The sequence below is a fragment of the Pseudomonas sp. LBUM1671 genome (genome assembly GCF_059695685.1).
Window position 1 is genome coordinate 4,799,396 of the sequence record NZ_CP166782.1, and the last position, 57,553, is coordinate 4,856,948.

Genomic DNA, 57,553 nt, shown 5'->3' on the forward strand with positions numbered 1-57,553 from the left:
CGTTGGCGCGCACCGCAAAGTTGTTGATTGAAAACGGTGCCGGGACGGATGAAGCGTTGCGGGCAGAAGATGAAAACGATCAAGGGATGTTGATTGAGCAGACGCCCTGGGGGGCGGCGCATCGGCTTCATGTGCCGTTGAAAATCACCGGGACGCCCTTGCAGTGGGCGCTTCCGGCGGCTGAATTGGGTTCCCACCGCGCGCAGTGGTGGTGACCGTCCTGGCCCCATCGCCAGCAGGCTGGCTCCCACAGTGAATCTGTATCGTTCACAAAACCTGTGGGAGCCAGCCCAACCAAATCATCAAAATCAAGACAGTTGCCCCACAGCGGATTTATGTCGATCACACAACCTGTGGGAGCCAGCCTGCTGGCGATGAGGCCGGAACAAACAACTCAATCCATCCGGCTCAGCGACGTCCAAAGAAGCTGCGCCGCATACCCACGCCAGGGCCGCCAAGCCTCGGCCCGCAGCAACAACTCCCGCGCCGTCACCGCCCCACCCTCAAGCGCCGCCAGCGCATTGATCAACCCCACATCCCCACTCGGAAACGCGTCCATCTCCCGCAACTGCCGTAACGCAATGTACTGCGCCGTCCAGTCGCCGATCCCGTGCAACGCCAGCAACCGCGCCACACCGCCCTCCCGTCCCGGCTCAAACAGCAACGGATCATCCAGCAACGCCTGAGCCACGCCGGACAAGGTCCGACCGCGACTTTTCGGCATGCCCAACGTCGCCAGATCCGCCTCCGCCAACACGGCTGCGTCAGGAAACACATGCGTCAATCCCGGTATCGGCGACGGCAAGGGCTGTCCATACTGCGCCACCAGTTTCCCCGCCAATTTGATCGCCGCACCCACGGTAATCTGCTGCCCGAGTACCGCACGAACTGCCAGCTCCAATCCATCCCAGGCACCCGGCACACGCTGACCCGGACGCTCGGCAATCAACCGCTCCATCAACGAATCAGCGACCAGTTGCTGATGGATCGCCGGCAAATCCGCATCCAGATCAAACATCCGTCGCAGCCGCGCGACGATCTGCGGGATGGCCGCCAGATCAGGAAAATCCAGCGTCACTTCCAGCGCATCGCCCGCCACGGGGAGGATCGAAAACGTACCGTGAACACCGTTCAACCCGATGCTGCGCGAGTAAACGCCATCGGCCAGCGTTTCCATCCCGGCCACCGCCCGCGCCGACAAAAAACCCAACATTGCCGACCAGTCATACGGCGGTTGATACGCCAGCAGCACTTTCACAACGACAGCAACCCGCTGTACAACCCGTACGCCGCCAGCCCTGCTCCGCTGATGACACAGGTAAAAATCCCTTTCTCGATATGCGTGAACAACGGCTCGCCCTGCTCATGCTTGGCCTTGGCAAACAAGATCACTCCTGGCGCATACAACAACGCCGACAGTAGCAAATATTTCACCCCGCCCGCATACAACAGCCACACTGCGTAACCTAGGGCGATGCCGCCGATCATCAGGTCTTTGGTGCGCTCGGCCGACGCATGCTCGTAAGTTTCGCCGCGCCCGCTCAACAGCACCGCGTACGCCGCCGACCACAGGTATGGCACCAGAATCATCGAAGAAGCAAGGTAGATCAGGCTGGTGTAAGTGCCGGCGGAAAACAGGGTGATCAGCAGGAAAATCTGGATCATCACATTGGTCAGCCACAGCGCATTGACTGGCACACGGTTGGCGTTTTCCTTGGTCAGGAAGGCCGGCATGGTCTTGTCCTTGGCCGTGGCGAAGAGGATTTCGGCGCAGAGCAGCGCCCAGGACAGCAATGCACCGAGTAGCGAAATCGCCAGGCCGATGCTGATCAATAGCGCGCCCCAAGGGCCGACAATGTGTTCCAGCACTGCGGCCAGCGACGGGTTCTGCAGGGTGGCCAGTTCGGGCTGGCTCATGATCCCCAGGGACAATACGTTCACCAGCACCAGCAACGCCAACACGCCGATAAAACCGATGACCGTGGCCCGGCCGACGTCCGAGCGTTTCTCCGCTCTTGCCGAATACACACTGGCGCCTTCAATGCCGATGAACACGAACACGGTGACCAGCATCATGTTGCGCACCTGGTCCATCACGCCGCCGAAATTCGGGTTGCTGCGGCCCCATATGTCACGGGTGAAGATGTCAGCCTTGAAAGCTACGGCGGCGATGATGATGAACATGATCAGCGGCACGATCTTGGCCACGGTGGTCAGCTGATTGATGAACGTCGCCTCCTTGATCCCGCGCAGCACCAGAAAATGCACGGCCCACAGCAGCACCGAGGCGCAGCCGATGGCGATCGGCGTATTGCCCTGGCCAAACACCGGAAAAAAATAGCCGAGGGTGCTGAACAGCAACACGAAATAACCGACGTTGCCCAGCCAGGCACTGATCCAGTAACCCCAGGCCGAGGAAAACCCCATGTAATCGCCGAACCCGGCCTTGGCGTAGGCGTACACCCCGGAGTCAAGTTCAGGCTTGCGATTGGCCAAAGTCTGGAACACGAAGGCCAGGGTCAACATGCCTACCGCGGTGATCGCCCAACCGATCAATATCGCCCCGGCATCGGCACGCGCCGCCATGTTTTGCGGCAAGGAAAAAATCCCGCCGCCGATCATCGATCCCACCACCAGGGCGATCAGCGCACTCAGGCGAAGCTTTTGCGTCGGTTGCGACATGCGACATCCCCTTTTACTGCACTGAATAGGTGGCTAGGAGCTTGCTCCCGCTGACTGCACAGCAGTCCCTGTTTGAGCCGGTACACGCCCCAACGGGAGCCAAGTCACTCGCCCCAAATAGATGACTTTAACTAAATAGAGACAGCGTAATAATGTTTATTAATTAATGCCAACGGCCATATTTATTTATAACCTTTCACTCTATTGCGACCAAAAGAAATAGCGCTTTTGTCGGACAATCCTAATAAATCAATAGGGCTCCGAAATCAGGGAGCAATACTTGCTAAAACCCAAAAACAAACTAGCGTCTAGACTTCAATGGGTACGCGTTAATTCTTCTTCCAATAGCTGAGGCCTCTGGAAATGGCTTTTGCGGCAATAGTCTCATGCCTTCCAAAAACCTGTAAGTCTTTAATTAACAATGGAATGTGAGCATGCATTGATCTAAGTCAGATGATTGAACAGCAAACGAAATTAAACTGTTTTCTCTCTTCTCCTGCACTGGAGTCATGCAATGTCTGAATCCCCCGGAAAACTGAAACTCGGTGCACTCGTCGCGCTGGTTGTCGGCTCGATGATTGGTGGCGGGATCTTCTCTTTGCCCCAGAACATGGCCGCCAGTGCCGACGTCGGTGCCGTGCTGATCGGTTGGGCCATTACCGCCGTCGGCATGCTGACCCTCGCGTTTGTCTTCCAGACCCTTGCTAACCGAAAACCTGATCTGGACGGCGGTGTCTACGCCTACGCCAAGGCCGGGTTCGGCGATTACATGGGTTTCTCGTCCGCCTGGGGTTACTGGATCAGTGCCTGGCTGGGCAACGTCGGTTACTTCGTTCTGCTGTTCAGCACCCTCGGTTATTTCTTCCCGATCTTCGGCGAAGGCAACACCGTTGCTGCAGTGATCGGTGCGTCGGTGCTGCTCTGGGGTGTGCATTTCCTCGTGCTGCGGGGGATCAAGGAAGCGGCGTTCATCAACCTGGTGACCACTGTCGCCAAGATCGTGCCGCTGCTGCTGTTTGTCCTGATCGCAATTTTCGCCTTCAAACTGGACATCTTCACCGCGGACATCTGGGGCTTGAAAAACCCGGACCTGGGCAGCGTGATGAACCAGGTACGCAACATGATGCTGGTCACCGTCTGGGTGTTCATCGGCATCGAAGGCGCGAGCATCTTCTCGGCCCGGGCGGAAAAACGCAGCGATGTCGGTAAAGCCACCGTGATCGGCTTTATCACCGTGCTGCTGTTCCTGGTGCTGGTGAACGTCCTGTCCCTGGGCATCATGACCCAACCGGAACTGGCCAAACTGCAGAACCCGTCGATGGCAGCGGTGCTGGAACATGTCGTTGGTCCGTGGGGCGCGGCACTGATCAGCGTCGGTCTGATCATTTCCCTGCTGGGTGCGCTGCTGTCGTGGGTGCTGCTGTGTGCGGAGATCATGTTCGCTGCCGCCAAGGACCACACCATGCCGGCGTTCCTGCGCAAGGAAAACGCCAACCATGTGCCGGTCAACGCCTTGTGGCTGACCAACGCGATGGTGCAGGTGTTCCTGATCATCACCCTGTTTTCCGCCAGCACTTACCTGTCGCTGATCTACCTCGCCACCTCGATGATTCTGGTGCCGTATCTGTGGTCGGCGGCTTACGCGCTGCTGCTGGCGGTGCGCGGCGAGAGCTATGAAAACGCCGCGTCCGAACGCAGCAAAGACCTGTTCATCGGCGCCGTCGCCTTGATCTACGCGGTCTGGCTGATTTATGCCGGCGGCGTCAAATACCTGCTGCTCTCCGCCCTGCTCTATGCGCCTGGCGCGATCCTGTTCGCCAAGGCCAAGCTTGAAGTCAACAAACCGGTTTTCACCAACGTCGAGAAGCTGATTTTCGCAGCCGTCGTCGCGGGCGCCCTGGTGGCGGCCTACGGGCTGTATGACGGCTTCCTGACTCTGTAACACCCCATTTTTTGTCATCTGGAGGATCACGGTAATGACCACGGAAAAAGTTAAGTACGGCGTCCATTCCGAAGCCGGCAAACTGCGCAAAGTCATGGTTTGCTCCCCCGGCCTGGCCCACCAGCGGCTGACCCCGAACAACTGTGACGAGCTGCTCTTCGACGATGTGCTGTGGGTGGCCCAGGCCAAGCGTGACCACTTCGACTTCGTCACCAAAATGCGTGAACGCAACATCGACGTTCTGGAAATGCATAACCTGCTGACCGACATCGTCGTCATCCCTGAAGCGCTGGACTGGATCCTGGAACGCAAGGTCACTGCCAACTCGGTCGGCCTGGGCCTGATCAACGAAGTGGGTTCGTGGCTGCGCAGCCTGGAACCGCGGCATATCGCCGAGTTCCTGATTGGCGGCGTTTCCGCTGATGATTTGCCGGACAGCTTCGGCGGCAAGACCATTCAGATGTTCCGCGATTTCCTCGGCCACTCCAGCTTCATTCTGCCGCCGCTGCCCAACACCCAATTCACTCGCGACACCACCTGCTGGATCTACGGTGGCGTGACGCTGAACCCGATGTACTGGCCGGCGCGTCGACAGGAAACCCTGCTGGCCACCGCCATTTATAAATTCCATCCACAGTTCACCAACGCCGACTTCGAAATCTGGTACGGCGACCCCGATCAGGATCACGGCAGCGCCACCCTTGAAGGCGGCGACGTGATGCCAATCGGCAACGGCGTGGTGTTGATCGGCATGGGCGAACGCTCGTCCCGCCAGGCGATCGGCCAACTGGCGGTGAACCTGTTCAAGAACAAAGCCGTCGAGAAAGTCATCGTTGCCGGCCTGCCGAAATCCCGCGCCGCGATGCACCTGGACACCGTGTTCAGCTTCTGCGACCGCGACCTGGTGACGATCTTCCCGGAAGTGGTGAACCAGATCGTCGCCTTCACCCTGCGCCCTGACGAAAGCAAACCGGGCGGCATCGACATTCGCCGCGAAGAAACCAACTTCCTCGACACCGTGGCCAAGGCCCTCAACCTCAAAACGTTGCGCGTGGTGGAAACCGGCGGCAACAGCTTCGCCGCCGAACGCGAGCAATGGGACGACGGCAACAACGTGGTGGCCGTGGAGCCCGGCGTGGTGATCGGTTATGACCGCAACACCTACACCAACACCCTGCTGCGCAAGGCCGGGGTGGAAGTCATCACCATCAGTGCCGGCGAACTCGGACGCGGCCGTGGCGGCGGCCACTGCATGACCTGCCCGATCATTCGCGACCCTATCGACTATTAATTCCTGTGCCCGGCTTCGCGCTCATAAAGCGTGAAGCCGGCGGATAACCGAAACCAAAGGAGATCCAACCATGGCTTTCAACATGCGCAACCGCAGCCTGCTCTCGCTGATGCACCACACGACTCGCGAGCTCAATTACCTGCTGGACCTGTCCCGTGACCTCAAGCGCGCCAAATACACCGGCACCGAGCGTCCACACCTGCAAGGCAAGAACATCGCGCTGATCTTCGAAAAAACCTCGACCCGCACCCGTTGCGCCTTCGAAGTCGCGGCCCATGACCAGGGCGCCCACGTCACCTACATCGACCCGGTGTCGTCGCAGATCGGCCACAAGGAAAGCATGAAAGACACCGCCCGCGTGCTGGGGCGGATGTTCGACGCCATCGAGTACCGCGGCTTCGAACAGGAAATTGTCGAGGAGCTGGCCAAGTTCGCCGGTGTGCCGGTGTTCAACGGCTTGACTGCTGAATTCCACCCGACGCAAATGATTGCCGACACCCTGACCATGCGTGAGCACAGCGACAAACCGCTGCACGACATCAGCTACGCCTACCTCGGCGACGCACGCTACAACATGGGCAACTCGCTGCTGATGATCGGCGCCAAACTCGGCATGGACGTGCGCATCGCCGCACCAAAAGCCCTGTGGCCGCATCAGGATTTCATCGACCAGTGCAAGGCATTCGCTGAAGAAAGCGGCGCACGCATCACCATCACCGAAGACCCGAAAGAAGCGGTCAAGGGCGTGGACTTCATCCACACCGATATCTGGGTGTCCATGGGTGAGCCGGTGGAAGCGTGGGACGAGCGCATCGAGCAACTGCTGCCGTACCAGGTCAACGCCGCGATGATGAAGGCCTCCGGCAATCCGCGCGTGAAGTTCATGCACTGCCTGCCGGCGTTCCACAACAGCGAAACCAAGGTCGGCAAAGACATCGCCGCGCGGTATCCGCACTTGGCCAACGGTGTCGAAGTGACTGAAGAAGTCTTCGAATCGCCGGCCAACATCGCCTTCGAGCAAGCGGAAAACCGCATGCACACCATCAAGGCGATTCTGGTATCGGCGCTGGCGGATATCTAACGGCTCACGCGGCTCTCACTGACGGAACATGGTCAATGTGGGAGCTGGCCTGCCAGCGATGGCAGCGCCGCGGTGCATCTGACAGACCGCGGCGATCCCATCGCGAGCAGGCTCGCTCCCACAGGGTCAGGGTTCCATCGACAGACCGAGTTGCCCGCTTACTGCTCTTTTAGAAGGACATGCACCATGCGTATCGTCGTTGCTCTGGGCGGTAACGCCCTGCTCCGCCGGGGTGAACCCATGACCGCGGACAATCAACGCGCCAACATCCGGATCGCCACCGAACAGATCGCCAAGATTTATGCCGGCAACGAACTGGTGATCGCTCACGGCAATGGTCCGCAGGTTGGCCTGCTGTCGCTGCAAGCCGCGGCCTACACCTCGGTTTCGCCTTATCCGCTGGACGTGCTCGGTGCCGAAACCGAAGGCATGATCGGCTACATCATCGAACAGGAACTGGGCAACCTGCTGGACTTCGAAGTGCCCTTTGCGACCCTGCTCACCCAGGTCGAAGTCGATCCCAACGACCCGGCGTTCCAGGCCCCGAGCAAACCCATCGGCCCGGTCTACACCAAGGCCGAAGCAGAGAAACTCGCTGCCGAAAAAGGCTGGGCGATTGCCCCGGACGGCGATAAATACCGTCGTGTAGTGGCCAGTCCAAGACCCAAACGCATCTTCGAAATCCGCCCGATCAAGTGGTTGCTGGAAAAAGGCAGCATTGTGATCTGCGCCGGCGGTGGCGGCATCCCGACGATGTACGGTGCCCACGGCAAGCTGCAAGGCGTGGAAGCGGTAATCGACAAGGACCTGTGCTCGGCGCTGCTGGCCGAACAGCTGGAAAGCGATCTGCTGGTGATTGCCACCGACGTCAGCGCGGCGTTCATCGACTTCGGCAAACCGACCCAGAAAGCCATCGCCCAAGCCCACCCCGACGACATGGAAAAACTCGGCTTCGCCGCCGGCTCCATGGGACCAAAGGTGCAGGCAGCCTGCGAGTTCGCCCGCCATACTGGAAAAACTGCGGTGATCGGTTCACTCTCGGACATCGAAGCGATCGTCCAGGGCAAGGCCGGCACCCGTATCAGCACGGCAAAACCTGGCATTACTTATTTATAAGGAGAAACGTCAATGGCAACGTTCGAGCCCGGCCACTTGCACATCGAGCGCCACGCGCTGACCCCGGATGATGTCAACTACAACGTGCACCTCGACTATGAGGTCAGCAAGAACGACAAAGGGGATAAAGGCATCCAGTTCACCATGCACGGCAGCATGCAGGGAAAGGACATGACAGAGACCTTCTTTCTGCCCAAGGAGGAGGCTTACAACTTCGCCAACAACGTGACAAAGATCGCCGAGAAGTACGGAATTCCGAAGACACACAGCCAGATCGGCTCGGTTCACAAGCATTACGATTTAATGTTTGAAGACATCCGAAAGCAGTTGGATATGAAGTCCGGCGACCCGGTCAACCTCGAGAACTTCGAGTAACCCCAATTCCCTGGATGAACGCTGTACCTGTGGGAGCGGGCTTGCTCGCTCCCACAGGGGATCATCGTTGCTCTGAAGTCCCGCGCAGGATTTCACCATTCGCCCGCCCCAAGGCATACTTGCCACCCTCCGTATTCCAGAACCCAAAACCGCCCCATGCGTATCCACGTCAGCTTCATCGACCGCGTCGGCATTACCCAGGAAGTCCTGGCCCTGCTCGGTGGGCGCAATCTCAATCTGGATGCGGTGGAAATGGTCCCGCCCAACGTTTACATCGACGCGCCGACCCTGAGCCCTGACGTGCTCGAAGAGCTGCGCGACGCCTTGCTCAGCGTGCGTGGCGTGCAAGCGATGACGGTGGTCGACATCCTGCCCGGCCAACGTCGGCACTTGCAGCTCGATGCGCTGCTCGCCGCCATGACCGACCCGGTGCTGGCCCTCGACAGCGACGGCAAAGTGCTGCTGGCCAACCCGGCGCTGATCGCTTTGTATGACCGTGAGCCGGCCGGCGAAAGTGTCGCCGACCTGTTTGCCGACCCGGCGCTGCTCGGCGTATTGCTCGAAAACGGCTTCCGCCTGCCACTGCGCGAAATCACCGTCAACGGTCAGACCCTGCTGCTGGACGCTACCCCGATCACCGACGCCGGCGCCCTGCTGACCCTGTATCAACCGAACCGCATCGGCGAACGTCTCTCGGCGCTGCACCACGATCACGCCGAAGGTTTTGACGCGTTGCTCGGCGAATCCCCGGCGATTCGAACCCTCAAGGCGCGCGCCCAGCGGGTGGCGGCCCTTGATGCGCCGCTACTGATCCAGGGCGAAACCGGCACCGGCAAGGAACTGGTGGCGCGGGCCTGCCATGCGATCAGCGCGCGGCACAGTTCGCCGTTCCTGGCGCTGAACTGCGCGGCATTGCCAGAGAACCTCGCCGAAAGCGAACTGTTCGGCTACGCCCCCGGTGCCTTCACCGGCGCGCAACGGGGCGGTAAACCGGGACTGATGGAACTGGCCAACCAAGGTACGGTGTTTCTGGATGAGATCGGCGAGATGTCGCCGTACTTGCAGGCGAAGTTGCTGAGGTTCCTCAACGACGGCAGCTTCCGTCGAGTCGGGGGCGATCGCGAGGTGAAGGTCAACGTACGGATCCTCAGCGCAACCCACCGCAATCTGGAAAAAATGGTCAGCGAAGGTTCGTTCCGCGAAGATTTGTTCTATCGCCTCAACGTCCTCAACGTCGAAGTCCCGCCCCTGCGCGAACGCGGTCAGGACATCCTGCTGCTGGCCCGCTATTTCATGCAGCAGGCCTGCGCGCAGATCCAGCGCCCGGTATGCCGACTGGCCCCCGGCACGTACCCGGCATTGCTGGGTAACCGCTGGCCGGGCAACGTGCGGCAATTGCAGAACGTGATCTTCCGTGCAGCAGCAATTTGCGAAAGCAGCCTGGTCGACATCGGCGACCTCGACATCGCTGGCACATCCGTGGCGCGCCAGAGTGACAGCGAAGTCGACAGCCTTGAACAGGCGATGGAAGAGTTCGAGAAAACCCTGCTGGAAAAGCTGTACGTCAGCTACCCCTCGACCCGGCAACTGGCGAGCCGCCTGCAAACTTCCCACACCGCGATTGCCCACCGACTGCGCAAGTACGGCATACCCAATAAGCAGTGAGGCCTACTCAGTCAAAATGTGGGAGCGGGCTTGCTCGCTCCCACATGGGTCGGCATAGCCTTCAGGACCGAGCTCAAAAACGACCTCCATCTGTACTGAAAGCGCTACAGCGGAACGATATCGCTACACTCTCCCCTGATCACCGCCGTGCAAGGCTTTGATCCACCTAGGCTTTTTTCTTCGCCTCTTGCTGTAGCGATTTCGCTACAGCCATCGATCCTCCTCACTCCGCCATACAAACTAAGCTATTGATTTATAACGATAAAAAAACATTGGCCGCGAAATTGCTTAGTAACCCGCCATAAAGCAGGGCTTTAGCCCGAGCATTCCATCGCGTCCACCAGACGAGTCTGGCCCCCTTAGGAGTTTCCATGAGCGAGTTGCGTTTTACTGAAGATCACGAATGGCTGCGCACCGAAGCTGACGGCAGCGTCACTGTCGGCATCACCGCCTTCGCACAGAACGCCTTGGGCGACGTGGTTTTCGTACAACTGCCTGAGCTGCAGTCCTACGACAAAGGCGCTGAAGCCGCCACCGTGGAATCGGTAAAAGCCGCCAGCGGCGTGTACATGCCACTCGACGGTGAAGTGCTGGAAGTGAACCCGGCGCTGGACAGCAGCCCGGAACTGGTCAACGAAGATCCGCTGGGCGAAGGCTGGTTCTTCCGCTTCCAGCCAACCGACGCCTCGGCTGTCTCCAAACTGCTGGATCAGGACGCCTACGACCGTCTGATCAAAGCCAACGCCGAAGCCTGAGGAGCGCTGACATGACTCAAGTAAACCTTTCTACCGCCAACGAATTCATCGCCCGCCACATCGGCCCGCGCGCAGGCGACGAGCAAGCCATGCTCAACAGCCTCGGTTTCGACTCCCTGGAAGCCCTGAGCGCCAGCGTCATTCCTGAGAGCATCAAAGGCACCAGCGTCCTCGGTCTCGAAGACGGCCTGAGCGAAGCCGATGCCCTGGCCTTGATCAAATCCATCGCCGGCAAAAACCAGCTGTTCAAGACCTTCATCGGCCAGGGTTACTACGGCACGCACACGCCGTCGCCGATCCTGCGCAACCTGCTGGAAAACCCGGCTTGGTACACCGCCTACACCCCATACCAGCCAGAAATTTCCCAGGGCCGTCTCGAAGCGCTGCTGAACTTCCAGACCCTGATCAGCGACCTGACCGGCCTGCCGATCGCCAACGCCTCGCTGCTGGATGAAGCCACCGCCGCCGCCGAAGCGATGACCTTCTGCAAGCGCCTGAGCAAGAACAAGGGCAGCCACGCCTTCTTCGCCTCCGTGCATTGCCACCCGCAAACCCTCGACGTGCTGCGCACCCGTGCCGAGCCTTTGGGCATCGACGTGGTGGTTGGCGACGAGCTCGAACTGACCGACGTGACGCCGTTCTTCGGCGCGCTGCTGCAATACCCGGCGAGCAACGGTGACGTGTTCGACTACCACGAACTGACCGAACGCTTCCACGCCGCCAACGCGCTGGTCGCGGTTGCGGCCGACCTGCTGGCCCTGACCGTGCTGACCCCGCCGGGCGAATTCGGTGCCGACGTGGCCATTGGCAGCGCGCAACGCTTCGGCGTGCCGCTGGGCTTCGGTGGTCCGCACGCTGCTTACTTCTCGACTAAAGATGCGTTCAAACGCGACATGCCGGGCCGTCTGGTCGGCGTCTCCGTGGACCGTTTCGGCAAGCCGGCCCTGCGCCTGGCGATGCAGACCCGCGAGCAACACATCCGTCGCGAGAAGGCCACCAGCAACATCTGCACCGCACAAGTGCTGTTGGCCAACATCGCCAGCATGTACGCCGTGTACCACGGTCCGAAAGGCCTGACGCAGATCGCCAACCGCGTGCATCACCTGACCGCGATTCTGGCCAAAGGCCTGAAAGCAATCGGTCTGAACGTCGAGCAAGAAAGCTTCTTCGACACCCTGACGATCAAGACCGGCGCCAACACCGCCAAGCTGCACGACAAGGCTCACGCCCAGCAGATCAACCTGCGCGTCGTGGATGCCGAACGTCTGGGCCTGTCCCTCGACGAAACCACTTCGCAAGCCGATGTGGAGACCCTGTGGAGCCTGCTGGCCGACGGCAAATCCCTGCCGGACTTCGCCGCCCTCGCCGCTTCGGTTCAAGCGACCATTCCAGCGGCACTGGTGCGCCAGTCGCCAATCCTCAGCCACCCGGTGTTCAACCGTTACCACTCGGAAACCGAGCTGATGCGCTACCTGCGCAAGCTCGCCGACAAGGACCTGGCGCTGGATCGCACCATGATCCCGCTGGGTTCGTGCACCATGAAACTCAACGCCGCCAGCGAAATGATCCCGGTGACCTGGGCTGAATTTGGTGCCCTGCACCCGTTCGCTCCGGCCGAGCAAAGCGCCGGCTATCAGCAACTGACCGACGAACTGGAAGCGATGCTCTGCGCCGCCACCGGTTACGACGCGATCTCGCTGCAACCGAACGCTGGTTCTCAGGGTGAATACGCTGGCCTGCTGGCGATTCGCGCCTATCACCAGAGCCGTGGCGAAGACCGTCGCGACATCTGCCTGATCCCGTCGTCCGCTCACGGCACCAACCCGGCCACCGCCAACATGGCCGGCATGCGCGTGGTCGTGACCGCGTGCGATGCCCGTGGCAACGTCGACATCGAAGACCTGCGCGCCAAGGCCATCGAGCACCGCGAGCATCTCGCCGCGCTGATGATCACTTACCCGTCGACCCACGGCGTGTTCGAAGAAGGCATCCGCGAAATCTGCGGCATCATTCATGACCACGGCGGCCAGGTGTACATCGACGGCGCCAACATGAACGCGATGGTCGGCCTCTGCGCGCCGGGCAAGTTCGGCGGCGACGTGTCTCACCTGAACCTGCACAAAACCTTCTGCATTCCACACGGCGGTGGCGGCCCGGGCGTCGGCCCGATTGGCGTGAAATCGCACCTGACCCCGTTCCTGCCGGGCCACGCCCAGATGGAGCGCAAGGAAGGCGCGGTCTGCGCCGCACCGTTCGGCAGCGCGAGCATTCTGCCGATCACCTGGATGTACATTCGGATGATGGGCGGCGCGGGTCTCAAACGCGCTTCGCAACTGGCGATCCTCAATGCCAACTACATTTCCCGTCGCCTCGAAGAGCATTACCCAGTGCTCTACACCGGCAGCAACGGCCTGGTGGCGCACGAATGCATCCTCGACCTGCGTCCGCTGAAAGACAGCAGCGGCATCAGCGTCGATGACGTCGCCAAGCGCCTGATCGACTTCGGCTTCCACGCCCCGACCATGTCCTTCCCGGTGGCAGGCACGCTGATGATCGAGCCGACCGAAAGCGAATCCAAGGAAGAACTGGACCGCTTCTGCGACGCCATGATCCGCATCCGTGAAGAAATCCGCGCGGTGGAAAACGGCACGCTGGACAAGGAAGACAACCCACTGAAAAACGCTCCGCACACCGCGGCGGAGATTGTTGGCGAGTGGACGCATCCGTACAGCCGTGAGCAAGCGGTGTATCCGGTTGCGTCGCTGATCGAAGGCAAATACTGGCCACCGGTCGGTCGCGTCGACAACGTGTTTGGTGATCGCAACCTGGTTTGCGCTTGCCCGTCGATCGAAAGCTACGCTTAAACGGATGAGGGGCAGGTTTACCTGCCCCTTTTTCCAGAACACCACAAAACCCTGTGGGAGCTGGCCTGCCAGCGATAGCGGTGGATCAATCTCCATTTCTGTCGCCTGACACACTGCCATCGCTGGCAGGCCAGCTCCCACAGGGGAATACACCAAGCCTGATATTCCGCCAATTCCTATAACAAGAAACCGGAGAACAACTCATGTCGTTAAGCGTGTTCGACCTGTTCAAGATTGGCATCGGCCCCTCCAGCTCTCATACCGTCGGCCCGATGCGCGCAGCTGCGCGTTTCGCCGAAGGCTTGCGCCGTGAAGGGCTGCTGACCGCAACCGCCTGCGTCAAAGTCGAGCTCTACGGCTCGCTCGGCGCCACCGGCAAAGGCCACGGCAGCGACAAAGCCGTGTTGCTCGGCCTGGAAGGTGAACACCCGGACACCGTGAACACCGAAACCGTCGCCGCCCGTCTGCAAGACATCCGCGGTAATGGTCGCTTGAACCTGCTCGGCGAACACAGCATTACGTTCAACGAGAAAGAACACCTGGCGATGATCCGCAAACCGTTGCCCTATCACCCCAACGGCATGATCTTTCGCGCATTCGACGCCGCCGGTCTGCAGATCAGCAGCCGCGAGTATTACTCGGTTGGCGGCGGTTTCGTGGTCGATGAAGACGCCGCCGGCGCCGACCGCATTGTCGAAGACGCCACACCGCTGACCTTCCCGTTCAAAAGCGCCAAGGACCTGCTCGGTCACTGCACCACTTACGGTTTGTCGATCAGTCAGGTGATGCTGACCAACGAAAGTGCCTGGCGCCCGGAAGCGGAAACCCGCACCGGTCTGCTGAACATCTGGCAAGTGATGCAGGACTGCGTTGCCGCCGGTTGCCGCAACGAAGGGATTTTGCCCGGTGGCTTGAAGGTCAAACGCCGGGCTGCTGCGCTGCATCGGCAACTGTGCAAGAACCCGGAATCGTCATTGCGCGACCCGCTGTCGGTGCTGGACTGGGTCAACCTGTACGCCCTGGCGGTCAACGAAGAAAACGCCAACGGCGGACGCGTTGTCACTGCGCCCACTAACGGTGCGGCAGGCATCGTCCCGGCGGTGCTGCATTACTACATGCGCTTTATCCCCGGTGCCAACGAAGACGGCGTCGTACGCTTTCTGCTGACCGCCGCCGCGATCGGCATTCTCTACAAGGAAAACGCCTCGATCTCCGGCGCCGAAGTCGGTTGTCAGGGTGAAGTCGGCGTGGCCTGTTCCATGGCGGCCGGAGCCTTGTGCGAAGTACTTGGCGGCACCGTGCAGCAAGTGGAAAACGCCGCCGAAATCGGCATGGAACACAACCTCGGCCTGACCTGCGACCCGATTGGCGGGCTGGTGCAAGTGCCTTGCATCGAGCGCAACGCCATGGGTTCGGTCAAGGCCATCAATGCGGTACGCATGGCCCTGCGCGGAGACGGTCAGCACTTCGTCTCCCTCGACAAGGTCATCCGCACCATGCGCCAGACCGGCGCCGACATGAAAAGCAAATACAAGGAAACCGCCCGAGGCGGTTTGGCGGTCAACATTATCGAGTGCTGATGCTCACGCGCATCCGCACACTTTTTCAGGAGCTGAATATGTCCACCGAACAATTGCTGAAAACCCCGCTGCACGCCCTGCACATCGAACTCGGCGCGCGCATGGTGCCGTTCGCCGGCTACGACATGCCGGTGCAATACCCGTTGGGCGTTATGAAGGAGCACCAGCACACCCGTGATCAGGCCGGGCTGTTCGATGTCTCGCACATGGGCCAGATCCGCCTGACCGGCGCCAATGCCGCCAAGGCCCTGGAAACCCTGGTGCCGGTGGACATCATCGACTTGCCAGTGGGCATGCAGCGCTACGCGATGTTCACCAACGAAACCGGTGGCATCCTCGACGACCTGATGGTCGCTAACCTGGGTAACGACGAACTGTTCCTGGTGGTCAACGCCGCCTGCAAGGATCAGGACCTCGCGCATCTGCGTCAGCACATCGGCGACCAGTGCACGATCGAGCCGTTATTCGAAGAACGCGCGCTGCTGGCCCTGCAAGGTCCGGCCGCGGTTACCGTACTCGCACGCTTGGCGCCTGAAGTGGCGAAGATGACCTTCATGCAGTTCACCCGCGTGAAACTGCTGGGCGTCGAATGCTTTGTCAGCCGTTCGGGCTACACCGGTGAAGACGGCTTCGAAATCTCCGTGCCAGCCGCCAACGCTGAAGCCCTGGCTCGCGCCCTGCTGGCTGAACCCGAAGTGGCAGCCATCGGCCTTGGCGCTCGCGACTCTCTGCGCCTGGAAGCCGGCCTGTGCCTCTATGGCCACGACATGAACACCGAGACCACCCCGATCGAAGCCAGCCTGTTGTGGGCGATCTCCAAGCCACGTCGCGCTGATGGCGCACGAGCTGGCGGCTTCCCTGGGGCAGAGACGGTGTTCGCTCAACAACAAGCTGGTGTCAGCCGCAAGCGTGTGGGTCTGCTGCCGCAGGAACGCACGCCGGTGCGTGAAGGCGCGGAAATCGTCAACGAAGCGGGGGACATCATCGGCGCGGTGTGCAGCGGTGGTTTCGGCCCGACTCTGGGCGGTCCTTTGGCGATGGGCTACCTCGACAGCGCTTATATCGCTATCGACACACCCGTATGGGCGATTGTTCGTGGGAAAAAGGTGCCTTTGCTTGTAAGCAAAATGCCATTTGTTCCACAACGCTACTATCGCGGCTGATTGACTGTTTCTATAAGTAACGCGGTTGCGTTAACAGTGCACTAATGTGTAACGCAACCGCCATAAAACAGTGCATGTCTTTGGTTATAAGCTTCGTTTATGAACGTTGCTTATAACGTTCGAAAACAATTGAACAGCCCGATCGAATAAGCCCGCACTAGTGGACACGCTATTGCCATCAACCTTAGCAAAACCGGGCCTCTCACAGGGCTTGTTTTTTCTCACGTAGTTGGCGTAGAGTTTGTTCACTGTGTTTGCATGGGTCGCTTGGAATCGTGACCTGGGCAGTAGCCTACAAGTTAGCTACATCCCGTTCGACGTCTTCTTACTCTCCTGCAACCAGCCCCAGTACTCTTTCATGAGAAGGAGACTGTCATTAATTTTTTGCGTCAAAGGAATAAGAAATGTCCACACGTCAGAGCGGTACCGTCAAGTGGTTTAACGACGAGAAAGGTTTTGGTTTTATCACTCCAGAAAGCGGTCCGGATCTGTTCGTGCATTTCCGCGCTATTCAGGGCAACGGCTTCAAGAGCCTGAAAGAAGGCCAGAAAGTGACTTTCGTCGCTGTGCAAGGCCAGAAAGGCATGCAAGCTGACGAAGTACAAGCAGAAGCCTAATCTTCTGTAACGAAAAAGCCCCTGATGCTGACATCAGGGGCTTTTTTGTGCGCGTAAATCCGTAAAATGGCTTCTTTTTCCGTCCAGAGGCTGCCATGCCGAAACACCTGCTCAAACCCCAGGGCGACTTTCCCGCCGCCACCCTGGGTCGTCGCCTGGCAGCGATGTTCTATGACTTCCTGTTGTGTACTGCCCTGCTGATCGTCACCAGCGGCATCTACAAGATGATCCAGATGGCGATCATCGGCGAAGACAAAATGCGCACCTTGACCGAATCCGGCGCGCTGGACGGTGATCCGCTGCTATCGACGGTATTGCTGTTTGTGCTGTTTGGTTTTTTTGCCAAGTTCTGGACCTGGTCTGGTCAGACCCTGGGCATGCAGGTGTGGTCCATTCGCGTGCAGAACGCTGACGGCTCGTCCATCAGTCTGTGGCAGGCGCTGTTGCGCTTTGTGGTGTCGATCGCATCGCTGTTGTGCGTTGGCCTTGGGTTCATCTGGTCGCTGTTCGATAAACAGAAACGCAGCTGGCATGACATGTATTCCAATACCCAGCTGGTGCGCATCCCGAAGAAAACAAAGTAATCCCGGACACCAAAATCAATGTGGGAGCGGCTTGCTCGCGAAGGGGTCGTATCGGTCAACTTTGATGTTGTCTGACACACCGCTTTCGCGAGCAAGCCCGCTCCCACAGTTTTTTACGAGTACTTAAGCGTTACCGGCCAGTTTCATCCGCGCAGCCTGGGTGAAATCGAGCATGCGCTTCAACGGTCGAATCGCCTGGGGAATCAACGCCGGATCCACAAAGATCTCGTTCGTCCCTTCCTTCAAGCACTTCAGCGTGCGCTCAAGGGTGTTCATCGCCATCCATGGGCAATGTGCGCAACTGCGGCACGCTGCGCCGTTACCGGCCGTTGGGGCTTCGATGAAGACCTTGTCCGGGCACAACTGCTGCATCTTGTAGAAGATGCCGCGATCGGTGGCGACGATCAGGGTCTTGTTCGGCAGGCTCTGCGCCGCCGCAATCAACTGACTGGTGGAACCGACGGCATCCGCCAGCTCGATCACCGAGGTCGGCGACTCCGGGTGCACCAGAATCGCGGCGTCAGGGTACAGCGCCTTCATGTCTTCGAGCTGCTTGGACTTGAACTCCTCGTGAACGATGCAGGCACCGTCCCACAGCAGCATGTCCGCGCCGGTCTGGCGCTGGATGTAGGTGCCCAGGTGTTTGTCCGGGCCCCAGATGATGGTTTCGCCGTTATCCATCAGGCTTTCGACGATTTCCAGCGCGCAGCTGGACGTCACCACCCAATCCGCCCGGGCTTTGACCGCCGCCGAGGTGTTGGCATACACCACCACCGTACGTTCCGGATGCTGATCGCAAAACGCCGAGAACTCATCCACCGGGCAACCCAGGTCCAGCGAGCAGGTCGCTTCCAGGGTCGGCATCAGAATGCGTTTTTCAGGATTGAGGATTTTGGCGGTTTCGCCCATGAACTTCACACCGGCGACCAGCACGGTCTTGGCCGGGTGGGCACTGCCGAAGCGCGCCATCTCCAGTGAGTCGGAGACGCAACCACCGGTTTCTTCGGCCAGGGCCTGAATCACCGGATCGCAATAGAAGTGAGCAACCAGCACCGCGTCCTGAGCCTTGAGCTCGGCAGCGATGGCGGCACGGTAAAAAGCTTCCTCCTCGGCGGTCAGCGGCTTGGGCTGCTTGGCGTCGAGGTGGGCTTGAACCAGAAGGCGTTCGGAAATCTGCGTCATGTTCGCAAGACCTGCAGGCGCTTTCGCGCGAAAGTCGAGTATACACCCGGCTCCGGACCCTTCAGGGTACCGCCGGGAGAGTGAGTATCATCAGGCACGGACAGCGGTGAAGATGCGCAAGGCTACAGAATATCCGGTGGATGCAAAAGATGATTCTGACCTGCGTGATGCGGTGCTGCCTCGCGTTGAGTCGAGCTCAAATCGCGGGCAAAAAAAAATCCGGAAATCCTCACTTGCGTGGGCCTTCCAGACTTTTAAAACTGCTACAAAAATGGTGGGTCGTGTGGGATTCGAACCTACGACCAATTGGTTAAAAGCCAACTGCTCTACCAACTGAGCTAACGACCCGCTGTGTGGTGGCGCGTATAATACTGATTTTTAAGGACTATTCAACACCTAATTTGAAATAAATCAAAAATAAGGTGTTGGGTCACTTACGCCGGCCGCTGCAAAGCCTTCTGCGCGCAGTCGGCAGCTGTCGCATTTGCCGCACGCACGGCCCTGATCGTCGGCCTGATAGCAGGAAACGGTCAGTCCATAATCAACCCCAAGCTTCACGCCGGCCTGGACAATCTGTGCCTTGCTCAGGTTCTGCAATGGCGCCTGAATACGGAAGCCATTGCCCTCTACACCGGCCTTCGTCGCCAGATTCGCCGTGCGCTCGAACGACTCGATGAACTCGGGACGGCAGTCCGGGTAACCGGAGTAATCCACCGCATTCACGCCGATAAAGATGTCACGCGCGCCAAGCACTTCGGCCCAACCCAGCGCCAGGGACAGAAACACGGTGTTGCGCGCCGGCACGTAAGTCACCGGAATACCTTCGCCCGCTTCTTCCGGGACGTCGATGCTGGTGTCGGTCAGTGCCGAACCGCCGATACCGTTCAGGTTCAGGCCAATCACCTTGTGCTCCACCACACCCAGGTCACGGGCGACACGCTCGGCGGCGTGCAGCTCCGCGTGGGAGCGCTGACCGTAATCGAAGCTCATGGTGTAGCAGCTATAGCCATCAGCGCGGGCCATGGCCACGACCGTCGCGGAATCGAGGCCGCCGGACAGCAGGATGACCGCGCGTTTTTCAGCAGTGTTCAGTTGTTCAGTCATCTCAGCGCCCCGGCTCATCATTCCAAAGATATTTATGCAGCTGCAATTGCAGACGCACTGGCAGGTTGTCCGCCACCACCCAGTCAGCCAGGTCTCGCGCATTCAGGTCATGGTGGCTTGGCGAGAACAGCACTTCGCCTGCACGCTTATCCAGACCGTACTGAATCAGCTTGGACACAGCCCAGTCGTAGTCTTCCCGCGAGCAGATGACAAACTTCACCTGGTCATTGGGCGTGAGCAGTTCGATGTTCTCGTAGCGGTTGCGGTGTGCTTCCTTCGAACCTGGGGTTTTCAGGTCGACGACGCGACTGACCCGGGAATCTACCGCCGAGATGTCGAGAGCACCACTGGTTTCCAGTGACACTTCGTAACCGGCGTCGCACAACTGCTTGAGCAATGGGATGGCGTTGGGTTGCGCCAGCGGCTCGCCACCGGTGACACAGACGTAACGCGGGCGGAAACCGGCCACTTGCTCGAGGATGTCGTCGAGCGGGCGAATGGTGCCGCCAGTGAACGCGTAGGCGCTGTCGCAGTATTGGCAACGCAATGGGCAACCGGTCAGGCGCACAAAAACAGTGGGCAGCCCGGCAGTCCGCGTTTCACCCTGCAACGAGTAGAAAACTTCGGTGATTCTCAATGTGTCTTGCATAGTCGCCACGGGCATAACAGCTAAACAGGCTGTCCGCCTCCGTCAGGCACTTCAAGGAACCCCGCCAACGCGCAGATCCCAAAAAGCGTGTTTCATAAAAAGGGCGTGAATTCTAACGAAAAAACCCGCGACAGGCGCGGGTTTCTTCAAAACGGCTCAAGCAGCCCTTACATTTTTTGCAGATCACGCTGGGCCAACTGAGCAGCGGAAGTGCCCGGATATTGCGACACGACCTGTTGCAGAATCCCTTTGACCTTGTCGGTGTGACCGAGGCGGCGTTCTACATCAGCCAGCTTGTACAGCGAATCAGGCACTTTGGGGTGCTTGGGATACAGCTGCGAAACCTTGGCAAATGCCTGACCTGCACCTTGCAGATCGCCTTTGGCCAAGTTCACTTCGCCCAACCAGTACTGGGCATTGCCCGCGTACTGACTGTTCGGGTACTTGCGCAGGAATGCCGCAAAAGCCTGACTGGCCTTGTCGAAATCCTTGGCTTTGATCAGGTCGAAGGCTGCATCGTAATACAGTTTTTCCTTCGCCGGATCAGCCGGTTCGCTACCCGCAGCAGGTGCTTGAGCGGCGGCCGCTCCTGCACCTGCGCCAGCTGCTGCACCGGGGGCATTCAAACTGCCACCGGTGGAAGAATTATCAGGAGTCGCGGCTGGTGCAACGCCGGTTCCTATGCGCCGATCAAGATCCTGATATCGCTCCAGGTTCTCTTGCTTCATGCGCGCTACATCATTTTGCAGAACTTCGATCACACCCTGTTGGCGTGAGATCTGCTCCTGCATGGATTGCAATTGGTTGAACAGCTCGCCCTGTGCCGAGACAGGGGCCGAAACCCCTCCCCCGGCATAGGCGCCGTTCGTACCGTAACCCGCAGGCGGATTACTAGTCCCGCTATTGTTATAGCCGGAGTCGTTATCGACCACAGGAACCGCAGCCCACACCGCAAGCGGTGCGAGGCTGAGGGCCAAAACAGTTACAGCACGACGGCACGTTCGCATGACGAATTACTTACGCAGTTCGACGCGACGGTTTTGAGCCCAGGACTGCTCGTCGTTGCCGGTAGCAACTGGACGCTCTTCGCCGTAGGAAACCAGTTCCAGCTGAGCTGGGGAAACACCTTGCAGTACCAGGTAGCGCTGAACGGCTTTCGCACGACGCTCGCCCAGTGCCATGTTGTACTCACGAGTACCACGTTCGTCGGTGTTGCCTTCCAGAACAACGCGAGCGCCGTTTGCTTTCAGGTCTTTGGCGTGAACGTCCAGAGCGCGCATGGCTTCTGGCTTCAGGTCCGAGCTGTCGTATTCGAAGTAGAAGGTGGTGATTGCGCGCAGAGCAGCTTCTTCGCTCAGGGAGCCATCAACGGCACCAGTGTTAGCGCCGTAACCAGCGTTTGGATCAACAGCGCCTTCACCGGCGTTGTCGCCGCCTTTGGACGAGCAACCTACAGCTACAGCCATGGCCAGAGCCAGCGCAGCAAATTTACCAAACTTCAGCATTTCCATCGTGAAACTCCTAATGAACCCCAGTGTGTTAAGTAAAACGTGTAGCGCCGCGTCAGTTCAGGTAAGGGGACCAGGAAGGTTCTCTGACTTCGCCTTGTGCGGTAGGAAGCGGGAGCCTTACGCGTCCATTAATGGACACGAGCATCAAGACTCCCCGGCCCTGCTGGCGGGTGGCGTAGATTACCATGGTGCCGTTGGGCGCAACAGTAGGCGACTCGTCCAGAGTGCTATCAGTGAGGATCTTTACACTACCGCGCTGCAAATCCTGGGCCGCCACCTTGAAATTAGTGAAGCCATCCTGGCGGTGAATCATCACCAGGGTCTTTTCATCAGCCGAAAGTTTAGGGTTTGCGTTGTAGTTACCAATAAAGGTCACACGTTCCGCACCACCACCACCGACGCTGGTTTTGTAGATCTGTGGCTTGCCGCCACGGTCAGAGGTGAAGTAGATGGTCGAACCATCCTTACCCCAGAACGGTTCGGTGTTGATGCCGGGACCGTTGGTGACGCGAGTGATCTGACGCGAACCCAGGTTCATCACGTAGATGTCCGGGTTACCGTCTTTCGACAGTACGAATGCCAGGCGATTGCCATCCGGCGACCAGGCTGGCGCGCCATTCAGGCCTTCGAAGTTGGTGATCTGCTCACGGCGACCGGTGTCGATGTTCTGCATGAAGATACGCGGACGCTTCTGCTCGAACGAGACGTAAGCGATGCGCTTGCCATCCGGTGCGAAACGCGGCGACAGGATCGGCTCGCGCGATTGCAGCAGGGTCACGGCGCGAGCACCGTCATAATCCGAGCGTTGCAGCGTGTAGCGCGTGTTCTTCTCGGAGAAGCGTTCGGCCGTCACGTACAGCAGACGAGTCGAGAACGCACCTTTGATGCCGGTGAGCTTTTCAAACGACTGGTCGGCGATGTAGTGGGACATGTCGCGCAGTTGATCGACGCTGCCCGACACGCTGCCGGTCAGCACTTGCTGCTCGGTGGCGACGTTGAACAGAGCGTATTGAACCTGCAGGCGACCACCCGATGGCACGATGCTGCCAACCATAATGTACTGGGCGTTGATCGCCTTCCAGTCACGGAAAATGATTTCGCTGGCCTGGCTCGGCTGGCTGATCATGTTCTGCTTTGGAATCGGCGCGTAGTAACCCGAGTTGCGAAGGTCGTTACCGATGATCTCGGCCATGTCGTCCGGCAGCACGGTGCCGCCCTGGAAACCGAATGGCACTACGGCAATTGGAGTTGCCTGGGAGCTACCACTGCTGACCAGGATATTTTTTTCATCTGCGGTGGCCAGTCCTGCAAAGCAGAACATGACTACAAGCAGTCCTCGAAGAAGGTTTCTCACAAGGCTAGATCCTCAGGTGTGAATGTCATCTTGAATGAACGATAGGGTGCGAAATCAGCTGGCTTCAGACCCTGCATTTCGGTCAATCGACCAATATTTTTTACCGCCGCTACCGCTGAGCTGTCGAACGGTACATCACCGCTGGACTTGGCAACCGATACGCCGGAGATTGTTCCATCAGGCAGCATGTTGATTTGCAGGATCACCTTCATGCCCTTGCGGGCCGACGGTGGCTGCGCCCAACCTTCAGAAGCACGCGAGCGAATCAGATCGTCGAAGTTACCCGCGACTTCATCACCCTGCTCATCCGCCAAGGCCTGCTGACGCTCCGGCGTGTCGGAAAGCAAATCGGCCAGGGCCTGAGCCTTTTTCTCATCGACCGATTTACGCGCCGCTTCCTGCGATTTTTTCTTCGCAGCATCGGCAGCAGCTTTCTTCTTCGCGTCTTCGGCGACTTTCTTCTTCGCCTCTTCAGCTTCAGATTTCTTCTTGGCGTCTTCCGCGGCTTTCTTCTTCGCGTCTTCGACAATCTTTTTCTTGGCTTCTTCAGCGGCCGCTTTCTTGGCCTCTTCTTCAGCTGCTTTCTTGGCTTCTTCTTCAGATTTCTTCTTGGCTATATCAGCCAATTGTTTCTCTTCAGCCTTTTTGGCTTCGGCGGTCTTCTTCGCTTCATCGGCTTTCTTGGCTTCATCAGCCTTTTTTGCCTCTTCCGCTTTTTTAGTCTCGTCGGCCTTCTTGGATTCTTCGGCTTTTTGAGCCGCATCTTCCTTCTTTTGTTCCGCGGCCTTGATCGCTTCCTGTTCGATCTTTTTCTGTTCCATCTGTTCGACTTCGGTCTGACGCGCGGCAGATTTCTTCGCCTCACCCGCAATCTTCTGATTGGTCTGGGTGGTCGCCTGACTCTTCGATTTCAGCTGGTACAAGGTCGCCTGGACAATCGGCTTGGCCGGCGGCAATTCCGGTGTGAAGGCGAAACTGACGAACAGCATGCCGAACACCAGCACGTGCAAGACAATCGCCAGGACACTAGGCCAGAAGTAGCTTTCCGAGGCGGACGGCTCTCGCATTTGCTGCATCAGGGTGCCTCGGTAATCAAGCCAACATTACCGACCCCGGCTTTCTGCAACCCGCCCATGGCGCCCATTACGGAACCGTAATCGACGGTCTTGTCGCCGCGAATGAACACCTGGGTGCGCTTGCCGCCTTCAGTGCCGGCTCGGATGATCTTGGTCACCGCGTCAGTCATCTGCGGCAAGGTCATGGCCTTGTCCTGTTGCTTTTCAGTGTCGACTTCGCTGCCAAGGTTCCAGTAGTAGGTCTTGTCAGACTTGATCGAAATGGTCAGGACCTGGGTGTTGTTGTCCTGCGGCAAGGCTTCGCTGGAAACCTTGGGCAGATCAACTTTCACGCCCTGATTGAGCATCGGAGCGGTCACCATGAAGATGACCAGCAGTACCAGCATCACGTCGATGTAAGGCACCACGTTCATCTCGGCAACCGGCTTGCGCTTTTTGCGAGCTCGAGCGATTAAAGCCATTGGAAATTACCTGCTTATTCTTCGCTGGTGTGCACTTTGCGGTGCAGGATCGCCTGGAATTCATCGGCGAAGGTGTAGTAACGGCCCAGCAGGGTTTCGCCGCGAGCAGCAAAACGGTTGTAAGCGATAACGGCCGGGATGGCGGCGAACAGGCCGATCGCAGTGGCGATCAGTGCTTCGGCAATACCTGGAGCCACAGTGGCCAGGGTCGCTTGCTGGGCAGTGGCCAGGCCACGGAAGGAGTTCATGATCCCCCAGACGGTACCGAACAGACCGATGTACGGGCTGACGGAACCGACGGTGGCGAGGAACGGCAGGCTCTGCTCGAGCTTTTCTTCTTCACGGGAAATGGCGACGCGCATGGCACGGGCCACGCCTTCCATGACCGCTTCCGGATCGACGCCTGGCTGCTGACGCAGACGGGAGAATTCCTTGAAACCGGCACGGAAGATCTGCTCGACGCCCGAATCCGGATCAGGGTTGCTGCCGGCCTGACGGTAGAGTTTGGACAGGTCGATGCCAGACCAGAAGCGCTCTTCAAAGCTCTCCAGGGCACGTCGACCGGCACGCAGCAGGTTGCTGCGCTGAAAGATCATGATCCATGAGGTCACCGATGCGGCTACCAGGATCAGCATTACCAGTTGCACCACGATACTGGCATTGCTGACCAGGCTCCACATGGAGGAATGGTCGACGACGTTAGCTTCCACGCTTTATCTCCTGCTTTGAGTGTGTACCCGCGCCGCTCACGTCGGCAAAGGCCGCACGTAGAGCTTCGGGAATGGCCCGGGGTTTTAAACTTTCAGTGCGCACACAGGCCACCAGAAACTGCCCTTCGCAGAGCAGCGCATTATCCGTGGCTCGCCTGACCTGCTGCTTGAAGCGCAGGCTGACACGGTTCAATTCGATTACTTCAGCGCTTACCAGAAGCTCGTCGTCCAGTCGCGCCGGCGCGTGATAACGCGCTTCGCTGGAATGCACGACAAACAACAGGTCCTCTCCTGCCAGCTGGGACTGGGCAAAGCCCAGATCCCGGAGCCGCTCGGTGCGAGCCCGTTCCATAAACTTGAGGTAATTGACGTAATACACGATGCCGCCCGCATCGGTGTCCTCGTAATAAACGCGACAACGAAGTGCGAAAGGCTCAAGCCCGTTTTGCGCGCGCATACTCTAGTGCTTACTCCTCAGGTTGCCAATCCGGCCAGGCAACTGTTTTTCATTGATTCGCGGGTTTCTGGTGAAAGTACGGTCCTCAGACCGCACAAACTCCGAATAAATCAGCCCGCAAAGGTGATTAATCGTCTACGGCATCAAGGAACTCGTCTACCACGGGCATCTCGCCCAATCGTGACGGAATGTTTAAACCGAAGTGCAGATACGCGTGCCGGGTGACCACCCGCCCCCGCGGCGTGCGCATGATGTAGCCCTGCTGGATCAGGTACGGCTCCAGCACGTCTTCAATGGTATGGCGCTCCTCGCTGATCGCCGCCGCCAGACTGTCCACTCCGACCGGCCCACCGTCGAACTTCTCGATCATGGTCAACAGCAGGCGCCGATCCTGGTGATCGAAGCCACGTTCGTCGACATCCAGCAGGTTCAAGGCCAGGTCGGCGATCGGTTTGGTGATGTGGCCCTTGGCTCGAACTTCGGCAAAATCCCGAACCCGGCGCAGCAAGCGGTTGGCGATCCGCGGGGTGCCACGGGCACGGCGGGCGATTTCAAAGGCGCCTTCCGGGTCCAGCGGCAAGCCGAGGATGTTCGCCGAACGGCTGACAATCGTCGCCAGGTCGGCGGTGTTGTAGAACTCCAGGCGCTGCACGATGCCGAAGCGGTCGCGCAACGGATTGGTCAGCATGCCGGCACGGGTCGTCGCTCCCACCAGGGTGAACGGCGGCAGATCCAATTTGATCGAGCGCGCAGCCGGCCCTTCACCGATCATGATGTCGAGCTGGAAATCTTCCATGGCCGGGTACAGCACTTCTTCGACGATCGGCGACAGCCGATGGATTTCGTCGATGAACAGCACGTCGTGAGGCTCAAGGTTAGTCAACAGCGCCGCCAGATCACCCGGACGCTCAAGCACCGGGCCCGAGGTGCTTTTGATCGACACGCCCATTTCCTGGGCGATGATGTTCGCCAGGGTGGTCTTGCCCAGACCCGGCGGGCCAAAGATCAGCGTGTGGTCCAGGGACTCGTTACGCCCGCGTGCGGCCTGGATGAACAACTCCATTTGCTCGCGAACGGTCGGCTGGCCAATGTATTCGGCCAGGCTGACAGGACGAATCGCCCGGTCCTGGACTTCTTCGCGGTCGCGAGGGCCTGGCGTGGCGGCAATCAGACGATCAGCTTCAATCACTTAGATCATTCCCTTCAGGGCACGACGAATCATGTCTTCACTGCTCAAACCTTTCTCCTTGATCGCGGAAATCGCCTTGCTGGCTTCCTGCGGCTTGTAGCCCAGGGAAATCAGCGCGCTGACCGCGTCATTTTCGGCGGTGGCGACCGGCGCCGCATCAGGCCCGCCCGGCTGGTTCGGCACCAGGGCGAACATCGCCGGCACCGTTTCCCACGCTTTGAAGCGATCCTTGAGTTCCACCAGCAAACGCTCGGCGGTCTTCTTGCCCACGCCCGGCACCTTGGTCAGCGCCGAAGTGTCCTGGGATTGCACGCAACGTACCAGCTCATCCACTTCCAGGCTCGACATCAACGCCAGGGCCAATTTCGGCCCTACACCATTGAGACGGATCAACTCGCGAAAAAAGTCTCGCTCACGCTTGCCGAAGAAGCCATAGAGTAACTGCGCGTCTTCACGTACGACCAAATGGGTGTGCAAGGTCAGCGGTTCACCGACCGACGGCAAGCGATACAGCGTGGTCATGGGCACTTCCAGCTCATACCCCAGACCGTTTACATCCAGAATCAGGTGCGGCGGCTGTTTCTCAGCCAGTGTGCCGCGCAAGCGTCCAATCACGTTTCAGATCCTTGAGCGTTGGCCAGATCAATGACTGGCGACTGACAGAACAAGGGTTTTGCGCCGACAACACAGGCGCAAAACCCTCATTCGCTAAAAATGACTGCTGATGCTATCAGAGACGCAGGCGCCCGCCACGACTGCGTGCCGTTCCCAGGCCATGGGGCAACAGGCTGGAACGGGTATGCGCGTGACAAATGGCAATGGCCAGGGCATCCGAAGCATCGATTTGCGGCTTGCTGGTCAGTTTCAGCATGTGCATGACCATCATCTGCACCTGCTCTTTATTGGCGGCACCGGTGCCGGTCACCGCTTGCTTGACCTGGGTCGCGGTGTACTCGGCGATCTCCAGGCTCTCTTCGGCACCCGCCACAATCGCAGCACCGCGGGCCTGACCGAGCTTGAGGGCAGAGTCGGCATTGCGCGCCATGAAGACTTTTTCAATGCCCATGGTCACCGGGCCGTAGGTCTGGATGACTTCACGCACACCGCGATAGACGATTTGCAGACGCTCATGCAATTCGCCGGACCCGGTGCGAATGCAGCCCGATGCCACGTAAACGCAGCCACGCCCGGTATCACGTACCACGCCATAACCGGTGATGCGCGAACCGGGGTCGATACCAAGAATTAAAGTCATAACGCCTGCGGGTTTGGTAAGAGCACGATATTCATTACAGCGAATAACAAAAGTGGGAGCGAACTGTGGCGAGGGGATTTATCCCCGTTGGGTCGCGAAGCGGCCCTGAACCTGCGAATACGGAGATTTCAGAAAAACCGTAATCACTGGGTCTGCGACTGCTTCGCAGCCGAACGGGGATAAATCCCCTCGCCACTGCCCGCTCCCACATGAGATCTTACTCGCCCTTAACCCAGCTGTGCGGCTACCGACTCAGGAATATCCGCGTTGGAATAGACGTTTTGCACGTCATCCAGGTCTTCGAGCATGTCTATCAGCTTGAGCACCTTCTCGGCGCCTTCCAGGTCCAATTCGGCACTGGTGGTCGGCAGCATCACGATTTCCGCGTCATCGCCTTTGAAACCCGCCGCTTCCAGCGCGTTTCGCACGGAGTAGAAGCCGGCGAACGAGGTGAACACATCAATCGAGCCGTCTTCATGAGTGACCACGTCATCGGCGTCGGCTTCCATGGCCGCTTCCATCAGCGCGTCTTCATCGACACCCGGCGCGAAGGAAATCTGCCCCTTGCGCTCGAACAGATAAGCCACCGAACCGTCGGTGCCCAGGTTGCCACCACACTTGCTGAACGCATGGCGAACCGCGGCGGCGGTGCGGTTACGGTTGTCGGTCATGCACTCGACCATCACGGCCACACCGCCCGGGCCATAACCTTCGTAGGTCAGCTCGACCATGTCGTCGGTGTCGGCAGCACCGGCACCGCGGGCGACCGCGCGATCAATGATGTCGCGGCTCATATTTGCGCCAAGGGCCTTGTCCAGCGCCAGACGCAGGCGCGGGTTGGAACCTGGATCACCGCCGCCCTGACGGGCAGCAACGGTCAGCTCACGAATCCACTTGGTGAAAATCTTGCCCTTCTTGGCATCCTGACGTTCTTTGCGGTGCTTGATGTTCGCCCACTTGGAATGACCCGCCATATCTCGCTCCGAATTCTCTTTGAAACATTGCCCGCTGCGCAGATGCGCCAGCCAGCAAACAAAATCTCGACCTGTCCCTATAAAGAAAAGGCGCATCCGAAGATGCGCCCTTCAGGACAGCCTTACTCAGCTTTTGGCGTTTCGCGCAGACGAATGTGCAGTTCGCGCAATGCCTTGGCATCTACCACACCCGGTGCCTGAGTCATGACGTCAGCCGCGCTCTGGGTTTTCGGGAAGGCAATCACTTCACGGATCGACTGGGCGCCGGTCATCAGCATCACTAGACGGTCCAGACCGAAGGCCAGGCCACCGTGCGGCGGCGCGCCGTATTTCAGGGCGTCGAGCAGGAAGCCGAATTTCTCTTCCTGTTCCGCTTCGTTGATACCCAGCAGACGGAACACCGACTGTTGCATTTCCTTGCGGTGGATACGGATCGAACCGCCACCCAGCTCGGTGCCGTTCAGGACCATGTCGTAGGCACGGGACAGAGCGGTCGCCGGGTTGGCTTCCAGTTCTTCCGGGGTGCACTTCGGTGCGGTGAACGGGTGGTGCAAGGCGCTGAAGCTGCCGTCGTCGTTCTCTTCGAACATCGGGAAGTCGACAACCCACATTGGCGCCCACTTGCAGGTCAGCAGGTCCAGGTCGTTACCGACCTTGATCCGCAGCGCGCCCAGGGCTTCGCTGACGATCTTGGCTTTGTCGGCACCGAAGAACACGATGTCGCCGTCAACCGCGCCAACGCGATCGAGGATCACGTTGAGGTTGGCCTCAGGGATGTTCTTGACGATTGGCGACTGCAGGCCTTCCACGCCCTTCGCGCGCTCGTTGACCTTGATGTACGCCAGGCCCTTGGCACCGTAGATGCCGACGAACTTGGTGTAGTCGTCGATCTGCTTGCGCGGCATGCTCGCAGCGCCAGGTACACGCAAGGCGGCAACACGGCATTTCGGATCGTTGGCAGGACCGCTGAAGACCTTGAAGTCGACTTCTTTGAGCTGGTCGGCTACGTCCACCAGTTCCAGCGGGTTACGCAGGTCAGGCTTGTCGGAACCGTAACGACGCATGGCTTCTTCGAAGGTCATGTGCGGGAATTCGCCGAATTCCAGGTCCAGCACTTCCTTGAACAGGTTGCGGATCATGCCTTCGGTGAGGCCCATGATGTCTTTTTCATCGAGGAAGCTGGTTTCGATGTCGATCTGGGTGAATTCTGGTTGACGGTCGGCACGCAGGTCCTCGTCGCGGAAGCACTTGGCGATCTGATAGTAACGGTCGAAGCCGGCCACCATCAGCAACTGCTTGAACAGCTGCGGCGATTGCGGCAAGGCGAAGAACGAACCGGCGTGAGTACGGCTCGGTACCAGATAATCACGTGCGCCTTCCGGAGTAGCACGGGTCAGGATTGGCGTCTCGACGTCGAGGAAGCCGTTCTCGTCCAGGTAGCGGCGGATGCTGGTGGTCATGCGCGAACGCAGACGCAGCTTCTCGGCCATTTCCGGGCGGCGCAGATCAAGGAAGCGATAACGCAGGCGGGTTTCTTCACCGACGTCGGAGTACTCGTTCAGCGGGAACGGCGGGGTTTCCGATTCGTTCAGCACTTCCAGCTCGTAACCCAGGACTTCGATCATGCCCGACGCCATGTTGGCGTTGGTGGCACCGGCCGGACGCAGGCGAACCTTGCCGGTGATCTTCACGACATACTCGCTGCGCACGCGATCGGCGGCGGCGAAGCTCTCGGCGCGGTCCGGGTCGAACACCACCTGGGCCAGACCGTCACGATCACGGATATCGAGGAAAATCACCCCACCGTGGTCACGGCGACGGTGAACCCATCCGCAAAGGGTAATTTCCTGGCCTTCCAGGGCTTCGTTCAGTTGGCCGCAATAATGGCTGCGCATCATGGTAGTGGTTTCACTTCTCGTAATCGAAATTCGGTTGGAGCCCCTGCAGATTTTGCTAGGGCTCGCGCGTGTCGTTCAACTCAGGTTCCAGACCTTAGTCAGCTTTGTCGCCGCCGGCCAGATTCTTCTTGGAACCGGTCTTGAAATCGGTTTCGTACCAGCCGGTGCCGCTCAGGCGGAAGCCCGGCATGGACAGCATCTTTTTAAGCTCTGGCGCCTGGCAGGCAGGGCAGTCGACCAGCGGTGCTGCGCTGATCTTTTGAATGGCTTCCAACTGATGACCACAGGAAGCACATTGATAGTCGTACATCGGCATGGGGGTTGTCTCGGCGATCAGATTGCTACCGCATACGCTGGGTTTTGCGGCAAAGAGCGGGATTATATCCATTAAATGCGGCCTGTGCAGCCGTAAGACTGCACGGACCGACACTCTGCCCGATCCACCGCTGTGGCTAAGGCATTGCGACACAGCCGCCTTCTTTCAGGCTATGCACGACGCAGACAACCCGCACCAGCCCGGTAAAGTTCTTGACCCCGCCATGACGCAAGTGCACTTCGCGGTCCACATGGGACAGCAGCGCACTGACCGTACAACAATTGACCTTGGCCATATCGCCCAGAATATCCCAGTACACCTGCTCAAGCCGCAAGCAGGTGGCGAAGCCGTTCAACCTCACCGACCGGGACAGAGGCCGGGCCAGCCCCATATCAAATTCGCTGACAAACGGATCGATCTTTATATCCTTGACCGGACCGACCCTCCCCTCGCTTCGCCTGTCTCCATAATCCATATCGTTGACACTCCTTTGTCATCCTTGCCTTCTGTAAGAGCACTCTCGTGGCCTTATAAAAGCGCAGGCGCAAAGGTATATCCAGATGACTTTATGACCATCGACGTAGGATAAGCCAACAGCTGTAGGGCGATCATGGACAGCGTCCTAGGCCGGCCATATTCCTACGCAACCAGACGAATTTTAACGAGAGCAAAAGCGATTTTAAGAAGGCAAAGACCGCGAACAACGCCCGATGGGCATCATTCGCGTATTGACGATATTACTGATCCAGCAGAGAACGCAGCATCCACGCAGTTTTTTCGTGGACTTGCATGCGCTGGGTCAGCAGGTCAGCCGTTGGCTCGTCACTGACTTTTTCCAGCAGTGGAAAGATCCCGCGCGCCGTACGGGTGACCGCTTCCTGGCCATCGACAAGCTGCTTGATCATGTCTTCGGCGCTCGGCACGCCGGCTTCTTCCTTAATAGAAGACAGCCGCGCATAAATCGAATAGGCGCCTGGCGCAGGAAATCCGAGGGCGCGAATGCGCTCGGCAATCGAATCGACGGCCAGGGCCAACTCGTTGTATTGCTCCTCGAACATCAGGTGCAGGGTCCGAAACATGGGACCGGTGACATTCCAATGGAAGTTATGGGTTTTCAAATACAGCACATAAGTGTCCGACAGCAGACGCGAAAGCCCGTCGACGATGGACTTGCGGTCCTCTTCACTGATACCGATATCGATTGCCATGTTTATCCCCTAAAGGTGATGAGTTCATCCAACAGGTGCAGGACCACTCTAGCAAGCCTGCCACCCCCTCGCAGCCCGGGATTGCACAATACCCTGCGACAAATCGCCCCTCGGAGCACCGCTGGACTGCCTGATTTGAGTAGCTGCAGGCTTTGCTGTTAAATAGACAGTGTGTCGCGACCGCCTATTTTCCGGGGGCTGCGCATAGGCTGGTACCGGGTACGTGTCCAACGCCTCTTATTGTTCTGAAGCGAACCGTGCTCCATCAGCTCTTCCTTGTGATCTGTCTTAACGTGAGTTAATCAAAATGTTGAAAATCGTCCACCTGCTAATGGGCGCAGCAGCTTTGCTGTTGTCCTTCATCCCTAGCCTGCGATCCGAAGCACTACCTTACCTGCAACAACCCGATGCGCTGTACCTGGCCTTTTTCGGCCTGCTCAACCTCACCCTTGCTCCCGTTATCCCTTACTGGAACAAAGGCCCGCGTCACCAACTGCAAAACCTGGTCAGCGCCCTGCTGGTCCTGGCCGTCGTCCTGCAAACCCTGACGTTGCTCGCGCCGATGCCTGTCATCGCCGGTCAACCTGCCGTCCTGTTCAGCCTGGTGGCTGCGCTGATCGCCGTTCTCCTGCACCTGGCTATCAGCTTCTACAAATCTTCACCGGCCGCCGCCTCGCCAAGCTATGACATGAGCAACCGCGATACCGGCACCGTCAAGTGGTTCAACACCTCCAAAGGCTTCGGCTTTATTTCCCGTGATTCCGGCGATGATATTTTCGTGCATTTCCGGGCCATTCGTGGCGAAGGTCACCGTGTTCTGGTCGAAGGCCAGCGCGTGGAGTTCTCCGTCATGAATCGTGACAAAGGGCTGCAAGCCGAAGACGTGATTGCCGCCCTGCCGCGTCGCTGACTCAAGGCTGAAAAAAAAACCGCGAACAGCCTGGCTGTTCGCGGTTTTTTATTGCCTGCGGTTTCAATAATGCGGCGGCGGCGCTTCTTCTTCGAAGGTTTCGAACTGCCCGGCCATTTCTTCCTGGCGCTTGAGCAAGGCGGCCATCTGCAATTGCAGGCGCTCAACGGCGCGCTGCTGCGTCGCCAGCACATCGCTCAATGACTGGATGGTGTCATCCTGAAAGGCCAGCTGGCTCTCCAGATCAGTAACGCGATCTTCCAGGCTCATGATTCAACCCTCCAGAAACGTGAAGTCATGGGTCAACAGCAGACGCAGCCGCTCGCGAATAACCGCGACCTGCGCTGCGCTGTAAGGCACGGCCGGGTGTTTGCCCCAGACCGGGGCTGGCCAGGCGGCGTCCTCACGCTTGCGCACAATCACATGCATGTGCAACTGACTGACAACATTACCCAGCGCCGCGACATTCAACTTGTCGGCGTCGAACGAATCCTTGAGCAGTTCCGCCAGCGTGGTTACTTCCTGCCAGAGCTGCTGTTGATCTGCGACACTCAACTGAAATATCTCACTGATATCTTCACGGCGTGGCACCAGGATGAACCAGGGGTAGTTCGAATCATTGGATAACAGCAACCGGCAAAGCGGGAAATCGCCAATCGGTAGCGTGTCTTGTTGAAGTCGTGAATCTAAAGCGAACACCGCGCGCACTCCCGCATTCATCATTTTTCAGCTTAGCGCGCCTCCCAAGCGGCAGCGAACCAAGCGACAGGACGGCAGCATACCTGTGAACGCCACTGGCTTCACGCCGCACGAACGCCCCGATATGGGCCTTTTTTGCTCACGACGCACCATTACAGAACCGAAGATCACACCGAAAACGCCGAAATGACTGATAACCAATGAATAGTTCCAGATGAGTCCGTTACCGCACTGTGTGATTTCAGCACAGCGATTAAGATTTTTTGCACCAAAACCGCACAGTGCGTCTACGCTGAGTTCGTCAGCATCCGCCAAGTACTCACTGGAGGGGTGAACCGGTAACATTTTTTGTTGTCACGCCGCCCACCGTCGGGTGACAACACCATGCAACGCACGGCGTCAAGCGCACAAAAAACGCGCTTGAAGCCCCCGGTTTTATGAGGTTTTTACAGCGACAGGCAGGCTTTCAGAAAAAAACAGCTGCACAATTGCAGTTTGTGCACGCTTGTTGCATTCACACCCACATCGCCTTGGAAGCCTCCGCTGGAAGTGGAAGCCTCAAGGCAAATAAAAACAGCGGCAGGGTTGCCCGATGGAGATTCAAACGTTTCACCAGGGACTCTTTTTACCGACGTACACGCCTTGGAAAACAACATTAAAGTTGCCAGTCCTATTGCGTCGAGGCTCTAAATTTGCGACATCTACCAAGCTGTTTGCGACAGGGTCGTAAAGAAGCTGCAAGGTTAGATACGCAAGTATCGCCAACATGATCGGCGTGATATAAGTTTGCGCCGACACAATAAAGAAAGAGCCGCCCAGATAAAAAAACAGGTGGGACGGCAGTACTCTTCTAAAACCAAAGGAGCAAATCACGATGCGCGTGATGAAGTGGAGCATGATCGCACTGGCTGTTTCGGCCAGTACTTCGCAGTTAGCAATGGCGTCCTCTCAAGAGGAATCCAAGGGCTTTTTTGAAGATCAGAGTCTGAATGTTCATAGCCGTATGCTGTACATGAACCGTGATTTCAAAAACAACCCTAGCACTTCGCAAAGTTATCGCGAAGAGACTGGCCTCGGCGTACGTACTACGTACGAGTCGGGCTTCACTCAGGGCACCGTAGGTTTCGGTGTCGATGCCTTGGTCAATGCCATGGTCAAACTGGACAGTGGCCGTGGCCGCACCGGTAATGGCATGTTCGGTCGTGATAGCGAAGGCCGCCCGGAAGACACCCAATCCAAGGCTGGCGGTGCAGTTAAGTTCCGTCTGTCCGACACGGTCCTGAAATATGGTAACCAATACGTTGCCAGCCCTGTCTTCTCCACAGACGACAGCCGTCTGCTGCCAGAAGTTGCTACCGGCACCATCATCACCAGTAAAGAGATCAAAGGGCTGGAGCTGAGCGCTGGTCGTTTCACCGCTTTGAGTTCGCAGACTGGCATGGGCCGTGACAGCATCAACGGACCGCACAACCCAGGCCTCAGCAGTGCCAACATTGCCGGCGCGACCTACCAGTTCACCGACAATTTTGTAGCCGGCGTAGCTGCTTCCGATGTAGATGACTACTTCAAGAAGCAATACATCAACGCGAACTACACCCTGCCGATCAACGAAGATCAGTCCCTGAACTTCGACTTCAACGGCTATCGCTCCAAGAGCCAGGGTCAAGAGCTGAGCGGTGATGTTGACAACCGCATCTGGTCCCTTTCCGCTGCCTATAGCATCGGCGCCCACAAGTTCACCGTGGCGCACCAACGTTCCACTGGTGACACCGGCTACGTTTATGGCGTTGACGGCGGCGGTACCATCTTCCTCGCCAACTCCATTCAGTACTCTGACTTTAACGGTCAAGACGAGCGTTCGTGGCAGGCTCGCTACGACCTGAACATGAAAACCTATGGCGTTCCTGGCCTGAGCTTCATGACTCGTTACGTCCGGGGTGACAACATCACCACTGGCGCCGAAGAAGGTAAAGAACACGAGTTCGACTTCGAAACCAAGTACGTTATGCAAAGCGGTCCAGCCAAAGACCTGTCTTTCCGCGTACGTAGCGCGATCTACCGTACAAACTCTTCTTACAACGCCATCAACGGCAACGACAACAACGACTTCCGCTTCATCGTCGAATACCCACTGAGCATCTTGTAATTTCTCAGCGATAGTTCGATAGCCTCAAATCTGCAATAAAAAAACCGCTCACCTGATCAGGTGGGCGGTTTTTTTATGCCTGCCCGGTTTTCAATTCGTAAGCAGGCTAATAACGTTCACATGAATAACAGTAGGCAGCTAACATTCCTCAAGAGGCAGCAAAAAAAGCCCAGGCATCTATCGATACCTGGGCTTGTGCGTTTAACTTGACCGAACAGCCAAGTAAAAAACGTTGTTACTGCACTGCAGCTTCCTGAACAACACGAATAACCCGCTGTGGAAACGGAATATCGATACCGGCCGTTTTCAAACGATCCCGGGACTGTTCGTTAAACATGAACATCACATCCCAGTAATCCGCCGTCTTCACCCAAACACGCAGCGAAACAGTGATCGAACTGTCACCCAGCGTAGAAATGACGGCCTGCGGAGCCGGCTCAGTCAGAATACGTTCATCCTTGGCCAGATCCAGTAACACTTCACGGGCCTTCTGCAGGTCCGCTTCGTAATCAACGCCCACATCGAACACTACTTTGCGGGTCGGCTGACGGTTAGTGTTGGTGATGATACCGTTCGACAAGTTGCCGTTAGGCACGATGATGGTTTTGTTATCGCCTGTGCGCAGCACGGTGTGGAAAATCTGGATACTGTCGACCGTACCGGCAACGCCTTGGGCTTCGATCCAGTCACCGATGCGAAACGGACGGAACAACAGAATCAGCACGCCGCCCGCGAAGTTCGCCAGACTGCCCTGCAAGGCCAGACCGATGGCCAGACCCGCCGCACCGATGGCCGCCACGAACGAAGTGGTTTCCACGCCGATCATCGAAGCTACGCTGACTACCAGCAAAACCTTGAGAATAATGTTCGCCAGACTGCTGATGAACCCTTGCAGCGCGAGGTCGGCATTACGCAACGCCAGCAGACCACCGAGCTTTTGCGCCACTTTGCTGATCAACCACCAGCCGACGGCCAGCGTTATGACCGCCAGCAACACACGGCTGCCGTACTCCATGATCATCGGAATCCAGGCTTGGGAGGCCTTGACCAGGTTGTCCACTTCGGTATTCAAATCCATCTACTTTCTCCTGATTCCCGGCCATCCGGCACGCGAAAAATAAGCGGCAGAAAAGCCCCGCCGGGGTTAAGCACAATCCAGTGTGGGAGCGGCGGTGCGGCGATCCGACTTGCTCGCGAAAGCGGTGTGTCATTCAACAGTGATGTCGACTGATACGCCCTCTTCGCGAGCAAGCCCGCTCCCACAGGTTCCCGCATCAGTCGCGGAAGTTGTTGAACTGCAGCGGCATGTCGAAAGTCTTGGCGCGCAGGGCCGCGATGGCTTCCTGCAAATCATCACGTTTCTTGCCAGTGATGCGCACTTGCTCGCCCTGAATGGCAGCCTGGACCTTGAGCTTGGCGTCCTTGACGTGAGCGACAATTTTCTTCGCCAGCTCTTTGTCGATGCCTTCCTTGAGGACGGCTTCCTGTTTCATCAGCTTGCCCGATGCGTAGGCATCCTTGACCTCAAGGCACTGCACGTCGATCTTGCGCTTGACCAGGGCCAGCTTGAGGATCTCGATCATCGCTTCGAGCTGGAAGTCAGCTTCGGCGGTCAAGTTGACGGTCAGGTCCTTTTCCTTGAATTCAAAGGTGCCCTTGCCTTTCAGGTCATAACGGCGATCGAGTTCCTTGACGGCGTTCTCGACCGCGTTGGTGACTTCGTGTTTGTCCAGTTCGGATACCACGTCGAACGACGGCATGTAATCTCTCCAATAAAAGGCGCGCTCAATAGCGATGGCGCGCGCTTGGCTTGCGGTTAAAATCGGGCTCATTATAACGGGTCTTTTCCAACCGATACTGCGAGCCTCCACATGCCTGCGCCAATCCGAGTAAAAAGCTGATGTCCACCACCTGGCATGTATTGGGCGCCGGCAGCCTCGGTACGTTATGGGCTACCCGTCTGGCGCGGGCCGGGGTGCCGGTCCGGTTGATCCTGCGCGATGAGCAACGCTTGCAGGCGTATCAGGCGGCCGGCGGGTTGACGTTGGTGGAGCACGGTGAGGCCAAGACTTACGAAATACCGGGAGAGACACCGGACAGCCTCGAGCCAATCAACCGTCTGCTGGTGGCCTGCAAAGCCTACGATGCCGAAAAAGCCGTCGCACAACTGGCATCGCGCCTGACGCCTGATGCCGAGCTGATCCTGTTGCAGAACGGCCTCGGCAGTCAGGACGCCGTCGCCGCCCAGGTTCCGCAGGCCCGTTGCGTATACGCCTCGAGCACCGAAGGCGCGTTTCGCGATGGTGACTGGCGTGTGGTGTTCGCCGGTCACGGCTACACCTGGCTGGGAGATGCCGGTCATCCAGTCGCGCCGATTTGGCTGGATGACCTGACGGCTGCCGGTATTCCTCACGAGTGGAGCACCGACATCCTGACCCGGCTGTGGCGCAAACTGGCGCTCAACTGTGCGATCAATCCACTGACGGTGCTGCACGATTGCCGCAACGGCGGCTTGCAGGAACACCGTTGCGAAGTCGCCACCCTCTGTGGCGAACTGACCGACTTGCTGGAACGCTGCGGTCAGCCGGCAGCGGCCCAGGACCTGCAACAGGAAGTCGAACGGGTGATCCATGCCACGGCGGCCAACTACTCGTCGATGCACCAGGACGTCGCGAGCCAGCGCCGGACCGAAATCAGCTACCTGCTGGGCTATGTCTGCAAAGTGGCCTCGCGACACCAACTGAACCTGCCCCACCTCAATCAATTACAGCAGCGACTGATTACCCATCTTCAAAGCCTTGGATTGCCCAGCGACTGAGCACCGGCTACGCTGGCCACTTGTTCCTTTTCAGCGATGAACCTGATGCCATTGCGCCAGCGTCTCGAAAACCTTCCGGTCGGCCAGAAACTGCTGGCCGCCCTGCTCGTGCTGTTGATCACCATCCTGCTGGTCGCCAACCTGACCTTTATCAGCGCCGCGTATTACATCTCTCAGGAAAGCATGGCGCCCCAGGCCTTGCAGACCATCGGCCGACTGGTGTCCAACCCGAGCCTGGTGGCCGACGCCTTGAAGTCGCCGCAAAGCGCCGAACGCCTGCTCAACGAACTCAACAGTTATTCACCGCTGCGGGCGGCGGCCTTGTATGACGGCAAGGGTGAGCGACTGGCGCAGTTGCAGCATGGCGACAAGTTGCACCTGCCGGAACGTTATCGGCACATTGAATCCTGGCAGGCCACCGAGTTTCGCAGCAATCAAGTGATCACCCTGCCCCGCCCCGGCACCGCGCCGGGCCATCTGTTGTTAGTGGCCAGCAGCGAGTTGCCGATGGCGTTCTACACCGGGACCCTGACCGCCAGCCTGGGCATTCTGATCTTCAGTGTGCTGTTGTGGCTGGTGATCGCCCGGCAGATCAAACGCCTGATTACCCGGCCGATCCATCAGCTCGAAGAACTGTCCCGGCAAGTGACCCGCGAAGAGAACTACGCCCTGCGCGCCTCCCGTGGCAACCACGACGAAATCGGCAGCCTCGCCGAGGCCTTCAACACCATGCTCTCGCGGATCGAAGCCCGGGAGCAGCAGCTCAAGCGTGCCCGGGATGACTCACAGGCGGCTTACGATCAGGCGCAGGGCCTGGCCGAAGAAACCCGCCACACCAATCGCAAACTGGAACTCGAAGTCCAGGTGCGCAGCAAGATCGAGAAGAAACTCACCGGTTTCCAGAACTACCTCAACAGCATCATCGACTCCATGCCGTCGGCCCTGATTGCCCTCGACGAGCAGCTCTATGTGACCCAGTGGAATCAGGAGGCCAGCGCCCTGTCCGGCACCCGTCTGGACGAAGCCTTGAACCAGCCGATCTTCCTCGCCTTCGAACCCTTGAAGCCATTTCTGCCGCAGCTCAAGCAAACCGTCGAGCAGCACACCGTGGCGAAGATCGAGCGCGTGACCTGGTTCAAAGATGATGAACCCAAGCACTACGCCCTGACCTTCTACCCGCTAATGGGCGGGGCCGGGCGCGGTGTGGTGATCCGGATCGACGACATCACCCAGCGTCTGTCTCTGGAAGAGATGATGGTGCAGTCAGAAAAAATGCTCTCGGTCGGTGGCCTCGCCGCCGGTATGGCCCACGAGATCAACAACCCACTGGGCGCGATCCTGCACAACGTGCAGAACATTCGGCGACGCCTGTCGCCTGACTTGCCGAAGAACCTCGAACAGGCCGAGCTAGCCGGCATTTCCCTGGACACGGTCAACAAATACCTGCAATTGCGCGAAGTCCCGCAGTTGCTCGATGGCATTCAACAGGCCGGCGCCCGGGCAGCGAAGATCGTCACGCACATGCTCAGCTTCAGCCGGCGCAGCACCCGGCAAATGGCCCCGTGCGACCTGCCGGCGCTGATCGATCAGGCGGTGGAAATCGCCGGTAACGACTTCGACCTGGCCATCGGTTTCGACTTCAAGGGCCAGGCGATCATCCGTCAGTTCGACCCGGCGCTGGGCCCTGTGCCCGGCACGGCCAACGAACTGGAACAAGTGCTGCTCAACCTGTTGAAAAACGCCGCCCAGGCGATTCACCAACGTGAAGACGACAGCGAACCTGGACGGATCATTCTGCGCACCCGGCTGAATCCGCCGTGGGCCGAAATCCAGGTCGAGGACAACGGCATCGGCATGAGCGAGAACGTGCGCAAACGCACCTTCGAACCCTTCTTCACCACCAAGGAAATCGGTCAGGGCACCGGTCTTGGCTTGTCGGTTTCTTATTTCATCATCACCAATAACCACAAGGGTCAGATGGAAGTGCAATCCACACCCGGCCAAGGCACCTGCTTTACCTTGCGTCTGCCACTGGCGGGCAGCCCCGTCATCTCCCAAGAACTCAATCAGCTATCGAGGTAACCCATGGGCTTTCGCTTGTCGAAGATCTACACCCGCACCGGCGACAAAGGCGAAACCGGACTCGGCGATGGCCGCCGCGTCCCCAAGGACCACCCGCGGATCGAGGCCATTGGCGAGGTCGATACGCTGAACAGCCAGGTGGGCGTGCTGTTGGCCGGGTTGGTGGCAGAAAGTGCGGCGTATCCGGGTTTGAACGAGGTGATTGAGGTTTTGGCGCCTTGCCAGCATCGGTTGTTCGACTTGGGTGGCGAGTTGGCGATGCCGGTGTATCAGGCGCTGAATGCAGCGGAAATCGAACGGCTGGAAGCGGCGATCGATCTGTGGAATGAGGAGTTGGGGCCGCTGGAGAATTTCATTCTGCCGGGGGGGTCAGCGCTAATTGCCCAGGCCCATGTGTGCAGAAGCCTGGCGCGTAGCGCGGAGCGACGGTGCCAGCAGTTGAATGGGATTGAACCGTTGGCCGGGGTTGGCTTGGCGTATATCAATCGGTTGTCGGATGTGTTGTTTGTGGTGGCGAGGGTGATTGCCAAGCACCAGGGGGTTGCCGAGATTTTATGGCAGGCAGCCGCTAAACCTCAGGAATAATCGGCGTCTCTCTGGCGGTCTTCGCGAGCAAGCCCGCTCCCACATTTGATCGCATTCCATCTGGAAGAACTCGGTCAACTGTGGGAGCGGGCTTGCCCGCGAAGAGGCCGGCAGCATCACTGAAAATTCAAGCCTCTGGCCAGAACGCCCGAATCCCCGCCACACCTTGAGCTCCAACGTCCCAAGCCTTTTGCTGCTCTGCCGGGCCTACGCCACCGAGCAAAAACACTGGTTTGCTGAAACCTTCGATCAACGCCGTAGCCTGCTCCCAACCCAGCGGCAGCGCATCCGGGTGAGTCTGGGTCTTTTGCACCGGCGACAAGGTCACGAAATCCACCCCCATCTGTTCAGCCAGCGCCAGCTCTTGAGCATTGTGACAAGACGCCGCCAGCCAGCGCGACGCCGGTAGCGGTCGACCCGCTGCCGCGTATTTGCGCAATTGCGCGGCCGTGATGTGCCAGCCGGCGGACGGGAAGTCGCCAAGCCACTCGAACGGGCCCTTGATCATCAATTGCGCCTTGCCGGCACACAACCCCGCCGCATCCACCGCCAGATCGCGGTACTTCGGATCGTAGCCGTTGGGCGCGCGCAGCTGGATCAACTTGATGCCACCAGCGATGGCTTTCTGGATACCGCGCAGCAAGGCCGGGGTTTCCAGGTCTTCAGGCGTTATCAAATACTGCGCAGGCAAACGTGCAGCCGCAACGATCGGCTGGTTGGCCGCCGGGAACTCGTAGTTCAGCAGATCACGCTGAGCCACCCATTCCAAAGGCTGGCCTTCGGCGCCGTGGGGTTCGCCGGTAAAGTCCGAGACTTCCCAAACGTCCAGCAACACCTGTTTGTCCGGGTAATCGTGGCGGACTTTGATCAACGGTCGCGCGGCGCTCACCACAATACCCAATTCCTCCTGGAGCTCGCGAGCCAGAGCGGTTTCGACGGATTCGTCGTCCTCGACCTTGCCGCCTGGGAATTCCCACAAACCGCCCTGGTGCTGGGTGTCGGCGCGACGTGCGATCAGGATCTTGCCACTGCTGTCACGGATAACGGCGGCGGCTACGTGTACTCGTTTCACTGCCCAATCTCCTCCAGGCCTGCCTTCTGCCAGGCCTTGAACGACGGCCATTGGTAGACGGTTTCAACATAGGCTTCGTCCGCTGCCGGCAACTTCACCTGATACGTGCGCAAGCGCACGGCAATCGGTGCGAAGAAGGCATCGGCGAGGGTCGCGCCGCCAAACAGGAACGGACCGGTTTCAGTGGCGGCCGCACGGCATTCAGCCCACAACGCCAGCATGCGTTCGATATCCGCCTGCACCTCTGGAGGTGTCGGCGACAGTGGTGCATCGCGGCTCAGGTCGAACGGCATATTCCCGCGCATGGCAAAAAACCCGGCGTGCATCTGCGCGCAGGCCGAACGTGCCTGGGCACGGGCGGCGGGGTCTTTGGGCCAGAGACCGGCGTCGGGAAATTGCTCGGCCAGGTATTCGGCAATCGCCAAAGAGTCGGCGATGGTGCCGTGTTCGGTTTTCAGCAACGGGACTTTGCCGGTCGGCGAGTGCTTGAGCAGCCGTTCGCGGGTGTCTGGTTGATTCAGCTTGATCAGTTCTTCGGTGTAAGGGGCGCCGGTGAGGTCGAGCGCCAGAGCGCCGCGCAGAGACCAGGAGGAAAGCAGTTTGTCGCCGATGATCAGGTGGAGGCTCATGTTCGGGACCTTTTGATGAGGGAAGCGGGCCAGTCTTGTGGTGACTGACAGTCCGTCATCGCGGGCAAGCCCGCTCCCACAGGGTTAGCGCAGGTCATGTGGGAGCGGGCTTGCCCGCGATGCGGGCGACTCGGTCTTATGTGCGGTATTCGGCGTTGATCTTCACGTATTCGTGGGACAGGTCGGTGGTCCAGATGGTTTCGCTGCAATCGCCGCGACCCAGTTCGATACGGATGGTGATTTCTTCCTGCTGCATCACCGCCGCGCCCTGGGCTTCGGTGTAGGTCGCGGCGCGGGCGCCACGGCTGGCGATGCAGACTTCGCCGAGGAACACGTCGATCTTGCTCACGTCCAGGTTCGGCACGCCGGCACGGCCGACGGCGGCGAGGATGCGGCCCCAGTTCGGGTCGGACGCGAACAGCGCGGTCTTGATCAGCGGCGAGTGCGCCACGGTGTAGCCAACGTCCAGGCATTCCTGATGATTGCCGCCGCCGTTGACTTCGACGGTGACGAACTTGGTCGCACCTTCGCCGTCACGCACGATGGCCTGGGCCACGTCCATGCAGACTTCGAACACAGCCTGTTTCAGCTTGGCGAACAATTCGCCGCTCGCTTCGGTGATTTCCGGCAGCGCTGCCTGACCGGTGGCGATCAGCATGCAGCAGTCGTTGGTCGACGTGTCGCCGTCGATGGTGATGCGGTTGAACGACTTGTTCGCACCGTCCAGCAGCAGGTTTTGCAGCACGTCGCGGGCGACTTTGGCGTCGGTGGCGATGTAGCCGAGCATGGTCGCCATGTTCGGACGGATCATGCCCGCGCCTTTGCTGATGCCGGTGACGGTGACGGTCACGCCGTCATGCTGGAACTGGCGGCTGGCACCTTTTGGCAAGGTGTCGGTGGTCATGATGCCGGTGGCGGCCGCTTCCCAGTTGTTCACCGACAGATCATCAAGGGCAGCCTGTAAAGCACCTTCGATTTTCTCGACCGGCAGCGGCTCGCCGATCACACCGGTGGAATACGGCAGCACCAGGCTGGCGTCGACGCCGGTCAGTTCAGCCAGTTTGGCGCAGGTGCGCTCGGCAGCGGCCAGGCCAGGTGCGCCGGTGCCGGCGTTGGCATTGCCGGTGTTGGTCAGCAGGTAACGCACCGGGCCTTGCACGCGTTGCTTGGCCAGAATCACAGGTGCTGCGCAAAACGCGTTCAGGGTGAACACGCCCGCGACCGTGGAGCCTTCGGCGCAGCGCATGACCACGACATCCTTGCGCCCCGGGCGCTTGATGCCGGCCGAGGCAATACCGAGTTCAAAACCGGCAACCGGGTGCAACGTTGGCAAAGGACCAAGACCAACAGCCATGAATGCGCTCCTTAATAAATGATGTCAGCACCGCTTTCAGGAAGAACGGTGGTGTAAATGGCAAAACGCCGCGACGGCTGATGCCGGTCGCGGCGCGGGTATTTCAGCGATTGAAACGGGGTTTACTGGATCTGCCCGTGGCAATGCTTGAATTTCTTGCCCGAACCGCAGTAGCACAGTTCGTTACGGCCCAGCTTCTGTTCGTTGCGTACCGGTGCGGTGGCGAGAGCTACATCGACCTCTTCACCGAGCAGTTCCGGTTGCTCAAGACCTGGCGCCTCGTCGTGCTGGAACTGCATGCGCGCGGCCAGTGCCTCGGCTTCCTGACGCAGGCGTTGCTCTTCTTCGATCGGATCTTCGCGGCGAACCTGAACGTGCGACAGCACACGGATCGAGTCGCGCTTGATCGAATCCAGCAGCTCGGAGAACAGCGTGAACGACTCGCGCTTGTACTCTTGCTTCGGGTTCTTCTGCGCATAACCACGCAAGTGGATGCCGTGACGCAGGTGATCCATGGTCGACAGGTGATCTTTCCACAGGTCGTCCAGAACACGCAGAACGATTTGCTTCTCGAAGGTGCGCAGCGCATCGGCGCCGGCCTGGTCTTCTTTCTCGTTGTAGGCAGCGATGAGCTCCTGCATCAGCTTCTCGCGCAGGGTTTCTTCGTACAGGTGATCGTCTTCGTCGAGCCATTTCTGGATCGGCAACGCCACACCGAAGTCGCTCTGCAACGCCGCTTCCAGACCGGCCACGTCCCACTGCTCAGGCAGCGATTGCGGTGGAATGTGCGCGCTGATGGTTGCGTTGAGCACGTCCTGACGGAAGTCGGCGATGGTTTCACCGATGTTGTCGGCGGCCAGCAACGTGTTACGCATGTGATAGATCACTTTACGCTGTTCGTTGTTGACGTCATCGAACTCGAGCAGTTGCTTGCGAATGTCGAAGTTGCGGCCTTCAACCTTGCGCTGGGCCTTCTCGATGGCGTTGGTCACCATGCGGTGCTCGATCGCCTCACCGGACTGCATGCCCAGGGCCTTCATGAAGTTCTTCACCCGGTCAGAGGCGAAGATGCGCATCAGGCTGTCTTCCAGCGACAGGTAGAAACGGCTGGAACCGGCGTCACCCTGACGACCGGCACGACCACGCAGCTGGTTGTCGATACGGCGCGACTCGTGACGCTCGGAAGCGATCACCTGCAAGCCGCCCGACTCCAGCACTTGCTGGTGACGTTTCTGCCAATCGGCCTTGATCTGGGCAATCTGCTCAGGGGTCGGGTTTTCCAGGGTCGCGACCTCCACTTCCCAGTTGCCGCCCAACAGAATGTCGGTACCGCGACCGGCCATGTTGGTGGCGATGGTCAGCGCACCCGGACGACCGGCCTGGGCAATGATCTCGGCTTCTTTTTCGTGGAACTTGGCGTTCAGGACCTTGTGTTCGATGCCTTCCTTCTGCAGCAGCGCAGACATGTGCTCGGACGTTTCGATGGTTGCAGTACCCACCAGCACCGGACGGCCCAGGGTCATGCATTCCTTGATGTCATTGATGATCGCCGCATATTTCTCTTCGGCGGTCAGGAACACCAGGTCGTTGTAGTCTTTACGCGCCAACGGCTTGTTCGGCGGGATCACCATCACCGACAGACCGTAGATCTGGTGGAATTCGAACGCTTCGGTGTCCGCGGTGCCGGTCATGCCGGACAGCTTGTTGTACAGACGGAAGTAGTTCTGGAACGTGGTCGAGGCCAAGGTCTGGCTTTCGGCCTGGATGTTCAGATTTTCCTTGGCTTCGATGGCCTGGTGCAGGCCTTCGGACAGGCGACGACCCGGCATGGTACGACCGGTGTGTTCGTCGACCAGGACGACCTGGCCATCCTGCACGATGTATTCGATGTTGCGATTGAACAGTTTGTGAGCGCGCAGACCGGCGTAAACGTGGGTCAGCAGGCCCAGGTTGTGCGCCGAATACAGGCTCTCGCCTTCAGCCAGCAGGCCAACGCGGGTGAGCATGTCTTCGATGAACTGGTGACCGGCTTCGTTGAGTTCGACCTGACGGGTCTTCTCGTCAACGGTGTAATGGCCAGCCTTGGTGACTTCGCCTTCCACTTCTTCGACGTGCAATTCCAGCTGCGGGATCAGTTTGTTGATCTCGATGTACAGCTTGGAGCTGTCCTCGGCCTGACCGGAAATGATCAGCGGGGTACGGGCTTCGTCGATGAGGATGGAGTCGACTTCGTCGATCACGGCAAAATTGAGTTCGCGCTGGAATTTTTCTTCCATGCTGAACGCCATGTTGTCACGCAGGTAGTCAAAACCGAATTCGTTGTTGGTGCCGTAGGTAATGTCGGCAGCGTAAGCCAGACGTTTCTCTTCCGGCGGCTGGAACGGCGTGACAACACCGACCGACATTCCGAGGAATTCGTAGAGCGGACGCATCCAGTTGGCGTCACGACGGGCCAGGTAGTCGTTCACCGTCACAACGTGCACGCCCTTGCCGGACAATGCGTTGAGGTAAACGCCCAGTGTTGCCACCAGGGTCTTGCCTTCACCGGTACGCATTTCCGCGATCTGGCCTTCATGCAAGGTCATGCCGCCGATCAGCTGGACATCGAAGTGACGCATACCCATGACGCGCTTGCCGGCTTCGCGGGCGACCGCAAAGGCTTCGGGCAGCAGCTTGTCGAGGGTTTCCCCTTTGGCGATGCGGGCCTTGAACTCGTCTGTCTTGGCACGCAATTGATCGTCCGAAAGGGCCACCATTTGCTCTTCGAAGGCATTGACGAGTTGCACCGTCTTGAGCATGCGTTTGACTTCACGCTCGTTCTTGCTTCCAAAAAGTTTCTTTAACAAAGGCGCAAACATATCGGCAGGATCTTCCACACTAAAGGGATGGAGGGCGGCCCCGTGAGTCGCCCGTGCAGCCCTCATGGCCGCATGCGAACGAGCATTCTACCCGGAAACGATGGTGAGGAAAGTGGCGTTGTTCCACGATGCATGCACTGCGCTATAACGGGGCTCACTTAAAATAAGGGCTTTTTACTGAACTTCAAGCCATTCGCGGCAGAAGTTACTTGTTGATTTAATGGGTAAAGCGCTCGCAAAGCAATGGGTCGGGTGCCGGTGGTGCTTTCTGCTACCATGGCGGCTCTGTTACTTCAGGTGTCTGATCATGGCATTTCGCCCTCTCACGGCCAGAGCACCCGCCGTTCTGCTTCGCGAAGCCAAACCGCTGAAAGCCATTTTTGGCCATGCTCAACGCCTGGGTCATTTACAACGCCTGCTGGAAAGCCAGTTACAGCCTGCCGCGCGCGAGCATTGCCATGTGGCCTCGTGGCGCGAAGGCAGTTTATTGCTGATCGTCACCGACGGTCATTGGGCCACCCGCCTGCGTTATCAGCAAAAGCGTCTGCAACGCCAGTTACAGATGTTCGACGAATTCGCCAGCCTGACGCGGATTCTGTTCAAAGTGCAGCCGCCTACCGTTCAGCAAGGGGCAGCGGGCCATACCATCAGTTTGTCGACGGATGCCGGCGCGACCATTCAGGCCACGGCCGATGGCATCAGCGATCCGAATCTGCGAGCAGCGCTGGAGCGGCTTGCGGCGCACGCCAAACCCAAGGAATGACACAAAACCCAATGTGGGAGCGGGCTTGCTCGCGAAAGCGGTGTATCAGTCACAGTTGATGTCGACTGAAACACCGCTTTCGCGAGCAAGCCCGCTCCCACATTTGGACCGTGCCCGCTGGCTATCGGCGTTTGCTGCCGCCGAGCAGCGAGCCCATCAGGCCGCGTACCAGCTGTCGGCCCAATTGATTGGCCGCCTGGCGCATCGCCGATTTCAGCGCCTGCCCCGCGGCTGTACCGAGGAATTCCCCGGCCTTGTCGGTAAAGCTTGGCTCTTCGGCGGCCGGTTTACCCGGAACGGCGTCGGGCTCCGGCGCCAACCCTTTGCGCCCCATCAATATTTCATACGCCGATTCCCGATCAACCGGCTTGTCATACCGTCCCTTGAACGGCGACCCGGCGATCAGCATCGTGCGTTCGGTTTCGGTCAGTGGCCCGATCCGCGATTGCGGCGGGGCGACCAATACGCGCTGGACCATCTCCGGCGTGCCTTTGTCCTGCAAAGTGCCGACCAGCGCCTCGCCGATCCCCAGCTCGGTCAGCACCGACAAGGCATCAAACGCCGGGTTCGGCCGGAAACCTTCGGCTACCGCGCGCAGGGATTTCTGCTCCTTGGCGGTGAAGGCACGCAAACCGTGCTGGATGCGCAGGCCGAGCTGGGCCAGCACGTCATCCGGCAAGTCGCCCGGTGATTGCGTGACGAAATACACGCCCACACCTTTGGAGCGAATCAGCCGCACCACCTGCTCCAGGCGATCCTGCAACGCCTTGGGCGTGTCGGCGAACAACAAATGCGCTTCGTCGAAAAACAGCGCCAGCAGCGGTTTGTCCGAATCGCCCCGCTCCGGCAGTTGCTCGAACAACTCGGCCAGCAACCACAGCAGGAACGTCGCATACACCTTCGGCGCTTCGTGGACCAGACGACTGGCGTCCAGCAAGTGGATGCGCCCACGGCCATCGGCCGTCGGTTGCAGAATGTCTTCGAGTTGCAGCGCCGGTTCGCCGAACAGCGCCTCGGCGCCTTGTTGTTCCAAAGTCGCCAGACGCCGCAACAGCGCCTGACTGGAACCGGTGGTCATCAGCGCCGCGTCGTCCCCCAGCAATTCAGGGTTGTCACGCAGGTGATTGAGCAGCGCCTTCAAATCCTTGAGGTCCAGCAACAACAGCCCTTCGCGGTCCGCCACCTTGAATGCGGCATACAGCGCCGACTGCTGACTGTCGGTCAACTCCAGCAGGCTGCCGATCAACAACGGCCCCATTTCACTCAAGGTTGTGCGCAATGGATGACCGGACTGACCGTGAATGTCCCACAAGGTGACCGGATAGGCCGCCGGTTTGTGGTTCAGCCACGGCATCCCGGCAATCCGCTCGGCGATTTTGCCTTGCGGGTTGCCGGCGGCACCCAGGCCACACAGGTCGCCCTTGATGTCTGCGGCGAACACCGCGACGCCAGCATCGCTGAAGGCTTCGGCCAGACGCTGCAACGTGACGGTTTTACCGGTCCCGGTAGCGCCCGCCACCAGACCGTGACGGTTCGCCAGGCGCATGGCCTGAGAGATTGGCTGGCCGGTCAGGTCGGCGCCGATAACGAGTTGCAATGAGTCAGGCATTTTGTCACCCATGGTTAATCTTTGATCCTGCACGGCCGATACAATTAGTTGTGAGACCAATCCGAAAATAGCGTCGGTAATTCCCTAAGGAGAGGATGGAAATATCAGCTTTTTTTCAACATTGCCCATTTAGCGTGCCTTTATAAAAGCACGCTCGGGACATTAAGACCTTAGCGGAACCCCAAGCCATGAACAAAAACCTGCGCTTCAGCCATAAAATTTTGCTTGCCGCCGCCCTCATCGTCATTGCCGCCTTCGCCTCGTTCACACTGTACAACGACTATCTGCAGCGCAACGCCATTCGCGAAGACCTGGACAATTACCTTAATGAGATGGGAGACGTCACCGCCAGCAACATCCAGACCTGGCTGGCCGGTCGTATCCTGCTGATCGATAACCTCGCTCAAAATATCGCGGTCAATCCTGAACAGGCCAACGTCGCCAGTCTGCTTGAGCAGAAAGCCCTGACGTCGACCTTCATGGCGTCCTACCTGGGCGATGCCACCGGCAGCTTCACGATTCGCCCCGACGCCAAAATGCCCGCCGGCTTCGACCCTCGGGTACGCCCTTGGTACAAAGGCGCCGAAAGCAGCAGCACGGCGACCCTGACCGAACCTTACATCGACGCGGCCACCGGCCAGACCATCATCTCCATCGCCACCGCCTCGAAAAAGGCCGGGCAAAGCGTGGGCGTGGTGGGCGGCGACTTGAGCCTGCAAACCCTGATCGATACCCTCAGCGCCCGTGACTTCGACGGCATGGGTTATGCCTTCCTGGTCAGCGCCGACGGCAAGATCCTGGTGCACCCGGACAAAGCCCTGGTGATGAAGTCCCTGAGCGAGGCGTACCCGAAAAACACCCCGCGCATCAGCAGCGACTTCACTGAAGTGGAGGTCGACGGCAAGACCCGCATCGTCACGTTCACGCCGATCAAAGGCCTGCCATCGGTCAACTGGTACATCGGCCTGTCGGTGGATAAAGACAAAGCCTTCTCGATGCTCAGCGAATTCCGCGCCTCGGCGGTCGTCGCGACGATCATCGCCGTGGCAATCATCATCGCCTTGCTGGGCATGCTGATCCGCATCCTGATCCAGCCGCTGCACGTCATGACTCGCGCCATGGAAGACATCGCCGACGGCGAAGGCGACCTGACCAAGCGCCTGACCATCGTCAACAACGACGAATTCGGCGTTCTCGGCACCGCGTTCAACCGTTTTGTGGAACGCATTCACGGTTCGATCCGTGAAGTGTCCTCGGCCACCGGCCAGGTCAACGAAGTGGCCCTGCGTGTGGTCGCCGCGTCGAACTCGTCGATGTTCAACTCCGACCAGCAAGCCTCGCGCACCAGCAGCGTGGCCGCAGCGATCAACCAGCTCGGTGCCGCCGCTCAGGAAATCGCCCGCAACGCCGCCCAGGCGTCCAGTCAGGCCAGCGATGCCCGCAGCCTGGCCGAGGACGGCCAGCAAGTGGTGGATCGCAGCATCAAAGCGATGAATCAGCTGTCGAGCATGCTCAGCGCTTCGAGCACCAACATCGAATCGCTGAACAGCAAAACAGTGAACATCGGGCAGATTCTCGAAGTGATCACCAGCATCTCCCAGCAAACCAACCTGCTGGCGCTCAACGCTGCGATTGAAGCAGCACGTGCCGGTGAAGCCGGACGGGGTTTTGCCGTGGTGGCCGACGAGGTGCGCAACCTGGCGCACCGCACGCAAGAATCGGCGCAGCAGGTACAGACCATGATCGAGGAGCTGCAAGTCGGCGCCCGTGAATCCGTCAGCACCATGAGCGACAGCCAGCGCCACAGCCAGGACAGCGTGGAAATCGCCAACCTGGCAGGCGAGCGTTTGAACAGCGTGACGTTGCGTATTGGTGAGATTGACGGGATGAACCAGTCGGTGGCGACGGCGACTGAGGAACAGACGGCGGTGGTGGAGTCGATCAACGTCGACATTACCGAGATCAATACGCTGAATCAGGAAGGTGTGGAGAACTTGCAGTCGACGTTGCGGGCGTGTTCGGACCTGGAGCAGCAGGCGGCGCGGCTTAAGCAGTTGGTGGGCAGTTTCCGTATTTAGTGTCTGATAGGGCCCTATCGCTAGCAGGCTAGCTCCCACAGGTTTAGCACTGAACCTGTGGGAGCTAGCCTGCTAGCGATGGCGGTCTGAAATACACCGCAAAAACCTCGCTGGATCCCCCCGCCACAAAACCCTAACCGAACATCTATCCTTCATAAAGGTCAACCAAGGGAGAACAACGGACCGGAGGGATGCTCATTGTGCATATCGCGGACATAACCATGTTCTACGCCCCTGCCAGCGGAGGCGTGCGCACGTATCTGGATGCCAAGCACCGTCGCCTGGGTATCAAGCCAGGCATTCGCCACAGTTTGCTGATTCCGGGGGCACACCTGAGTGAACGGGATGGCGTCTACACCGTTCCGGCCCCGGCCCTGCCTTTCGGCAAGGGTTATCGTTTTCCCCTCCGCTTGGCGCCATGGCGAAATGTCCTGCAGGATTTGCAGCCCGACCTGATCGAAGTCGGCGACCCCTACCTCACCGCCTGGGCGGCTCTGGATGCGCGGCGGCAACTGGATGTGCCGGTGATCGGGTTTTATCACTCCGACTTGCCGCTGCTGGTCAGCAATCGAATGGGCAATTGGGTAACCCCGAATGTCGAAGCCTACGTCAGAAAACTGTATGGCAACTTCGACCGGGTCTTGGCGCCGAGCCAGGTCATGGCCGACAAGTTGATCGGGCTCGGGGTGAAGAATGTGTTCGTGCAGCCATTGGGCGTGGACCTGCAAACATTCAATCCCGAAGCAAGGGACAGCGGCTTGCGGGCCGAATTGGGCATCGATGAAAACACCCATCTGCTGATCTTCGCCGGCCGGGGTTCCAAGGAAAAGAACCTGCCGGTCCTGCTCAACTGTATGAAACTTCTCGGGCCTCGTTATCACTTGCTTCTGGTCGGCTCGTCGATGCCCGCCGTGGTGCCGGACAATGTCACCGTCGTCGACGAGTTCTGCCCGGCCGTACAAGTCGCGCGGTTAATGGCCAGTGCGGACGCGTTGCTGCATGCCGGTGATCAGGAAACCTTCGGCCTAGTGATCCTCGAAGCCATGGCCAGCGGCATTCCGGTCGTAGCGGTGGCCGCCGGGGCCTTTCAAGAAATCGTGACCGATCAATGCGGTCTGCTCTGTGCGCCGAACAATCCCCTGGCGATGGCCAACGCGGTGCGCGAGCTGTTCAGTCAGGGTAGCGCTGCTTTGGGCAAACAGGCGCGCAATCATGTTGAACAACATTACGCCTGGGATACCGTGGTCAACAGCCTGTTGGGGCACTATCACGCCGTGCTCGGCAGCCAATGGCCGCTGACCGCCAATGGTTGACCCCATGAACCCGCCCAGTCTGTTACTTGTGCTGCATGACGTTGCGCCGCAAACCTGGGCCGATTACCAGCCTTTTGTCGAAGCCGTCGATGCCCTGGGCGAGGTGCCGATGACCTGGCTGGTGGTGCCAAACTTCCACAAGCACAATGAACTGGACGAGCATCCTGGATTTCGTCGGATGCTGACCAGCCGAGTCGCCCGAGGTGACGAACTGGCGTTGCACGGCTACTTTCATTGCGATGAAGCCCCTCCTCCCAGCAATCCCAGAGACTGGTTCATGCGTCGGATCTATACCCACGAAGGCGAGTTTTACAGCTTGTCGCAAGCTGCCGCCCTCGCCCGCCTGCGTGCCGGCATCGAGGTCTTCCATCGAAATCACTGGCCGCTGGAAGGCTTCGTCGCCCCAGCGTGGTTAATGAGCGAAGGCACTCGTCAGGCGTTACGCCAGTTACCGCTGAGCTACACCAGCGATCCCCAACATCTCTATCGACTGCCGGATTTCATGGCCATCGATGCGCCGGGGCTGGTCTGGAGTGCACGCAGCGCCTGGCGTCGGGGCTTGTCGAAACTTGTCAGTGATCAGCGTGAACAGCGTTGGCGGCAAGCCTCAGTGATTCGACTTGGCCTGCACCCGGTGGACATGCGCCATGGATTTTCGCGCAATTACTGGCTGCAAACCCTCAAGCGTTTGCTCGATGAAGGGCGGGTGCCAATGACCAAGGCACGGTGGCTCTCGCTGCACAGTGACCGCCTCGGTCGCGCCGCATGAGCCGGGGCATTCTGCTGTTTATCGCCCTGCTCGCCGCGGTGCTGATTCCGTTGTTGCTGGGCGGCAACGAGACGTGGTCGCGGCTGCAAAATTTCCCATTGAATGAATTGCTGATCATGTTCGGCATGATCTTGCTGTGCTGGGTGGTGAACACCCTGCGCTTACGCCTGTTGTTGGGTGATCAATGCGGCAAGGTGGGTCGGATCAGAAGCCTGGGCGTGGTGATGGCCGCCGAGTTCGCCTACTGCGCCACACCCGGCGGCAGTGGCGGGCCGTTGACCATCATGGCGCTGCTGGCGCGCAACGGCGTGCGCCCGGCGCGGGGTAGCGCGGTGTTCGCCATGGACCAACTCAGCGACCTGCTGTTTTTCCTTTGTGCGTTGAGCGGGATTCTGATTTACGCACTGTTCCAGCACCTCAGCGAACGCCTGGAATGGCTGCTGATCGTCAGCGCCGTCTCGATGTTTGGCGGGCTGCTCAGCTGCGTGGTGGTTGCGCGCTACCATCGAGTGCTGATTCGCTTGAGCGGGAGATTGCTCGTTCGCCTCAATGTCAAAGGCACCACGCGCCTGCGCTGGGCACGCAAGCTCCTGCACTTCCTGGCGGCGTTCACCGACACGCTGAAGTTGCCGATTCTGACGTTGATCAAAGTGTTTGCCCTGACCTGCGTGCATTGGCTCCTGCGGTATAGCGTGCTGTACCTGGCGCTGCGCGGGCTCGGCGCGGATCTGCAGTGGGCCTGGTGTTTCCTGATCCAGATGCTGTCACTGAGTGCCGGGCAGTTCAGCCTGTTACCGGGCGGTGCCGGCGCGGCAGAGTTGACGTCGGCGGCGCTGCTGGCGCCCATGGTAGGGAAATCCACCGCAGCGGCGGCGATTCTGATCTGGCGGGCGGTGACGTATTACTTCTATCTGGTGGTGGGCGGTCCGGTGTTTTTGCTGATGCTGGGGCGGCCGCTGCTCAAGAAACTGATGAAGTTCAAGCAGGCTTAGGCGTGTCTTCGGGCTCTTGCTGCAACTGTTCCCACAACTCGGCAGCGCCGGGAAACTCCGTGCCGTCTTCGGCGCTCATGTCATCCGGGTCATATCGACTCAAGCAGCCCTCGCCCAACGTTGCGGGGGCCTTGGAGGTGGCTTTGTCGAGTGGATCGGCCATGGTCATGTCCTCAGTGCAGAAACGGCGAAGGGCCTGAAGCGATTGAACGCCCAGGCCCTTCGAATTTCAACCGTGTTGTGCGGCTATCAGAACACCACGGTCTTGTTGCCGTGCACCAGCACCCGATCTTCCAGGTGATAACGCAGACCGCGGGCCAGCACCATCTTCTCGACGTCACGGCCGAAACGCACCATGTCTTCGATGCTGTCACTGTGACTGACGCGCACCACGTCCTGCTCGATGATCGGACCGGCGTCCAGCTCTTCGGTCACGTAGTGGCAAGTCGCGCCGATCAACTTCACGCCTCGCATGGAGGCCTGGTGATACGGCTTGGCTCCGACGAACGACGGCAGGAAGCTGTGGTGAATGTTGATGACCTTGTGCGCATATTCACTGCACAACGCGGGCGGCAGGATTTGCATGTAACGGGCAAGTACCACCACTTCGGCATCGTGCTGTTTGACCAGGCGCGAGACTTCGGCGAAGGCCGGCTCTTTATCCTGTGGATTGACCGGTACGTGGTAATAAGGAATGCCGTGCCACTCGACCATGCTGCGCAAGTCGTCGTGGTTGGAAATCACGCAAGAGATTTCGCAGTCCAGTTCGTCACTGTGCCAACGGTGCAGCAAGTCGGCCAGGCAGTGAGATTCACGGCTGGCCATCAACACAACGCGCTTTTTCTGCGCGGTGTCGGTAATGCGCCAGTTCATCGAGAACTCTTCGGCAATCGGTGCAAACGCTTCGCGAAAGGCTTCGATACCGAAAGGCAGCGAATCGGCACGAATTTCGTGACGCATGAAGAACCAGCCACTCTGATTATCCGAGTGATGGCTCGCTTCAGTGATCCAGCCGTTATGTGACGCCAGAAAGTTACTGACTTTAGCAACGATGCCGACGCGGTCCGGGCAAGCAATCACCAGCCGAAAAGTGCGCATGAGGGGGAAACTCCAGAACTTCGCAAAGGCCGCCATTCTAGCGATTGCGCAGCAAAACTGCAGTATTGATGACGCACTGATCTGCACGCAGGCCAGTGGGGCGCTTGCGACAGCACCTCAACGCCCGCGCGATGGTGCTCTTGTACTCAATCTTCAAGCGTTCATTTGTGAATATCTGTGATGACTGCATCACACTTTTAACTCTGCGTTCAATTTGTGCCCTATTCATCGCAACTAATTTAAATAAAACACCGGTTAAATGTTTACTTGATGAAACACCCTGACTATTATTGCGGCACTGTCACCCTGCCATCCAGCGCCCAACATAAGGTAGTCCTCATGTCCTTGATCAACGAATATCGCGCCACCGAAGAAGCTATCAAAGAGCTGCAAGCCCGTTTGAAGAACCTGTCCCAAGACGACAAACTGCAAACCGAGCTGGAATTCGAAGGCAAACTGCGCACCCTGATGGGCGAATACTCCAAGTCCCTGCGTGACATCATCGCTTTGCTGGATCCAGAGTCCAAGACCAAAGCATCACGCGGTGGCGCAGTAAAAACTACTGGCACCAAGCGTGCTCGCAAAGTTAAACAATACAAAAACCCGCACAACGGCGAAGTCATCGAAACCAAAGGTGGCAACCACAAGACTCTGAAAGAGTGGAAAGCCAAGTGGGGCGGTGACGTGGTTGAAGGCTGGGCTACCCTGCTGGGCTAAGC

55 protein-coding genes, 1 tRNA gene and 1 pseudogene (1 of these 57 only partly in view) are annotated in these 57,553 nt (G+C 58.9%); 25 read left to right on the plus strand and 32 right to left on the minus strand.

From position 1 onward, the window contains the following. Nucleotides 1-215 carry the final stretch of a CoA transferase gene (locus ACA060_RS22205; protein WP_497313209.1) on the plus strand. 1,117 nt of this gene lie to the left of the window's left edge, so 215 of the gene's 1,332 nt are visible here — the last part of the coding sequence; the start codon falls outside the window, past its left edge; the stop codon is at nt 213-215. Between the two features lie 179 nt (nt 216-394). Here the strand turns inward: ACA060_RS22205 and ACA060_RS22210 are convergent, their stop codons facing one another. Both ACA060_RS22210 and arcD (ACA060_RS22215) read right to left on the minus strand, forming a co-directional pair. Continuing rightward, on the minus strand, nt 395-1,258 hold the full coding sequence (locus tag ACA060_RS22210; RefSeq protein ID WP_497313211.1) for a DNA-3-methyladenine glycosylase family protein: 864 nt from the start codon (nt 1,256-1,258) through the stop codon (nt 395-397). Next, complete coding sequence (gene arcD, locus ACA060_RS22215; RefSeq protein WP_497313213.1) at nt 1,255-2,682, minus strand: arginine-ornithine antiporter; 1,428 nt, start codon at nt 2,680-2,682, stop codon at nt 1,255-1,257. Before arcD (ACA060_RS22215) ends, ACA060_RS22210 begins: the two co-directional genes overlap by 4 nt. A 514-nt stretch (nt 2,683-3,196) precedes the next feature. On the opposite strand from arcD (ACA060_RS22215), the gene arcD (ACA060_RS22220) reads away from it, so the two are divergent. The 12 genes from arcD (ACA060_RS22220) (at nt 3,197) to ACA060_RS22275 (ending at nt 17,715) form a co-directional block, all read left to right on the plus strand. Continuing rightward, complete coding sequence (gene arcD, locus ACA060_RS22220; RefSeq protein ID WP_497313215.1) at nt 3,197-4,624, plus strand: arginine-ornithine antiporter; 1,428 nt, start codon at nt 3,197-3,199, stop codon at nt 4,622-4,624. 34 nt (nt 4,625-4,658) lie between these two features. Then, entirely contained in the window at nt 4,659-5,915 is a 1,257-nt protein-coding gene (gene arcA, locus ACA060_RS22225) for an arginine deiminase (RefSeq protein ID WP_497313217.1), read from the plus strand. A gap of 70 nt (nt 5,916-5,985) precedes the next feature. Continuing rightward, a complete protein-coding gene (locus tag ACA060_RS22230) occupies nt 5,986-6,996 on the plus strand; it encodes an ornithine carbamoyltransferase (protein ID WP_109634273.1) in 1,011 nt (336 codons plus the stop codon). Nucleotides 6,997-7,182: 186 nt separating this feature from the next. Further along, the gene (gene arcC / locus ACA060_RS22235; protein ID WP_109634275.1) at nt 7,183-8,112 is read left to right on the plus strand and encodes a carbamate kinase; all 930 of its coding nucleotides are present in this window, start codon (nt 7,183-7,185) and stop codon (nt 8,110-8,112) included. A gap of 12 nt (nt 8,113-8,124) precedes the next feature. Next, on the plus strand, nt 8,125-8,487 hold the full coding sequence (locus ACA060_RS22240) for a DUF5064 family protein (RefSeq protein WP_109634276.1): 363 nt from the start codon (nt 8,125-8,127) through the stop codon (nt 8,485-8,487). A 156-nt stretch (nt 8,488-8,643) separates the two neighbouring features. Beyond that, nucleotides 8,644-10,152 carry a transcriptional regulator GcsR gene (gcsR, locus tag ACA060_RS22245; RefSeq protein WP_497313220.1) on the plus strand — a complete coding sequence of 503 codons (1,509 nt, stop codon included), beginning with the start codon at nt 8,644-8,646 and terminating at the stop codon, nt 10,150-10,152. Nucleotides 10,153-10,523: 371 nt separating this feature from the next. Then, nucleotides 10,524-10,907 carry a glycine cleavage system protein GcvH gene (gene gcvH, locus ACA060_RS22250; protein ID WP_497313222.1) on the plus strand — a complete coding sequence of 128 codons (384 nt, stop codon included), beginning with the start codon at nt 10,524-10,526 and terminating at the stop codon, nt 10,905-10,907. 11 nt (nt 10,908-10,918) lie between these two features. After that, nucleotides 10,919-13,771, plus strand: coding sequence for an aminomethyl-transferring glycine dehydrogenase (gene gcvP / locus ACA060_RS22255; protein WP_497313224.1), 2,853 nt, complete (start codon nt 10,919-10,921; stop codon nt 13,769-13,771). A 203-nt stretch (nt 13,772-13,974) separates the two neighbouring features. After that, nucleotides 13,975-15,351, plus strand: coding sequence for an L-serine ammonia-lyase (locus ACA060_RS22260; RefSeq protein WP_497313226.1), 1,377 nt, complete (start codon nt 13,975-13,977; stop codon nt 15,349-15,351). A 38-nt stretch (nt 15,352-15,389) separates the two neighbouring features. After that, nucleotides 15,390-16,514 carry a glycine cleavage system aminomethyltransferase GcvT gene (gene gcvT / locus ACA060_RS22265; RefSeq protein WP_109634283.1) on the plus strand — a complete coding sequence of 375 codons (1,125 nt, stop codon included), beginning with the start codon at nt 15,390-15,392 and terminating at the stop codon, nt 16,512-16,514. A 404-nt stretch (nt 16,515-16,918) separates the two neighbouring features. Continuing rightward, entirely contained in the window at nt 16,919-17,131 is a 213-nt protein-coding gene (locus ACA060_RS22270) for a cold-shock protein (protein WP_003227496.1), read from the plus strand. 95 nt (nt 17,132-17,226) lie between these two features. Beyond that, nucleotides 17,227-17,715 (plus strand): RDD family protein, encoded by a 489-nt coding sequence (locus ACA060_RS22275; RefSeq protein WP_497313228.1) that lies wholly within the window; start codon nt 17,227-17,229, stop codon nt 17,713-17,715. 123 nt (nt 17,716-17,838) lie between these two features. On the opposite strand, the gene nadA is transcribed toward ACA060_RS22275, so the two are convergent. The 19 genes from nadA to ACA060_RS22370 form a co-directional block, all read right to left on the minus strand. Further along, nucleotides 17,839-18,897: a quinolinate synthase NadA gene (gene nadA, locus ACA060_RS22280; RefSeq protein WP_109634286.1), complete on the minus strand. Its 1,059-nt coding sequence runs from the start codon at nt 18,895-18,897 to the stop codon at nt 17,839-17,841. A gap of 272 nt (nt 18,898-19,169) precedes the next feature. Further along, nucleotides 19,170-19,245: transfer RNA gene (locus ACA060_RS22285), tRNA-Lys, on the minus strand. Nucleotides 19,246-19,308: 63 nt separating this feature from the next. Further along, on the minus strand, nt 19,309-20,001 hold the full coding sequence (queC, locus tag ACA060_RS22290; protein ID WP_497313231.1) for a 7-cyano-7-deazaguanine synthase QueC: 693 nt from the start codon (nt 19,999-20,001) through the stop codon (nt 19,309-19,311). A gap of 1 nt (nt 20,002) precedes the next feature. Beyond that, nucleotides 20,003-20,650, minus strand: coding sequence for a 7-carboxy-7-deazaguanine synthase QueE (gene queE, locus ACA060_RS22295; RefSeq protein WP_497313233.1), 648 nt, complete (start codon nt 20,648-20,650; stop codon nt 20,003-20,005). A gap of 167 nt (nt 20,651-20,817) precedes the next feature. Further along, on the minus strand, nt 20,818-21,657 hold the full coding sequence (ybgF, locus tag ACA060_RS22300) for a tol-pal system protein YbgF (protein WP_497313235.1): 840 nt from the start codon (nt 21,655-21,657) through the stop codon (nt 20,818-20,820). A 6-nt stretch (nt 21,658-21,663) separates the two neighbouring features. Continuing rightward, nucleotides 21,664-22,161 (minus strand): peptidoglycan-associated lipoprotein Pal, encoded by a 498-nt coding sequence (gene pal, locus ACA060_RS22305; protein WP_003178634.1) that lies wholly within the window; start codon nt 22,159-22,161, stop codon nt 21,664-21,666. 52 nt (nt 22,162-22,213) lie between these two features. Further along, a complete protein-coding gene (gene tolB / locus ACA060_RS22310; protein WP_218277770.1) occupies nt 22,214-23,482 on the minus strand; it encodes a Tol-Pal system beta propeller repeat protein TolB in 1,269 nt (422 codons plus the stop codon). Nucleotides 23,483-23,511: 29 nt separating this feature from the next. Beyond that, entirely contained in the window at nt 23,512-24,591 is a 1,080-nt protein-coding gene (gene tolA, locus ACA060_RS22315) for a cell envelope integrity protein TolA (protein WP_109634293.1), read from the minus strand. After that, a complete protein-coding gene (gene tolR, locus ACA060_RS22320) occupies nt 24,591-25,043 on the minus strand; it encodes a protein TolR (RefSeq protein ID WP_162556275.1) in 453 nt (150 codons plus the stop codon). Before tolR ends, tolA begins: the two co-directional genes overlap by 1 nt. A 23-nt stretch (nt 25,044-25,066) precedes the next feature. Continuing rightward, complete coding sequence (tolQ, locus tag ACA060_RS22325) at nt 25,067-25,762, minus strand: protein TolQ (protein WP_109634294.1); 696 nt, start codon at nt 25,760-25,762, stop codon at nt 25,067-25,069. Continuing rightward, nucleotides 25,752-26,219, minus strand: coding sequence for a tol-pal system-associated acyl-CoA thioesterase (ybgC, locus tag ACA060_RS22330; protein WP_010457477.1), 468 nt, complete (start codon nt 26,217-26,219; stop codon nt 25,752-25,754). Before ybgC ends, tolQ begins: the two co-directional genes overlap by 11 nt. A gap of 127 nt (nt 26,220-26,346) precedes the next feature. Next, a complete protein-coding gene (ruvB, locus tag ACA060_RS22335) occupies nt 26,347-27,408 on the minus strand; it encodes a Holliday junction branch migration DNA helicase RuvB (protein ID WP_008147374.1) in 1,062 nt (353 codons plus the stop codon). Continuing rightward, complete coding sequence (ruvA, locus tag ACA060_RS22340) at nt 27,409-28,023, minus strand: Holliday junction branch migration protein RuvA (protein ID WP_064679388.1); 615 nt, start codon at nt 28,021-28,023, stop codon at nt 27,409-27,411. Nucleotides 28,024-28,138: 115 nt separating this feature from the next. Next, the gene (gene ruvC / locus ACA060_RS22345) at nt 28,139-28,663 is read right to left on the minus strand and encodes a crossover junction endodeoxyribonuclease RuvC (RefSeq protein ID WP_008147379.1); all 525 of its coding nucleotides are present in this window, start codon (nt 28,661-28,663) and stop codon (nt 28,139-28,141) included. A gap of 227 nt (nt 28,664-28,890) precedes the next feature. After that, complete coding sequence (locus tag ACA060_RS22350; RefSeq protein ID WP_008072427.1) at nt 28,891-29,637, minus strand: YebC/PmpR family DNA-binding transcriptional regulator; 747 nt, start codon at nt 29,635-29,637, stop codon at nt 28,891-28,893. 122 nt (nt 29,638-29,759) lie between these two features. After that, nucleotides 29,760-31,535 carry an aspartate--tRNA ligase gene (gene aspS, locus ACA060_RS22355; RefSeq protein ID WP_497313238.1) on the minus strand — a complete coding sequence of 592 codons (1,776 nt, stop codon included), beginning with the start codon at nt 31,533-31,535 and terminating at the stop codon, nt 29,760-29,762. Between the two features lie 94 nt (nt 31,536-31,629). Further along, entirely contained in the window at nt 31,630-31,851 is a 222-nt protein-coding gene (locus ACA060_RS22360) for an FmdB family zinc ribbon protein (RefSeq protein WP_010457489.1), read from the minus strand. A gap of 136 nt (nt 31,852-31,987) precedes the next feature. Further along, nucleotides 31,988-32,326, minus strand: a complete 339-nt coding sequence (locus ACA060_RS22365; RefSeq protein ID WP_109634298.1) for a ribbon-helix-helix domain-containing protein — start codon at nt 32,324-32,326, stop codon at nt 31,988-31,990. A gap of 262 nt (nt 32,327-32,588) precedes the next feature. Continuing rightward, nucleotides 32,589-33,059 carry a Dps family protein gene (locus ACA060_RS22370; protein WP_094470990.1) on the minus strand — a complete coding sequence of 157 codons (471 nt, stop codon included), beginning with the start codon at nt 33,057-33,059 and terminating at the stop codon, nt 32,589-32,591. Between the two features lie 307 nt (nt 33,060-33,366). Here ACA060_RS22370 and ACA060_RS22375 point away from each other — a divergent pair, with 307 nt between their 5' ends. Beyond that, nucleotides 33,367-33,969, plus strand: a complete 603-nt coding sequence (locus tag ACA060_RS22375) for a cold-shock protein (protein ID WP_497313241.1) — start codon at nt 33,367-33,369, stop codon at nt 33,967-33,969. Nucleotides 33,970-34,032: 63 nt separating this feature from the next. On the opposite strand, the gene ACA060_RS22380 is transcribed toward ACA060_RS22375, so the two are convergent. After that, entirely contained in the window at nt 34,033-34,239 is a 207-nt protein-coding gene (locus ACA060_RS22380; RefSeq protein WP_010457497.1) for a SlyX family protein, read from the minus strand. 3 nt (nt 34,240-34,242) lie between these two features. Further along, nucleotides 34,243-34,668, minus strand: coding sequence for an HIT domain-containing protein (locus tag ACA060_RS22385; protein ID WP_497313243.1), 426 nt, complete (start codon nt 34,666-34,668; stop codon nt 34,243-34,245). 874 nt (nt 34,669-35,542) lie between these two features. Between ACA060_RS22385 and ACA060_RS22390 the strand changes: the two genes are divergently transcribed. Continuing rightward, a complete protein-coding gene (locus tag ACA060_RS22390; protein ID WP_497313245.1) occupies nt 35,543-36,814 on the plus strand; it encodes an OprD family porin in 1,272 nt (423 codons plus the stop codon). A 235-nt stretch (nt 36,815-37,049) separates the two neighbouring features. Here the strand turns inward: ACA060_RS22390 and ACA060_RS22395 are convergent, their stop codons facing one another. Continuing rightward, nucleotides 37,050-37,892 (minus strand): mechanosensitive ion channel family protein, encoded by an 843-nt coding sequence (locus ACA060_RS22395; RefSeq protein ID WP_109634302.1) that lies wholly within the window; start codon nt 37,890-37,892, stop codon nt 37,050-37,052. A 196-nt stretch (nt 37,893-38,088) separates the two neighbouring features. Then, entirely contained in the window at nt 38,089-38,574 is a 486-nt protein-coding gene (locus tag ACA060_RS22400; protein ID WP_007906601.1) for a YajQ family cyclic di-GMP-binding protein, read from the minus strand. A 140-nt stretch (nt 38,575-38,714) separates the two neighbouring features. On the opposite strand from ACA060_RS22400, the gene ACA060_RS22405 reads away from it, so the two are divergent. From ACA060_RS22405 to ACA060_RS22415, 3 genes are read left to right on the plus strand one after another with little or no spacing between them, the layout of a single operon-like run. Then, a complete protein-coding gene (locus tag ACA060_RS22405; RefSeq protein ID WP_109634304.1) occupies nt 38,715-39,632 on the plus strand; it encodes a putative 2-dehydropantoate 2-reductase in 918 nt (305 codons plus the stop codon). Nucleotides 39,633-39,677: 45 nt separating this feature from the next. Then, nucleotides 39,678-41,714: a sensor histidine kinase gene (locus tag ACA060_RS22410; RefSeq protein ID WP_109636187.1), complete on the plus strand. Its 2,037-nt coding sequence runs from the start codon at nt 39,678-39,680 to the stop codon at nt 41,712-41,714. A 3-nt stretch (nt 41,715-41,717) separates the two neighbouring features. Then, nucleotides 41,718-42,299, plus strand: coding sequence for a cob(I)yrinic acid a,c-diamide adenosyltransferase (locus ACA060_RS22415; RefSeq protein WP_497313248.1), 582 nt, complete (start codon nt 41,718-41,720; stop codon nt 42,297-42,299). 127 nt (nt 42,300-42,426) lie between these two features. On the opposite strand, the gene ACA060_RS22420 is transcribed toward ACA060_RS22415, so the two are convergent. The 4 genes from ACA060_RS22420 to secA form a co-directional block, all read right to left on the minus strand. Next, on the minus strand, nt 42,427-43,371 hold the full coding sequence (locus tag ACA060_RS22420; RefSeq protein WP_497313250.1) for a Nudix family hydrolase: 945 nt from the start codon (nt 43,369-43,371) through the stop codon (nt 42,427-42,429). Next, nucleotides 43,368-44,000, minus strand: coding sequence for a glutathione S-transferase family protein (locus tag ACA060_RS22425; protein ID WP_497313252.1), 633 nt, complete (start codon nt 43,998-44,000; stop codon nt 43,368-43,370). The genes ACA060_RS22420 and ACA060_RS22425 overlap by 4 nt, the downstream gene beginning before the upstream one ends. Nucleotides 44,001-44,136: 136 nt before the next feature. Continuing rightward, on the minus strand, nt 44,137-45,354 hold the full coding sequence (gene argJ, locus ACA060_RS22430; RefSeq protein WP_497313254.1) for a bifunctional glutamate N-acetyltransferase/amino-acid acetyltransferase ArgJ: 1,218 nt from the start codon (nt 45,352-45,354) through the stop codon (nt 44,137-44,139). A gap of 122 nt (nt 45,355-45,476) precedes the next feature. Continuing rightward, nucleotides 45,477-48,212, minus strand: coding sequence for a preprotein translocase subunit SecA (secA, locus tag ACA060_RS22435; protein ID WP_109634312.1), 2,736 nt, complete (start codon nt 48,210-48,212; stop codon nt 45,477-45,479). A 307-nt stretch (nt 48,213-48,519) separates the two neighbouring features. Here secA and ACA060_RS22440 point away from each other — a divergent pair, with 307 nt between their 5' ends. Further along, complete coding sequence (locus tag ACA060_RS22440) at nt 48,520-48,975, plus strand: DUF721 domain-containing protein (protein ID WP_109634314.1); 456 nt, start codon at nt 48,520-48,522, stop codon at nt 48,973-48,975. 121 nt (nt 48,976-49,096) lie between these two features. Here ACA060_RS22440 and ACA060_RS22445 read toward each other — a convergent pair whose 3' ends face one another. Then, nucleotides 49,097-50,584 carry a helicase HerA-like domain-containing protein gene (locus ACA060_RS22445; RefSeq protein WP_109636189.1) on the minus strand — a complete coding sequence of 496 codons (1,488 nt, stop codon included), beginning with the start codon at nt 50,582-50,584 and terminating at the stop codon, nt 49,097-49,099. Between the two features lie 188 nt (nt 50,585-50,772). Between ACA060_RS22445 and ACA060_RS22450 the strand changes: the two are divergent. The 5 genes and pseudogenes from ACA060_RS22450 to gpgF all read left to right on the plus strand — a co-directional run. Then, nucleotides 50,773-51,804, plus strand: a pseudogene (locus tag ACA060_RS22450) (HAMP domain-containing protein); the annotation flags it as partial. A 93-nt stretch (nt 51,805-51,897) separates the two neighbouring features. Beyond that, nucleotides 51,898-52,662, plus strand: a complete 765-nt coding sequence (locus ACA060_RS22455) for a methyl-accepting chemotaxis protein (RefSeq protein WP_427701491.1) — start codon at nt 51,898-51,900, stop codon at nt 52,660-52,662. 191 nt (nt 52,663-52,853) lie between these two features. After that, nucleotides 52,854-53,975: an N-acetylglucosaminyl phosphatidylglycerol synthase gene (gpgS, locus tag ACA060_RS22460; protein ID WP_497313257.1), complete on the plus strand. Its 1,122-nt coding sequence runs from the start codon at nt 52,854-52,856 to the stop codon at nt 53,973-53,975. After that, nucleotides 53,968-54,744, plus strand: coding sequence for an N-acetylglucosaminyl phosphatidylglycerol deacetylase (gene gpgD / locus ACA060_RS22465; protein ID WP_497313259.1), 777 nt, complete (start codon nt 53,968-53,970; stop codon nt 54,742-54,744). Before gpgS ends, gpgD begins: the two co-directional genes overlap by 8 nt. Next, entirely contained in the window at nt 54,741-55,736 is a 996-nt protein-coding gene (gene gpgF, locus ACA060_RS22470) for a glucosaminyl phosphatidylglycerol flippase (RefSeq protein ID WP_497313261.1), read from the plus strand. Before gpgD ends, gpgF begins: the two co-directional genes overlap by 4 nt. On the opposite strand, the gene ACA060_RS22475 is transcribed toward gpgF, so the two are convergent. Then, nucleotides 55,723-55,899, minus strand: a complete 177-nt coding sequence (locus ACA060_RS22475) for a hypothetical protein (RefSeq protein WP_178082322.1) — start codon at nt 55,897-55,899, stop codon at nt 55,723-55,725. The two genes, gpgF and ACA060_RS22475, sit on opposite strands and share 14 nt — an antisense overlap. An 86-nt stretch (nt 55,900-55,985) precedes the next feature. Then, on the minus strand, nt 55,986-56,834 hold the full coding sequence (gene purU / locus ACA060_RS22480) for a formyltetrahydrofolate deformylase (RefSeq protein ID WP_461976236.1): 849 nt from the start codon (nt 56,832-56,834) through the stop codon (nt 55,986-55,988). A gap of 339 nt (nt 56,835-57,173) precedes the next feature. Between purU and mvaT the strand changes: the two genes are divergently transcribed. Then, a complete protein-coding gene (gene mvaT, locus ACA060_RS22485) occupies nt 57,174-57,551 on the plus strand; it encodes a histone-like nucleoid-structuring protein MvaT (protein ID WP_497313263.1) in 378 nt (125 codons plus the stop codon). Nucleotides 57,552-57,553: the final 2 nt, after the last annotated feature.

Coding starts and splice junctions, on each gene's coding strand:
- arcD (WP_497313213.1), bottom strand. CDS start 2,682: ATGTCGCAACCGACGCAAAAGCTTCGCCTGAGTGCGCTGATCGCCCTG.
- arcD (WP_497313215.1), top strand. CDS start 3,197: ATGTCTGAATCCCCCGGAAAACTGAAACTCGGTGCACTCGTCGCGCTG.
- arcA (WP_497313217.1), top strand. CDS start 4,659: ATGACCACGGAAAAAGTTAAGTACGGCGTCCATTCCGAAGCCGGCAAA.
- ACA060_RS22230 (WP_109634273.1), top strand. CDS start 5,986: ATGGCTTTCAACATGCGCAACCGCAGCCTGCTCTCGCTGATGCACCAC.
- arcC (WP_109634275.1), top strand. CDS start 7,183: ATGCGTATCGTCGTTGCTCTGGGCGGTAACGCCCTGCTCCGCCGGGGT.
- ACA060_RS22240 (WP_109634276.1), top strand. CDS start 8,125: ATGGCAACGTTCGAGCCCGGCCACTTGCACATCGAGCGCCACGCGCTG.
- gcsR (WP_497313220.1), top strand. CDS start 8,644: ATGCGTATCCACGTCAGCTTCATCGACCGCGTCGGCATTACCCAGGAA.
- gcvH (WP_497313222.1), top strand. CDS start 10,524: ATGAGCGAGTTGCGTTTTACTGAAGATCACGAATGGCTGCGCACCGAA.
- gcvP (WP_497313224.1), top strand. CDS start 10,919: ATGACTCAAGTAAACCTTTCTACCGCCAACGAATTCATCGCCCGCCAC.
- ACA060_RS22260 (WP_497313226.1), top strand. CDS start 13,975: ATGTCGTTAAGCGTGTTCGACCTGTTCAAGATTGGCATCGGCCCCTCC.
- gcvT (WP_109634283.1), top strand. CDS start 15,390: ATGTCCACCGAACAATTGCTGAAAACCCCGCTGCACGCCCTGCACATC.
- ACA060_RS22270 (WP_003227496.1), top strand. CDS start 16,919: ATGTCCACACGTCAGAGCGGTACCGTCAAGTGGTTTAACGACGAGAAA.
- ACA060_RS22275 (WP_497313228.1), top strand. CDS start 17,227: ATGCCGAAACACCTGCTCAAACCCCAGGGCGACTTTCCCGCCGCCACC.
- nadA (WP_109634286.1), bottom strand. CDS start 18,897: ATGACGCAGATTTCCGAACGCCTTCTGGTTCAAGCCCACCTCGACGCC.
- queC (WP_497313231.1), bottom strand. CDS start 20,001: ATGACTGAACAACTGAACACTGCTGAAAAACGCGCGGTCATCCTGCTG.
- queE (WP_497313233.1), bottom strand. CDS start 20,650: ATGCAAGACACATTGAGAATCACCGAAGTTTTCTACTCGTTGCAGGGT.
- ybgF (WP_497313235.1), bottom strand. CDS start 21,657: ATGCGAACGTGCCGTCGTGCTGTAACTGTTTTGGCCCTCAGCCTCGCA.
- pal (WP_003178634.1), bottom strand. CDS start 22,161: ATGGAAATGCTGAAGTTTGGTAAATTTGCTGCGCTGGCTCTGGCCATG.
- tolB (WP_218277770.1), bottom strand. CDS start 23,482: ATGTTCTGCTTTGCAGGACTGGCCACCGCAGATGAAAAAAATATCCTG.
- tolA (WP_109634293.1), bottom strand. CDS start 24,591: ATGCAGCAAATGCGAGAGCCGTCCGCCTCGGAAAGCTACTTCTGGCCT.
- ybgC (WP_010457477.1), bottom strand. CDS start 26,219: ATGCGCGCGCAAAACGGGCTTGAGCCTTTCGCACTTCGTTGTCGCGTT.
- ruvC (WP_008147379.1), bottom strand. CDS start 28,663: ATGACTTTAATTCTTGGTATCGACCCCGGTTCGCGCATCACCGGTTAT.
- ACA060_RS22350 (WP_008072427.1), bottom strand. CDS start 29,637: ATGGCGGGTCATTCCAAGTGGGCGAACATCAAGCACCGCAAAGAACGT.
- aspS (WP_497313238.1), bottom strand. CDS start 31,535: ATGATGCGCAGCCATTATTGCGGCCAACTGAACGAAGCCCTGGAAGGC.
- ACA060_RS22360 (WP_010457489.1), bottom strand. CDS start 31,851: ATGCCGATGTACGACTATCAATGTGCTTCCTGTGGTCATCAGTTGGAA.
- ACA060_RS22365 (WP_109634298.1), bottom strand. CDS start 32,326: ATGGATTATGGAGACAGGCGAAGCGAGGGGAGGGTCGGTCCGGTCAAG.
- ACA060_RS22370 (WP_094470990.1), bottom strand. CDS start 33,059: ATGGCAATCGATATCGGTATCAGTGAAGAGGACCGCAAGTCCATCGTC.
- ACA060_RS22375 (WP_497313241.1), top strand. CDS start 33,367: ATGTTGAAAATCGTCCACCTGCTAATGGGCGCAGCAGCTTTGCTGTTG.
- ACA060_RS22380 (WP_010457497.1), bottom strand. CDS start 34,239: ATGAGCCTGGAAGATCGCGTTACTGATCTGGAGAGCCAGCTGGCCTTT.
- ACA060_RS22390 (WP_497313245.1), top strand. CDS start 35,543: ATGCGCGTGATGAAGTGGAGCATGATCGCACTGGCTGTTTCGGCCAGT.
- ACA060_RS22395 (WP_109634302.1), bottom strand. CDS start 37,892: ATGGATTTGAATACCGAAGTGGACAACCTGGTCAAGGCCTCCCAAGCC.
- ACA060_RS22400 (WP_007906601.1), bottom strand. CDS start 38,574: ATGCCGTCGTTCGACGTGGTATCCGAACTGGACAAACACGAAGTCACC.
- ACA060_RS22405 (WP_109634304.1), top strand. CDS start 38,715: ATGTCCACCACCTGGCATGTATTGGGCGCCGGCAGCCTCGGTACGTTA.
- ACA060_RS22410 (WP_109636187.1), top strand. CDS start 39,678: ATGCCATTGCGCCAGCGTCTCGAAAACCTTCCGGTCGGCCAGAAACTG.
- ACA060_RS22415 (WP_497313248.1), top strand. CDS start 41,718: ATGGGCTTTCGCTTGTCGAAGATCTACACCCGCACCGGCGACAAAGGC.
- ACA060_RS22425 (WP_497313252.1), bottom strand. CDS start 44,000: ATGAGCCTCCACCTGATCATCGGCGACAAACTGCTTTCCTCCTGGTCT.
- argJ (WP_497313254.1), bottom strand. CDS start 45,354: ATGGCTGTTGGTCTTGGTCCTTTGCCAACGTTGCACCCGGTTGCCGGT.
- secA (WP_109634312.1), bottom strand. CDS start 48,212: ATGTTTGCGCCTTTGTTAAAGAAACTTTTTGGAAGCAAGAACGAGCGT.
- ACA060_RS22440 (WP_109634314.1), top strand. CDS start 48,520: ATGGCATTTCGCCCTCTCACGGCCAGAGCACCCGCCGTTCTGCTTCGC.
- ACA060_RS22445 (WP_109636189.1), bottom strand. CDS start 50,584: ATGCCTGACTCATTGCAACTCGTTATCGGCGCCGACCTGACCGGCCAG.
- ACA060_RS22455 (WP_427701491.1), top strand. CDS start 51,898: ATGTTCAACTCCGACCAGCAAGCCTCGCGCACCAGCAGCGTGGCCGCA.
- gpgS (WP_497313257.1), top strand. CDS start 52,854: ATGCTCATTGTGCATATCGCGGACATAACCATGTTCTACGCCCCTGCC.
- gpgD (WP_497313259.1), top strand. CDS start 53,968: ATGGTTGACCCCATGAACCCGCCCAGTCTGTTACTTGTGCTGCATGAC.
- gpgF (WP_497313261.1), top strand. CDS start 54,741: ATGAGCCGGGGCATTCTGCTGTTTATCGCCCTGCTCGCCGCGGTGCTG.
- ACA060_RS22475 (WP_178082322.1), bottom strand. CDS start 55,899: ATGGCCGATCCACTCGACAAAGCCACCTCCAAGGCCCCCGCAACGTTG.
- purU (WP_461976236.1), bottom strand. CDS start 56,834: ATGCGCACTTTTCGGCTGGTGATTGCTTGCCCGGACCGCGTCGGCATC.
- mvaT (WP_497313263.1), top strand. CDS start 57,174: ATGTCCTTGATCAACGAATATCGCGCCACCGAAGAAGCTATCAAAGAG.